The 44,240-nt window shown below is 53.7% G+C and carries 34 protein-coding genes and 3 pseudogenes; 26 read left to right on the forward strand and 11 right to left on the reverse strand.

The window, feature by feature from the left end; genetic code table 11:
• The 3 genes from ENTMO_RS26590 to ENTMO_RS0111820 all read left to right on the forward strand — a co-directional run.
• Positions 1–8,533 (forward strand): Ig-like domain-containing protein (locus ENTMO_RS26590; protein ID WP_010430924.1); only part of this gene is annotated, 8,533 nt, incomplete at its 5' end.
• A 176-nt stretch (positions 8,534–8,709) separates the two neighbouring features.
• Positions 8,710–10,875 carry a type I secretion system permease/ATPase gene (locus ENTMO_RS0111815; protein WP_010430926.1) on the forward strand — a complete coding sequence of 722 codons (2,166 nt, stop codon included), beginning with the start codon at positions 8,710–8,712 and terminating at the stop codon, positions 10,873–10,875.
• Entirely contained in the window at positions 10,872–12,047 is a 1,176-nt protein-coding gene (locus ENTMO_RS0111820) for an HlyD family type I secretion periplasmic adaptor subunit (RefSeq protein ID WP_010430928.1), read from the forward strand. The genes ENTMO_RS0111815 and ENTMO_RS0111820 overlap by 4 nt, the downstream gene beginning before the upstream one ends.
• A 35-nt stretch (positions 12,048–12,082) precedes the next feature.
• Here the strand turns inward: ENTMO_RS0111820 and ENTMO_RS0111825 are convergent, their stop codons facing one another.
• Positions 12,083–12,967 carry a helix-turn-helix domain-containing protein gene (locus ENTMO_RS0111825; RefSeq protein WP_010430929.1) on the reverse strand — a complete coding sequence of 295 codons (885 nt, stop codon included), beginning with the start codon at positions 12,965–12,967 and terminating at the stop codon, positions 12,083–12,085.
• A gap of 289 nt (positions 12,968–13,256) precedes the next feature.
• Here ENTMO_RS0111825 and ENTMO_RS0111830 point away from each other — a divergent pair, with 289 nt between their 5' ends.
• A complete protein-coding gene (locus ENTMO_RS0111830) occupies positions 13,257–14,720 on the forward strand; it encodes an EAL domain-containing protein (RefSeq protein ID WP_010430931.1) in 1,464 nt (487 codons plus the stop codon).
• A 25-nt stretch (positions 14,721–14,745) separates the two neighbouring features.
• On the opposite strand, the gene ENTMO_RS0111835 is transcribed toward ENTMO_RS0111830, so the two are convergent.
• Together ENTMO_RS0111835 and ENTMO_RS0111840 are read right to left on the reverse strand one after the other, a co-directional pair.
• Complete coding sequence (locus tag ENTMO_RS0111835; RefSeq protein WP_010430933.1) at positions 14,746–15,018, reverse strand: ElaB/YgaM/YqjD family protein; 273 nt, start codon at positions 15,016–15,018, stop codon at positions 14,746–14,748.
• Positions 15,019–15,152: 134 nt separating this feature from the next.
• On the reverse strand, positions 15,153–15,629 hold the full coding sequence (locus ENTMO_RS0111840; protein WP_010430935.1) for a GNAT family N-acetyltransferase: 477 nt from the start codon (positions 15,627–15,629) through the stop codon (positions 15,153–15,155).
• A gap of 91 nt (positions 15,630–15,720) precedes the next feature.
• Between ENTMO_RS0111840 and ENTMO_RS0111845 the strand changes: the two genes are divergently transcribed.
• Positions 15,721–16,650: a LysR family transcriptional regulator gene (locus tag ENTMO_RS0111845; protein WP_010430937.1), complete on the forward strand. Its 930-nt coding sequence runs from the start codon at positions 15,721–15,723 to the stop codon at positions 16,648–16,650.
• A 50-nt stretch (positions 16,651–16,700) separates the two neighbouring features.
• Here the strand turns inward: ENTMO_RS0111845 and ENTMO_RS25235 are convergent.
• Positions 16,701–16,886, reverse strand: a pseudogene (locus ENTMO_RS25235) (AraC family transcriptional regulator); the annotation flags it as partial.
• A 593-nt stretch (positions 16,887–17,479) separates the two neighbouring features.
• Between ENTMO_RS25235 and ENTMO_RS0111855 the strand changes: the two are divergent.
• The 9 genes and pseudogenes from ENTMO_RS0111855 (at position 17,480) to ENTMO_RS0111890 (ending at position 23,194) form a co-directional block, all read left to right on the forward strand.
• A complete protein-coding gene (locus ENTMO_RS0111855) occupies positions 17,480–18,511 on the forward strand; it encodes a phosphoribosyltransferase-like protein (protein ID WP_010430940.1) in 1,032 nt (343 codons plus the stop codon).
• A gap of 129 nt (positions 18,512–18,640) precedes the next feature.
• Positions 18,641–18,961, forward strand: a pseudogene (locus ENTMO_RS25240) (MT-A70 family methyltransferase); the annotation flags it as partial.
• A gap of 88 nt (positions 18,962–19,049) precedes the next feature.
• A complete protein-coding gene (locus ENTMO_RS26120) occupies positions 19,050–19,433 on the forward strand; it encodes a hypothetical protein (RefSeq protein WP_157133716.1) in 384 nt (127 codons plus the stop codon).
• 83 nt (positions 19,434–19,516) lie between these two features.
• The gene (locus tag ENTMO_RS0111865; protein ID WP_029485070.1) at positions 19,517–20,542 is read left to right on the forward strand and encodes a phosphoribosyltransferase-like protein; all 1,026 of its coding nucleotides are present in this window, start codon (positions 19,517–19,519) and stop codon (positions 20,540–20,542) included.
• Positions 20,539–21,150, forward strand: coding sequence for an NADAR family protein (locus ENTMO_RS0111870; RefSeq protein WP_029485071.1), 612 nt, complete (start codon positions 20,539–20,541; stop codon positions 21,148–21,150). The genes ENTMO_RS0111865 and ENTMO_RS0111870 overlap by 4 nt, the downstream gene beginning before the upstream one ends.
• 105 nt (positions 21,151–21,255) lie before the next feature.
• Complete coding sequence (locus ENTMO_RS0111875) at positions 21,256–21,510, forward strand: hypothetical protein (protein WP_010430950.1); 255 nt, start codon at positions 21,256–21,258, stop codon at positions 21,508–21,510.
• A gap of 115 nt (positions 21,511–21,625) precedes the next feature.
• Positions 21,626–21,979, forward strand: coding sequence for a hypothetical protein (locus tag ENTMO_RS0111880; protein WP_010430953.1), 354 nt, complete (start codon positions 21,626–21,628; stop codon positions 21,977–21,979).
• A gap of 240 nt (positions 21,980–22,219) precedes the next feature.
• Positions 22,220–22,678, forward strand: a complete 459-nt coding sequence (locus tag ENTMO_RS24095; protein WP_010430956.1) for an Acb2/Tad1 domain-containing protein — start codon at positions 22,220–22,222, stop codon at positions 22,676–22,678.
• Between the two features lie 78 nt (positions 22,679–22,756).
• Positions 22,757–23,194: a hypothetical protein gene (locus ENTMO_RS0111890; RefSeq protein WP_010430959.1), complete on the forward strand. Its 438-nt coding sequence runs from the start codon at positions 22,757–22,759 to the stop codon at positions 23,192–23,194.
• 51 nt (positions 23,195–23,245) lie between these two features.
• Here the strand turns inward: ENTMO_RS0111890 and ENTMO_RS0111895 are convergent, their stop codons facing one another.
• Positions 23,246–23,686 carry a hypothetical protein gene (locus ENTMO_RS0111895; protein WP_010430964.1) on the reverse strand — a complete coding sequence of 147 codons (441 nt, stop codon included), beginning with the start codon at positions 23,684–23,686 and terminating at the stop codon, positions 23,246–23,248.
• A 320-nt stretch (positions 23,687–24,006) separates the two neighbouring features.
• On the opposite strand from ENTMO_RS0111895, the gene ENTMO_RS26595 reads away from it, so the two are divergent.
• The 4 genes and pseudogenes from ENTMO_RS26595 to ENTMO_RS25250 all read left to right on the forward strand — a co-directional run.
• On the forward strand, positions 24,007–24,267 hold the full coding sequence (locus ENTMO_RS26595) for a phage DNA packaging protein (protein WP_010430966.1): 261 nt from the start codon (positions 24,007–24,009) through the stop codon (positions 24,265–24,267).
• Positions 24,268–24,407: 140 nt separating this feature from the next.
• A complete protein-coding gene (locus tag ENTMO_RS26600; RefSeq protein ID WP_237702325.1) occupies positions 24,408–24,572 on the forward strand; it encodes a hypothetical protein in 165 nt (54 codons plus the stop codon).
• The gene (locus ENTMO_RS0111910) at positions 24,559–26,424 is read left to right on the forward strand and encodes a phage terminase large subunit family protein (protein ID WP_010430972.1); all 1,866 of its coding nucleotides are present in this window, start codon (positions 24,559–24,561) and stop codon (positions 26,422–26,424) included. The genes ENTMO_RS26600 and ENTMO_RS0111910 overlap by 14 nt, the downstream gene beginning before the upstream one ends.
• A pseudogene (locus ENTMO_RS25250) lies at positions 26,423–26,536 on the forward strand (DUF4113 domain-containing protein); the annotation flags it as partial. The gene ENTMO_RS0111910 and the pseudogene ENTMO_RS25250, both read left to right, overlap by 2 nt.
• Before the next feature lie 196 nt (positions 26,537–26,732).
• On the opposite strand, the gene ENTMO_RS0111915 reads toward ENTMO_RS25250, so the two are convergent.
• From ENTMO_RS0111915 to ENTMO_RS0111925, 3 genes are all read right to left on the reverse strand, one after another.
• Positions 26,733–27,242 carry a HEPN domain-containing protein gene (locus ENTMO_RS0111915; RefSeq protein WP_411326757.1) on the reverse strand — a complete coding sequence of 170 codons (510 nt, stop codon included), beginning with the start codon at positions 27,240–27,242 and terminating at the stop codon, positions 26,733–26,735.
• Positions 27,170–27,991: a HEPN/Toprim-associated domain-containing protein gene (locus ENTMO_RS0111920; protein ID WP_010430978.1), complete on the reverse strand. Its 822-nt coding sequence runs from the start codon at positions 27,989–27,991 to the stop codon at positions 27,170–27,172. The genes ENTMO_RS0111915 and ENTMO_RS0111920 overlap by 73 nt, the downstream gene beginning before the upstream one ends.
• 131 nt (positions 27,992–28,122) lie before the next feature.
• On the reverse strand, positions 28,123–28,794 hold the full coding sequence (locus tag ENTMO_RS0111925) for an SOS response-associated peptidase (RefSeq protein WP_010430980.1): 672 nt from the start codon (positions 28,792–28,794) through the stop codon (positions 28,123–28,125).
• A gap of 352 nt (positions 28,795–29,146) precedes the next feature.
• On the opposite strand from ENTMO_RS0111925, the gene ENTMO_RS0111935 reads away from it, so the two are divergent.
• The 3 genes from ENTMO_RS0111935 (at position 29,147) to ENTMO_RS0111945 (ending at position 32,615) form a co-directional block, all read left to right on the forward strand.
• Complete coding sequence (locus ENTMO_RS0111935; protein ID WP_003857256.1) at positions 29,147–29,422, forward strand: metal/formaldehyde-sensitive transcriptional repressor; 276 nt, start codon at positions 29,147–29,149, stop codon at positions 29,420–29,422.
• Between the two features lie 30 nt (positions 29,423–29,452).
• Positions 29,453–30,571, forward strand: coding sequence for an S-(hydroxymethyl)glutathione dehydrogenase/class III alcohol dehydrogenase (locus ENTMO_RS0111940; protein ID WP_010430994.1), 1,119 nt, complete (start codon positions 29,453–29,455; stop codon positions 30,569–30,571).
• A gap of 352 nt (positions 30,572–30,923) precedes the next feature.
• Entirely contained in the window at positions 30,924–32,615 is a 1,692-nt protein-coding gene (locus tag ENTMO_RS0111945; RefSeq protein WP_029485074.1) for a methyl-accepting chemotaxis protein, read from the forward strand.
• 121 nt (positions 32,616–32,736) lie between these two features.
• Here ENTMO_RS0111945 and ENTMO_RS0111950 read toward each other — a convergent pair whose 3' ends face one another.
• Positions 32,737–35,121, reverse strand: coding sequence for a glucose/quinate/shikimate family membrane-bound PQQ-dependent dehydrogenase (locus ENTMO_RS0111950; protein WP_010431001.1), 2,385 nt, complete (start codon positions 35,119–35,121; stop codon positions 32,737–32,739).
• 261 nt (positions 35,122–35,382) lie between these two features.
• Positions 35,383–36,306 carry a LysR substrate-binding domain-containing protein gene (locus ENTMO_RS0111955; protein ID WP_010431004.1) on the reverse strand — a complete coding sequence of 308 codons (924 nt, stop codon included), beginning with the start codon at positions 36,304–36,306 and terminating at the stop codon, positions 35,383–35,385.
• A gap of 227 nt (positions 36,307–36,533) precedes the next feature.
• On the opposite strand from ENTMO_RS0111955, the gene hglS reads away from it, so the two are divergent.
• Positions 36,534–37,877 (forward strand): 2-oxoadipate dioxygenase/decarboxylase HglS, encoded by a 1,344-nt coding sequence (hglS, locus tag ENTMO_RS0111960; RefSeq protein ID WP_010431006.1) that lies wholly within the window; start codon positions 36,534–36,536, stop codon positions 37,875–37,877.
• A gap of 42 nt (positions 37,878–37,919) precedes the next feature.
• Positions 37,920–39,425: a carboxylesterase/lipase family protein gene (locus ENTMO_RS0111965; protein WP_010431008.1), complete on the forward strand. Its 1,506-nt coding sequence runs from the start codon at positions 37,920–37,922 to the stop codon at positions 39,423–39,425.
• Here the strand turns inward: ENTMO_RS0111965 and ENTMO_RS0111970 are convergent.
• Positions 39,412–40,254 (reverse strand): LysR family transcriptional regulator, encoded by an 843-nt coding sequence (locus ENTMO_RS0111970; RefSeq protein WP_010431009.1) that lies wholly within the window; start codon positions 40,252–40,254, stop codon positions 39,412–39,414. The genes ENTMO_RS0111965 and ENTMO_RS0111970 overlap by 14 nt on opposite strands.
• Before the next feature lie 113 nt (positions 40,255–40,367).
• Between ENTMO_RS0111970 and ENTMO_RS0111975 the strand changes: the two genes are divergently transcribed.
• The 3 genes from ENTMO_RS0111975 to ENTMO_RS0111985 all read left to right on the forward strand — a co-directional run bounded on the left by ENTMO_RS0111975 (position 40,368) and on the right by ENTMO_RS0111985 (position 44,219).
• Positions 40,368–41,537, forward strand: coding sequence for a pyridoxal phosphate-dependent aminotransferase (locus tag ENTMO_RS0111975; RefSeq protein WP_010431010.1), 1,170 nt, complete (start codon positions 40,368–40,370; stop codon positions 41,535–41,537).
• Between the two features lie 10 nt (positions 41,538–41,547).
• Entirely contained in the window at positions 41,548–42,321 is a 774-nt protein-coding gene (locus ENTMO_RS0111980) for a transporter substrate-binding domain-containing protein (RefSeq protein ID WP_010431012.1), read from the forward strand.
• A 242-nt stretch (positions 42,322–42,563) separates the two neighbouring features.
• Positions 42,564–44,219 carry a glucan biosynthesis protein D gene (locus tag ENTMO_RS0111985; protein ID WP_010431014.1) on the forward strand — a complete coding sequence of 552 codons (1,656 nt, stop codon included), beginning with the start codon at positions 42,564–42,566 and terminating at the stop codon, positions 44,217–44,219.
• Positions 44,220–44,240 lie beyond the last annotated feature (21 nt).

Consider the following 44,240-nt stretch of genomic DNA (forward strand, 5'->3'; position numbering starts at 1 on the left):
TATCGCTATCGACGCTAACCTGCCGGGCCTGCGCGTGGATACCGTGGCGGGCGACAATGTCGTCAACAGCATCGAGCACAATCAGAATCTGATCGTCACCGGCTCCAGCGACGGGCTGGCGCCGGGCACGACGCTGACCGTCACCGTCAACGGTAAAGACTATGCGGCGACGGTGCTGGCGGACGGCACCTGGAGCGCGGCGATCCCGTCCACCGACGTGAGCGCGTGGCCGGAAGGCACCGTCAAAATCAGCGTTACCGGCGACAGTTCAGCGGGTAACCCGATTACCATCAGCCACGATGTGACGGTGGATCTGGCGACCGTTGCCATCAGCATCAATGCCATCGCCACCGACGACGTGATTAACGCGGCGGAGAAGGGCGCGGATCTGGTGCTGTCCGGTGCGACCACCAACGTGGAAGCCGGCCAAACCGTGACCATCAGCCTGAATGGCAAAATCTATACCGCGACAGTAGACGACAGTGGCAACTGGACCTGGACCGTGCCGTCAGCGGATCTGGCTGGCCTGAAGGACGGCGACGCCAGCGTGCAGGTGAGCGTCACCAACGTGAACGGCAACAGCGCCTCGGCAGGCCGCGAGTACAGCGTGGATGCGACCGCGCCGTCCGTAACCATCAACACCCTGGCGACCGACGACATTCTTAACGCCACTGAAGCGCAGTCCGATCTGACTGTGTCCGGTACCACCACTGCCGAAGCGGGCCAGACGGTGACCGTAACGCTGAACGGCAAAGATTACACCACAACCGCAGGCGCGGACGGCAACTGGACGCTGAGCGTTCCGGCGGCGGATCTGGCGGCACTCGGCGACGGCAGCGTGACCGTGACGGCGAGCGTCAGCGACAAGGCGGGCAACCCGGCATCGGCCGATCACAACCTGACGGTGGACGTGACCGTTCCTGCGGTAACCATCAACACCGTAGCGGGCGATGACGTGATTAACATCACTGAGCACGCTCAGGCGCAAATCATCAGCGGCACCGCCACCGGCGCGGCAGCGGGCGATAAGGTCACCGTTACGATTGGCGGCCAGACTTACACCACCGTGCTGGACGCGGCGGGTAACTGGAGCGTGGGCGTACCGGCCAGCGTCATCTCCGGCCTCAGCGACGGCACCGTAACCGTCACTGCGTCAGTCACCGACGCGGCGGGCAATACCGGTACCGGCAGCCATAACGTGACCGTCGATACCGGTCTGCCATCGGTAGCCTTCAACGCCATTAGCGATGACAACGTGCTGAACGCGGTCGAGAAAGCTCAGGATCTGAGCGTCAGCGGCACCAGCGCCAACCTGGCGGAAGGCACCGTGGTGACCGTGACCCTCAACGGTAAAAACTACGCGGCCACGACGGCGGCGGACGGCACCTGGAGCCTGACCGTTCCGGCAGCGGATCTGGCGGGTCTGGGCGAAGCGAACTATACCCTGAGCGCCGCCGCGACCAACGGCGTGGGCAACAGCGTGAATAACACCGCGAACCTGCTGGTGGATACCGCGCTGCCGACCGTCACCATCAATACCGTGGCGGGCGATAACGTCATCAACGCGGCGGAAGTGGCCGCGGGCCAGACCATCAGCGGCAAAGTGGCGAATGCGGAAGCGGGGAATACCGTCACCGTCACCATTGGCGGTAACACGTACACCGCAACGGTGCAGAGCGATCTGACCTGGTCCATTAACGTGCCGGAATCCATCCTCACCGCGCTGGGCAATGGCGAGTTGACCGTATCGGCGACCGTCACCAACGGTCACGGCAACACCGGCGCGGGCGAGCGCGAGATCGCTATCGACGCTAACCTGCCGGGTCTGCGCATTGATACCGTGGCGGGCGACGATGTGATTAACAGCATCGAGCATGGACAGAACCTGATTGTCACCGGATCCAGCGACGGGCTGGCGGCAGGCACCACTCTCACCGTGACCGTTAATGGCAAAACCTATGCGGCCTCCGTGCTGGCAGACGGCACGTGGAGCGCGGCGATCCCGGCGGCAGACGTCGGGGCCCTGGCTGCGGGTACGGTCACCGTGACCGTTGCAGGCCAGAGCGCGGCGGGCAACCCGGTGACCATCAGCCACGATGTCACCGTCGATCTGTCTGCCGTTGCCGTCAGCATCGATGCGATTGCTACCGACGACGTGATTAACGCGGCGGAGAAAGGCGCGGATCTGGTGCTGTCCGGCAGCACCTGGAACGTGGAGGAAAACCAGACCGTTACCATCACGTTCGGCGGCAAGACGTACACCTCGAAAGTGGACGCTGACGGTAACTGGACGGCTACCGTACCGTCTGCAGACCTTGCGGGTCTGAAGGACGGCGATGCCAGCGTGCAGGTGAGCGTCACCAACGCGCACGGCAACAGCGCCTCGGCGGGCCGCGAATACAGCGTGGATGCGACCGCGCCAGGCGTGAGCATTGATACGGTCGCTGACGATAACGTGATTAACGGCAGCGAAGCCGCTGCGGGCGTGGCCATTTCCGGTACCACCACGGCGGAAGTCGGGCAGATCGTCCCCGTGACGCTGGGCGGTAAGAGCTATACCGCGCAGGTGCAGCAGGGCGGTATCTGGAGCGTCAACGTGCCGGGCACTGACCTCTCCGCACTGGCGGATAACGGCTACACCTTGCAGGTCAGCGTGAGCGACGCCGCGGGCAACCCGGGCAGCGCGGGCAAAGCGATTACGCTTGATACCACGCCGCCGACCGTCAGCTTTAACGTCGTGGCGGGCGATGACGTCATTAACAGCGTGGAGCACGGGCAGGCGCAGATCGTGAGCGGCACGGCAACCGGCGCGAGTGTCGGCGATAAGCTGGTCATCACCATCGGTTCAAACCAGTACACCACCACCGTTGACGCCAGCGGTAAGTGGAGCGTGGGCGTTCCGGCCAGCGTGATTTCCGCGCTGACCGACGGCACCGTGACCATTAGCGCGACCATTACCGACAGCGCGGGCAACAGCAGCACCCAGACCCACGATGTGGTGGTGAACACCGCCTCCGTGGCGCTGACGGTGAACACCGTTAGCGGTGACGACGTCATCAACGCCGCTGAAGCCGGTTCGTCCCTGGTGATTAACGGCTCCAGCGCCCAGTTCGCCAGCGGCACGCAGGTTACCGTGACGCTGAACGGCAAGAGCTATACGGCCACCATCCAGAGCGACGGCAGCTGGACGACCACCGTTCCGGCCGCAGACGTGGGCGCCCTGGCCGATGGCGCGAGCTATCAGGTGTCCGTGTCGGCGCAGGATAGCGCGGGCAACAGCGCGTTGGCGACGCACGGCATCAGCGTGGATACCACCTCGCCGGTGGTAAGCATCGCCACGCTGTCCGGCGACGACGTTCTGAACGCGGCGGAAGCGCAGCAGCCGCTCACCGTACACGGCTCTTCCAGCGCGGAAGCGGGCCAGACGGTGACCGTGACGCTGGGCGGCAAAACCTACACGGCCACCGTGGCAAACGACGGTACCTGGACGCTGGACGTTCCGGCCGCCGATCTTGCCAGCCTGAGCGAAGGCGCGCTGACGGTCACCGCGTCGGTGAACGACAAGGCGGGTAATAACGGTCAAACCACGCATACCTTAACGGTAGATACCGTCGCGCCAACCGTGACCATCAGCACCGTGGCGGATGACGATATCGTCAACAACGCGGAGCAGCTGGCGGGTCAGACCATCCGCGGCACCACCACGGCAGAACAGGGCCAGACGGTGACCGTTTCCTTCAGCGGGCACAGCTATCAGGCGACCGTCGGGGCGGACGGATCCTGGTCGGTCTTCGTGCCGGGCCGTGATTTCCTCGGCCTGAGCGACGGGGATTACACCATTACGGCTACGGTGAGCGATAAGGCGGGCAACCCGGGGAGCGCAACGCACGACGTGACGCTGAACGGCGATGTCCCAACCATCACCATTAACACCTTTGCACAGGACGATATCGTCAACGCCGCCGAGCACGGCACGCCGCTGACTGTCAGCGGCACCACCGACGCCCCGGCGGGCCAGACGGTGACCATTACGCTGAACGGTAAAACCTATACGGCGACCGTGCAGAATGACGGCACCTGGAGCTACACCCTGGGCAGCGCGGACGTGACCGCGCTGGCGGACGGCGGTTCGTACGTGATTAACGCGCAGGTGAGCAACACCATCGGCAACAGCGCCAGCGATAACCACACCATCACCGTGGATCTCACCGCGCCGTCGATGGGGATCAGCATTGACTCACTGCAAAACGACACCGGCCTGAGCGCGACGGATTTCATCACCAACGACGGCCAGGTGGTCGTCAACGGCTCGCTGACCGCCCAGCTCGGCAATAACGAGAAGGCGCAGATCAGCCTCGACGGCGGCACCACCTGGATTGACCTGACCGTGACCGGCACCACCTGGCGCTACACCGATGGCCGCACCCTGACGGACGGTACCTACCAGTACCAGGTGCGCGTGATCGATAACGCGGGCAACGTGGGGGCGACGGACAGCCAGGATGTGGTGATTGACCTGACCATGCCTGCAGCAACGACGATTACGGTTGATTCCATCACCCAGGATACTGGCCTGTCCGGCAGTGACTTTATCACCAGCGACAACCAGATCAGCCTGGAAGGGACGCTCGGCGCGGCGCTCGGCAGCGGCGACCACGCGCAGATCAGCCTCGACGGTGGCGTGACCTGGATCGACGTCAGCGTCAGCGGCCTGAGCTGGACGTATGTTGATGGCCGCACGCTGGACGACGGGGATTACAACTACCAGCTGCGCGTGATTGACGACGCGGGCAATATCAGCGCCACCGCCAGCCAGGTGGCGACCATTGATACGGTTGCACCTGACGCCAGCAAAACGATCGCCATCGACAGCATCAGTGACGATACCGGCCTGAGCAGCAGCGACTTTATCACCAATGATACCTCGCTGACGCTGCACGGCTCGCTCGGCGCAACGCTGGCCGACGGGGAATACGCGCAGATCAGCATCGACGGCGGCGTGACCTGGCAGAACGTCATCGTCACCGGCAACAGCTGGTACTACGTGGACGGCCGCACGCTGGGTAACCAGACCTATGACTACTACGTTCGCGTGGTGGATGCCGCCGGTAACGTAGGCGCCAGCGCCCATCAGCAGGTGACCGTCGATACGGTCGCCCCGGATGCGGCGATTACGGTGACCGTGGATAACATCACCGTGGATACCGGCTTCGACAATAACGACTTCCTGACCAGTTCGACCTCGTACACACTGCACGGAACGCTCGGCGCAGAACTCGGCGCGGGTGAATTCGTACAGGTGAGCATGGACGGCGGCAGCACCTGGGTTTACGCCACCGTAAGCGGTACGCAGTGGAGCTACAGCGACACGCGTACCCTGACCGACGGCAGCCATAACTATCAGGTGCGGGTCGTTGACCAGGCGGGGAACGTCGGGGCCACCACCGCGCAGGCGGTGACGGTGGATACCCAGTCGCCGCAGTACGGCGTCACCATCGACAGCATCAGCGACGATACCGGCCAGTCCGGCAGTGATTTCATCACCATGGACACCACGCTGACCATCAACGGTTCGCTGGGCAGCGCGCTGGCAAGCGACGAGCGCGTACAGATCAGCCTGGACGGCGGCAATACCTGGCTCGATACCACGGTCACCAACCAGCGCTGGAGCTACACCGATACTCGCGATCTGCCTGACGGAGACTACACCTACCAGGTGCGGATTATCGCCCAGGCGGGCAACGTCGGCTCCACCGCCTCTCAGGTGGTGACAGTGGACACCACGCCGCCAACCACCGTAGGCACGGTAGTGAGCTATACCGACGGTGAAGGCGAGCGTCAGGGGACCTTTGGCAGTACGGTGGCAACGGACGATAACTCGCCGCTGATCAACGGTACGCTTAACCGCGCCCCGGAAGACGGTGAAATTGTGCAGCTCTATCGTGACGGCGTCCTGCTCGGTCAGGTGACCATGAACGGCAGCGCGAGCTGGTCCTTCCAGGACAATGGCCTGAGCGACGGCAACCACACTTACATCCTGCGCGTCACCGACAAAGCCGGTAACTACACGGAATCCGACGGCTTTGTGCTGAACGTTGATACCAGCATCCCGACCACCACGGCGGCGATTACCGCGCAGACCACGTCGGACATCACGCCGATTGTCAGCGGTACCGTCTCCGCTGACCTGGTGAACGGTGAATACCTGGTGGTGACGGTGAACGGTAAAACCTACACCTCCCAGACCGGCGGCGCGGTGGTGGTCGACCCGGATCACAACACCTGGTATCTGCAGATCCCGGACGGTGATGCGCTGAGCGTGTCGAGCTACAGCGTGACGGCGCAGGTGAAGAGCAGTGCGGGTAACGGCAATACCACCGGTACGGCGACAGGCAGCCTGGTGATTGACACCACCTCGGTGAATACCGACTGGGCGACCACGGCAGGGAACAGCAACAACTCCCCCATGACCCTCGGCATGAACAGCAGCGGTCTGTGGAATATCATTGCTAACGGCCAGTCTTACTCCAGCAGCGATAACTCGACCTATGCCGGAAATACGCTGACCAACACCCGCGGCTACTACGTGGTGAGCCAGACCGCCGCTGACTTCGACCGTAACGGCACGCAGGATATCTTCGCGACGGAAAATACCTACGCTGGCTCTACGCAGGTGATGTGGACCTATGATGGCAGCACCTATAACGCCAGCCAGCTGGCGATGGGGACCACCATCTGGTACGGCGGCGTCATTGCCTACGATAAAACCGGGGATGGCTATCTGGATCTGGCGTACGGCGATGCCGGCATGGACTCACTGACCTACCTGGTGAACAACAACGGCGTTCTGTCGCCGGATGGCACCGGTGGCGAAGGCGGTTTCTACGGTCAGTTCGATTCCGGGCGCGAAATTTCCGGCGTCGACCTGAACAACGACGGCACGGTAGACATTGTCCAGCACACCAACCGTAGCGGCGCGTACTCATTAACCGTGATCAACAACAACGGCAACGGCACGCTCTCTATCGGTCAGAACCTGACGAACGTGTTTGTGGCCAATGCCTCGAATACCACCACGGCAGCCTCCATGACGTGGGCAGACTTCAACGGCGACGGCTACATGGATCTGTACCTGGGCAGCAGCTACAACAACAACGGCGGGGTGATCTACTACAACGACGGTACCGGGACGCTTTCTGCCACCAAGAGCGCGGTGGAAGCCTCTAACGCCACGGCAGGGTATCTGTCGGTGGCGGTGGACTGGAACGGTGACGGGCAGATGGACATCATCAAGCTCAGCACCTACGGCGGCTCGCAGACGGCGACCTTGTTCACCAACAACGGTTACGGCTCTACCTGGACCTCAAGCCAGCTGGCTTCGGGCCTGGCGAACGTCACCGGCGTGGCGGCGGTGGACTACAACTGGGACGGCGCGCAGGATCTGCTGGTATCGCAGCAGAACGGCAAGGTGGTGCTGGTGCAGAACAGCAAAACCATTGCTGACGGCACCGCGATGCACCTGCACATTGTCGACAGCGAGGGCATCAACGCCTACTACGGCAACACGGTCAATCTGTACAACGCCGCGGGCGTACTGGTGGCGTCGCAGATCATCAACGCCCAGTCCGGTATTGGCTCGAACGATACCTCTGCGCTGGTGAGCTTCTACGGGCTGGATCCGAATGAAACCTATTCGGCCGAGATTCTGAAGATCACCAACGGCGTGTCGGATAACGTCACCTGGAGCGGTCTGGAAGCGGGTAACGGCAAAGAGGGCTACGTTCTGACGGCCGAAGCAGCCACCGGCGGCCACAGCGGGACCCTTACCGGTACCGGGTATAACGACACCTTTATCGCAGAGGACGGCACCTATACCTATAACGGCTCCGGCGGCTGGAATACCCATTCCGACTACGACACCTGGAGCAACACCGGCGGGATGGACGTGGCGGATTACCGCAATGCGACCTCCGGCGTGACCGTTGACCTGCGCCTCTCTACCGCGCAGGACACCGGGTTCGGGACGTCACGACTGCTCAACATTGAGGGAATTAACGGCTCGAACTTCGACGACGTCATTACCGGCAACAGCGGTGATAACCAGTTCGAAGGCCGCGGCGGGAACGACACCTTCAACATCGGCAGCGGCGGTCACGATACGTTGCTCTACAAGCTGATCAACGCGACGGATGCGACGGGCGGTAACGGTCACGACGTGGTGAACGGCTTTACGGTCGGCACCTGGGAAGGGACGGCGGACACGGATCGTATCGACCTGCGCGATCTGCTCTCCGGCAGCGGCTATACCGGCCCCGGTTCGGCGAGCTACGTGAACGGCGTGGCCACGCTAGACAGCAGCGCGGGCAATATCAGCGATTACATCCGCGTGGTGCAGAACGGCAGCAACACCGAGATCCAGGTGGACCTGGACGGGACGGGCGGCCAGTTCTCGCCAACCGCCCTGGTGACGCTGAACGGCGTACAGACGGATCTGGCGACGCTGCTGGCGAACCATCAGCTGTTAATTGCGTAAAACAACGCCGCGGGGAGCGATCCTCGCGGCTTTTTGCGTTTCTTTACATGAATAGCCATAACCCTATATTTCACAAGATTATTTTGCGGGCTCGTTTAGGAAGTGTTCGATTCTTAATCATCCCGTGAAGGTATCATTTCAGTGCGAAATTATCGCCCTGAACAGGACGTAGCATTATGAAGACACATCCACAGTACGAACCCTGGCTGCAGGGCATGCTCACCATCGCGAAGCACTATCGGCTGGACTTTTCGGCGGAGCACGTTCGGGTCACGATTAACCATGAAAGCCAGTCTCCGCGCCAGCTGGTGCTGGAGGAGATGGCGCGCCAGCTTGGGCTGGGGATGCGTGTGGTGGCGGCTGAAGCGGTATCCCTCGACCCGTGGCGTTTGCCGCTGCTGGCGGAGTTCACCGGTGGACAAATCGCGGTCATTAACCGCATGGACAGAGAAGGCAACGTCAGCCTGCAGTTCAGCGGCGACGCGGGGCTGGAGACGACGCTGACGCGTGACGAACTCGGGACGCGGTTAAAGGGGCTGATGGTATTGCGCCCGCTCGAATCCACGCCGGATGCTCGCGTGGATGACTACATCAAACCCTATGAGAAAAACTGGTTCTGGCAATTGGCGCTGAAAGACTGGCGACGCTACAGCGACATCATGCTGGTGGCGCTGGTCGCTAATGTGCTGGCGCTTTCCGGTATGGTCTTCTCCATGCAGGTCTACGACAGGGTGGTTCCGTCGCAGTCGGAAGCCACGCTGTGGGTGCTGTTTGGCGGCGTGATGATTGCCATTCTGTTCGAATTCATCATGCGCATGCTGCGCGTGCATATTTCTGACGTGGTGGGGAAACGCGCCGACCTGCGTATCTCTGAACGCGTGTTTGCCCACGCGCTGCGGATTAAAAACGGCGCGCGATCCAAATCAACCGGATCGTTTATCGCGCAGATCCGCGAGCTGGAGTCGGTGCGCGAGCTCATCACCTCGACCACCATTGCGGCCATTTCCGATCTGCCGTTCTTCCTGCTGTTCGTTTTCATTCTGTGGATGATTGGCGGCCCGCTGGTGCTGGTGGTCCTGCTCGCCGTGCCGCTGCTGCTCATTCCCGGCCTGCTGGTTCAGCGCCCGCTGGGGAAACTCTCCAGCGAAGGGATGCGTGAATCCGCCATTCGTAACGCCACGCTGGTGGAAGCGGTGCAGGGCCTTGAAGACATCAAGCTGATGCGCGCCGAACAGCGTTTCCAGAACCAGTGGAATAACACCAACGACGTCGCCGCCAGCGTCGGCATGAAGCAGCGCTGGCTGACGGGCCTGCTGCTCACGTGGACGCAGGAGGTACAGTCAATCGTCTATGCGGTGGTACTGCTGGTCGGCTGTTACCTGGTCATCAGCGGCGACATGACCACCGGTGCGCTGGTAGGGACCTCGATTCTGGCGTCGCGTACTATCGCGCCGCTGTCGCAGATCTCAGGCGTGCTCTCGCGCTGGCAGTCGGCAAAGGTGGCGCGCAAGGGGCTGGACGACCTGATGCAGCGCCCGATTGACGATCCGCAGCACGGCAAGAAGGTGCACAAAGCCCACCTGCGCGGCGACTATAGCCTTGAGGACGTCGGGTTTTATTACGACGAGGAAGAGAAACTCACCGTGCTCAATATCAGCAAGCTGCAGATCCGCGCCGGGGAGCGCGTGGCGGTGCTTGGGCGTAATGGCTCCGGTAAAAGCACGCTGTTACAGCTTCTGGCGGGCATGCAGGAGCCGCAGCAGGGGAGCATCCTGCTCGACGATATTGCCCTCAATCATCTGGATCCGGCCGATGTGCGTCGCGACATGCAGTTGCTTAGCCAGCAGGCCCGACTGTTCTTTGGCTCCGTGCGGGACAACATTCTGATGGGCAACCCGCTGGCCACCGACGACGAGATTCATCAGGCGCTGGTCAACAGCGGTGCGCTGGAGTTTGTGCGTAAGCAGAAAATGGGGCTGAACACCATCATCAACGAGGGCGGAACGGGCCTCTCCGGTGGACAGCGTCAGGCGCTATTGCTGGCGCGCGCGCTGATCGTCTCACCCAATATCCTGCTGCTGGACGAACCAACCGCCTGGCTGGACGAAATGAGCGAGAAGCAGTTTATACAGCATCTCCACAAATGGCTGGGTAAACGCCGGACGCTGGTGGTAGCGACGCATCGCCTGCCGATTCTGGATTTGGTCGACCGCATCATCGTGCTGGAAAACGGCAAGGTGGTGATGGACGGTCCGCGCGATGCGATCCTGCACCAGCACGGTATGGCACCGCAGAAAGCCGTACAGCGTACCGTCACCATGAAAACGGAGGGCGTGGCATGAATGATTTCTCTCGCTTTAACAGCCGTCTGAAAGAGCCGCGCCTGCCGCGCTCGTCACTGGTAGCATGGTCGCTGTTCGCCCTGCTGGCGGTCTTTATCGCCTGGGCGAGCCTGTTCAAGCTGGATGAGGTGACAACCGGCAGCGGTAAGGTGATCCCGTCCTCCCACGAGCAGGTGATCCAGTCCCTGGAAGGGGGGATTATCCACAGCCTGATGGTTCGCGAGGGCGATATTGTTGAACGCGGCCAGCAGCTCGCGCAGCTTGACCGGACAAAAACCGAGTCCAGCGTGCTGGAGAGCGAGTCTCGCCTGAATGCGGCGCTGGCAACGGCAGCGCGCCTGAAGGCCGAGGTGAACGATACGGAACTTGCGTTCCCGGAAGAGCTGGATGACGACGTTGAGCTGGTTAAACAGGAAACGGCGCTCTATCAGTCCCGTCGTGAGAGCCTCGAAAAAGGGCTGGCCGGTTTACGTCAGGGGGCCGAACTGGTGCAGCGCGAGCTGTCCTTAACCCGTCCGCTGGTGACCCAGGGGGCGGCCAGCAAGGTTGAGGTGTTACGTCTTGAGCGTCAAAAAAATGAGCTTGAGAATAAAATCACCGAGATGAAAAACCAGTATTACGTTCGCGCCCGCGAAGAGCTGGCGAAAGCCAACGCGGAGATTGAAGCCCAGCGTTCGGTGATGAAAGGGCGTGAGGACTCCCTGACCCGGCTGACCTTCAATGCCCCGGTTCGCGGGATCGTGAAGGATATTGACGTCACCACCGTGGGAGGCGTTATCCCGCCGAACGGCAAGCTGATGAGCCTGGTCCCGCTGGACGATCAGATGGTGGTCGAAGCGAAAATCTCGCCGCGAGATGTGGCGTTTATTCATCCTGGCCAGAAAGCGCTGGTGAAAATTACGGCCTATGACTATTCCATTTACGGCGGACTGGAAGGGGAAGTGACCATGATTTCCCCGGACACCCTGCAGGATGAGGTGAAAAGGGATGTTTACTACTATCGCGTCTATATTCGTACCGACAGCAACCATCTGACCAATAAGCAAGGTCAGGAATTTCCGGTCTTTCCGGGCATGATTGCTACCGTTGATATTAAAACTGGCAGCAAAACCATTCTGGATTATCTGTTGAAGCCGCTGAACAAGGCAAAAGAGGCGCTGCGCGAAAGATAAGATAGTGGCGTTCGGGATCCCGAACGCCATCTGAATTATATCGTTGACGTCACGTTGTTGAGGTGGCGTCGTTCTTTCGGAACCACGTTGATGTAATGCGTGACATACGCGAAATACAAACCGGCATAGTTTTCCACCAGTTCGATAAAGGCTGGGTAAATCGACATCCTTCCATTACCCCTATCTTTAAGATAGCCCGCCTCTTGCGCCGTTTTGATAATTCGGTTGACGTGAATGCGTGAAACAAAAAATTCCTTAGCGAGCGAGCTGGCAGAATAATCAATAATTGCACCGTGTGCTGATTTGTTTTTTACCGCCTGCAGATAAAGATATAGCATAATCATTCGGCCTCCGTCTTTATCGATAAATAACCCCACTTCCGGTAAAACCTTCCTGAACGTTAATCCCCGAAAGAGGTATTCCGCCGCGCGGCGGAAAAAGTTATTCCTTAAAATATCATTATCCAGCAAATTGACGTCAATATTAAACGCAGGGTACAGAATGCTGACGGGTATAAATGCGCCGGACATATAGCGTTTAAGTTCATTCAATCCTTTTTCGGTTGGGGCAATTCTTGTTTTTCGCCTGTCTTCCGTACAGCGCCAGGTCCTGATGCGCCCGGTGGTTCGAAGTATCGTAATGATCGCAATGACGCTGTTGGGGCTGGCTATTTTATAGCGTGAACATAACTCTTTAATCTCTGAAACGGACTCGGCCTGATTTCCAAAAATAAAACAACACATGGAGAGAATAATGTTAAACCGTGATTCCTGCAGCATTGTCTTGTAGAACAAAGGTTGTTTTTTGTAGATGGTATCATTAATTGTGTAGTGCTCTAATATTGCCTCACCGAATCGCGGGTTGTTCTTTATAACATCCCTTCGATGTAGCAAGGCCCTGGATGAGATGTGATTATCCATAGCGTTTTTCTCGTGTTTAATGAACCGATAGATGAAGTGTTAAGCCTTCTTTTTCGGAATATTCATTATACCTGAGAAAATGTTGTTTGCGGTCGTTATTTGAAAAGAAAGATATATTTGCAGTCATGATAATGGGCGGGTGATTAACGCAAAGATGTTCCGGTCAATGGCGTCGATAACGATATCTTAACCACTCGGCGTGCTGTAAAATCATTATTCAAACCAGGTGTATTCAGCTTTTTGCATTTATAAAAAATGAGATTGGCGCTTTCGTGCCCAGGAGCAGGTTATGACTCAAAAAACGTCTCTCAGAAATGCTGCTTGCGATGAGCAAAATTTTGTCATCTCAACCTGTTGTTTCACATTTCAGGGATATTGTCTGCTGCTCAAACAGTATGGGGTAAATGCCTCACTTATTCACTTTGAGGAAGATGAGGTGCGCCAACGAGATCTTGAAGATATCGTTAAAAATCAGCATGCTAGCGTTTCAGTATTTCTTGGGAAGGGCGTTGTGGAACTTCTTGCCAGCCTGAAGCGGCTGGCATCAGTGCTGAACGCGCTGCCCGTTATTCGACGCGTAACCCTGTATGGTGACATCCCCGATGGTTGGCTCTATTGTACGCTGAGAAGTCTTTTAAATAATAGCCAGCAATTGTCATTGATTCGTATATCCAGTGTTGCTGATTTGGCATCCAGTCTCAATATTCGCGGCGAAAAGCTTAAGGAACGTTCGCGTTTATTACGCAGTCAATATATGGCATCCGCCAACCAGGCGAAAATAAAAGGTTTAACAAAAAGAGAGATTGATGTTTTATTACGTTTCTACCGAGGGATGTCCGTAAAAGAGCAGTGTGAAAGGGCGGGGTTGTCTAATAAAACTATTTATACTCACCGTAAGGAAGGGGTGAATAAATTACATGTGATTAGACAATGGCTAAACGATCCGCACAATTTCAGAGCGGAAAACCGTGACGTCCTGCCCAATAAAAATGAAGGATTCACCGATAAAGAAGTCGATATCTATAACGCACTGTTGAAAAGAGAAATATTTCCAGCGTATCAGATCATTACCGATCGTGATAAAAAAGGGGTAGGCTTTGAGATACTTATTCGCTGGAATAAAAACGGTAAAATTGTTAAGCCCGCCAGCTTTCTTAATGATATCTCACATCATGAAATATGGTTAAAGATTACGGCGCTGGTCATCCATGCTGCCGTTTGTGGAATTAATAAATATAATGGGAGGTTTTATTTTTCCGTAAATATTCCACCTCGTCTGGCCTCCGGGAATGCCTTGCCGGATATGGCCAGGAAGGCCACCGGCATGCTGCTCAAACCGCAGTGGGCGGAAAAGCTGGTGTTTGAATTCGCGGAAAGCATTGATGTGATGAAGGACAGCAGGATCCCTGAAACCATGCGTCTCCTGCGGAACACGGGGTGTAGATTATTTTTGGACGACTGCTTCTCCAACCATCACACCCTGTTCCCCGTCAGGCAGGTGCATTTTGACGGGCTGAAACTAGACCGGGATATCGTCGAACATTTTGTGGCAAATGATAATGACTACCATCTTATTAAAGCGATACAAATTTATAGCGACATGACCGGAACGGATTGCATCGCAGAGGGCGTTGACAGTGAAGAGAAGTTTGAAAAATTAGTTGAACTGGGAGTGAAAAGCTTCCAGGGTTATTATTTGTCACGGGCTGTGAAAGAGGAAGAATTAGACAGGATGGTAAGAATGTTTAGCTAGAAAATAAAGCCCCGGAGGGCCTTTATTATTTGCGTCCCAGCAACAGACCGAGAACAATACCCACAGCACCGGCGGCAATGAGCCCAGTCAGGGGATTATTCTTAACCGCTTCCGTTACGTCAGAAACGGCATCGCTGGCCTGGGCGGCATATTTTCTCGCCGCACCTTTGACCTGATGCTTTGGTGAATCTACGAATTCACCAAACTGCTGCTGCGCTGAACCTGCCAGTTCATCAAGCTTATTTTTGGCTTTGTCTTCAGCGAACTGGGTGTTTTTATCGGCATTGATATCAGACATGTTTACCTCCTTTAGTGAGTAATTAAAGGATAGCCGCTCTTTGCCGAAGTGAGAGACGAAAGGTTTATTTCGGCCCCTGGCAGGGCTGTTTTCGGATATATCTCTGTGCGTGAGACTCGCACAGAGAGACGCTGTTATTCGGCAAAACTCAGCAGCGCTTCGCCATCAAGACGATAGCGAACCCATTCAGACTGCGGCAGCGCGCCTATGCTCAGGTAAAAATCAATGGCGGGCTGGTTCCAGTCCAGCACGCTCCATTCAAGGCGGCCGCACTGCCGTTTTACCGCGAGCTGCGCGATATGTTTCAGCAACGCTCTTCCCGCGCCTTTTCCACGATAATCCGGGGAAACGTACAGGTCTTCCATGTAAATACCGTTGCGTCCTAGCCAGGTCGAATAGCTGGTGAAGAACACGGCATAGCCGGCGATCTTACCCTCACATTCCGCGATCAACGCTTCGGTTTGACTGCCGGTACCAAAGAGCGTTTCCCGGATCTCCTCTGGTGTGGTCACGACTTCTTCCGGCGCTTTTTCATACACCGCGAGCTCGTAGATCATGGCGTAAATTGCCGCCGCATCTTCGGGACGGGCCTGACGAATGGTTATGCTCATCGTTTTTCCTGTTTTTTTAGCCTGTATTTCGATTGATGGCGTTAAGCATACGGAGTATTGTCCGAAGAATTAAGTGCAATGAAATCAACAAATGATGAATATTATGCATCCGGCACTGAGACGCCTTGATTTAAACCTGCTGCCCGTTTTCGACGCGATTTACCGCCACCGCTCCGTTCGGCGGGCCGCTGATGAGCTGGCGATGAGTACTTCTGCGCTGAGCCATGCGCTGTCGCGTTTGCGCATTACCCTTAATGACCCGCTTTTTTTTCGGGAAGGGCATCGCATGTCCCCCAGCGTGTATGCCACTCAGCTTGCGCCTTCAATTGCTTCCGCATTGTCGTTCCTGAATCATGAGCTGACCCCGCAGCCGGAATTTGACCCGGCCAGCAGTACCGAAAGCCTGGAAATTGGGATTACGGACTTTACCGCGCTGTGCATTTTCCCCGTGCTGATGCACAAACTGCAGCTTGCTGCCCCGGGTTTGCGTTTCGAATTACGCTATCTGCCGCACAGCCCGGCGCTGACGGAACTGCTGGCGGGCGAAGTGGATCTTGCGCTGGGGTTCAGCACTCAGGATGATATCCGGCACCCGGAACTGGAAGAGATCGACTGGTTTGAAGATGAGTATGTGGTCATCAGCAACGCGCGGCGGACGCATCTGACGCTGGAGGATTATCTCGCAGCACGACACCTGGTGGTGACGCCATGGAATGAGAAGCAGGGCGTTCTGGACGTGCGGCTCGAACAACTGGGCTATACCCGACAAATTGCGATCAAAACGCCGTCGATGCTCAGCGCGCCCTTTATCGTTGCGGAAAGCGACCTGCTGATGGCGATCCCCCGTTTTGCCGCTGAGAAGCTGGCTGCGGCAGCTGACCTGAGGATTTTTCCTTTACCGTTTTCGATACGCACGTTTGAAGTGAAAATTTATTCGCATAAACGCAGCGGCCAGCGGGGCGCGACCCGATGGCTTAAGGAAGAGTTGCAAATGCTGGCGCAGGCTGGCAGGGGACCGTAGACCGGGTAAGCGAAGTGCCACCCGGTAGAAATGTCGGTAATAAGGGATAGTCACGTTAACGGCAGGTAGATGTCCGTTTGCAGCGTATGTTCTGGCACCTCGTGAATAAAGTTGAGGTAGTGGAAAAATACCGGGGCATCGCGCAGCGCTTCGCCGCTGGTGGGTAGCCAGTCGCGAAACATTGCCCACACCGTGGCGGAAATGGTATCCAGAGAACCCGTGTGACGCCCGACGGCGTAACTCCAACAAAAAACCACTGGTCAGGTGTATTTGATTGAAAACAATACACGTCAAGTAGCGGGTCGCATGCGACTTAGCCACTTTCATCTTTTGATTAGGGATTTGATGCTGAAAGATTTCCTTAAGAGACTGATAAATCTGATTTGGAGAGGTTTATCCAAAAGATAAAACTACTTGCATAAGATGCTCAAGAAAAGGAACCATTGTTTAGAAGCTCAATTATGGTGTGATTATCTGCTGTGTCGCGACGGCTCCTTACGCGTAAATATCCAACGCCAGTCATTTACATCCAAAGGGTAATCGGTTCGAGGCAATACCTCGGTCATGGAGAAGATATCGGGCTTGGCAGTAGGTATGCAAACCCGGGGGGGTTATCGAATTTACACGTATCATAGGAAAGCACTGCAGGTGAGCATCTCATAACGTTCGCGGGTTTATAAGGTAGTGCCCCCGCATTATTCAATGCAGTAGCAACAATTGTGATCGCTATCGCTATATTGAAAAAAATATAAGTTGAATCCACAGCATTTTCCTGAATAAATAAGAGGATTCTTATTTATTCAGGCCTTTGTCGTAAAAAGGAATTTTTATGTCCCCATATATTTTAACTGATGAAAATGTAATCGATAAAATCGTAGAAAAGTTGAGCGATTATAGATACCCACCTGCTGAAGGAATGAGTTCCGAACATGTTAGTAAGTGGATCAAGCAATTCTCAGTTGATGATAGACGCTTTATATTAGATGAAACCCTTTATTTACTCAGAGCGGGTTATCTCTCTGAAGACCTTTATAAAGGCCTTTTAAAAGCTATGGCTAGGAGCGAGAAGAATACTAAATTTTTTAGATATGCAGGTTTTTTAGATATTCAAAAAAATGGTAATAGTCAGAAGGAATTACTCAATTCTCTTTATGAAATGGTGAATGTGAAGTTCAGTATCGTTACTAATTCCTCTACAGAGGATGAGGTGAGTAAGTTTAAGAGATTTGTTTACATCGATGATACGTCTTTCTCTGGTGAAAAGGCTATTAAATCGATAACCGATTTTGTAATGAGTTTTGATTTAAGAAATATCAAAATAAATGTGTATCTATTCTCTTCCCATACGCTATCTGATTATAATATTAAAAGACGATTAGACGAAGTTTTTAATGGCAGAAATATTACAATATACGTGCAGAATGGTGGTTTACGAAAAGTTGAAAACCGAAAGAGTCAGTCTGCCAAATCTGGGGTTTTCTGGCCCAAGATTGAAAGTGTGGATATACCGGAGGTGTTCGATGAGTTGGATGTTTATAAAGGAATATATAGGGAAGGTTATTTCACTACTGATAGTTTTAGGAATCAAGCTTCCAGGGATCGATTCGAATCTATACTAACCAAGGTGGGCTTTGATATTCTTCTCAACAGAAAAACACCTAGTGAAGTACTTAAACCTTTAGGTTTCTCTACTTTTGACGGTATGGGTTTTGGTGGAACAACTTTTACTTATCGAAATTGCCCTAATAATGTACCCTTGGCTTTTTGGTGGGGAGCTTATGAACCAACAGGTCATGCTGCATTAGACTGCTGGTATCCACTTATGAGACGCGACGGATATAACCTTTGGCATGACCTATAGAATATATTCGCTATAAAACACTGTTGCCTCCAAGAAAACCACAGAAGCATCGGGTGATATATCCAAGAAGGCTAAACTTGAATTTTACAATCAATAGGTTATCTATCCAATTAAGTTGGATTTTTGCTCAGGCAGACAGACAAAACGGCGATGGGGATGGGGCATCTGACCCGGGCGAACAGCGAAGATTGCCTGTTCGCCGTAAAGGGCAGGCGACCGCCACGGCAGGACGCTTCGATTATCCAGCAGTTCACAGCGCCGCGACACGAGCATTCTCGTAAACCGGATTGTGTGCGGGAAATGCTGGTACGGCTGCAGGGCTATGTTCCACGCATTGAGCTGTTTGCCAGGAGGTCATCCCACGGATTTGATGTGTGGGGAAATCAGTGTGGATCACCTTCTGTAGCATTTAGTCCAGCAAGAGTTGTAGATATATTTTCTCGTCCTTAAATTTTGACCTACAAATTGTGATCTTAAGTGTTGATTATTATTCTGTATGAGGCATTCTTATGAAAATCCTTTTAAAAAGCGGCATGAAATGAATCTTAAGCAAAATTTTGCAGTAGAACAGTGCTTTTCCTTTCACTTAACTGAGCATCACTTGGCTCATGGATGTATTGGTAAGTTAATCGATGGTAGTTTCGATGCTAGTGTCTCTTCAATAGCGGATGTATCTGCAGGAACACCTCAAATGGTACTCCACAGATTGGGGTGTCAAAGTGCCAATGCAGAAGAAGCATACAGAATTATGATGAATGATATTAAGGCAAAATCAGAACGAGCTAATAAACGCATATGTATAGTAGAAGGAAAAAGTTCAACGAAACTTCTTAATGTGGATGAGCAGATAACAATTCTGAAAGGATTATTTTCATCTATAGTTGTTATTGATTATGATTTTGGAAAAATAAGAATCGACTAAAAGTGTGGATTTATATTAAAGTTATTTGAGTCCGTTTTTTTACAGCATTTTTAACTCCGTGGGTGCTTTGAAGGGGGTGATTTATGAACTGCACTGATATATCTGATGATGATCTTTTGTCGAGCATATCTTCAATCCTATCTGATTATCGTTATACGCCAAAAGGAGGTATGGACAATAATCATGTGTCTCGATGGCTTGATCAATTCCGGCCTTCTGAACGAAGATTTGTGCTTGAAGAGACGGAGCGAATGTTGGGACTTGGGTATTTTGCAGAAATAAGATATCAAAATGTCATTACTGAGCTTGTAGAGGATGAAGCTAACGCTGAATTCTTTTTAAACGCAGCATTTTTAGATATTCAAGATCAGGGGAGTAGCCAGCATGAACTGGTTACCGAACTCTGTGCAGAGTCTACAGAGTGTTTAAATGTTGTTACTAGAAGTTCTTTAGACCGATGGGTAAGAAGTTTTGGTAAGTTTGTCTATATCGATGATGTTTCATTCTCTGGGACGAAGGCAATACAAGACTTAACTTGGTTGATTACTCGTTATCAATTACAGAATATTGAGATTTATATATATTTCTTTGGGACGCACACATTCGCAGAATGGAATATAAAATATAGATTGGAAAACGCTTTCGGTCGACTTAATATTAAAATATATACTGGCCCCGGTGAATTTAGGAGTGTCGAAAACAGAAAATTCTATAGCTCTAGCTCAGGTGTTTTTTGGCCTATTTCGGATAACGTTAACATTCCGGGTTGGGTTAAGGACTCATCTCTCTATACTGGAATATACCGTGAAGGATATATAAAAAATGATAATTTTCCGGATGAAAAGAGACGAAACAGATTTGAGCAGATTTTGACTGCAACAGGATTTGACATCCTTTCGCACAGTAAAAATCCGCAAGATGCGCTCAAGCCCCTTGGATTTTCGACATTTAAAGGGGTTGGATTTGGGGGGACAACTTTCACTTTCAGAAACTGCCCTAACAACACCCCCTTAGCATTTTGGTGGGGATCCTACGAAGTTACTGGTACTTTTGCTGTTGATTGCTGGTATCCTTTGATGAAACGTGAAGTATATAATCAACGACTATGAGCTATCGACTTTACCCACAACAGAAAACGGTACCTTTCAGAAAAACCAATGAAAAATGGGGCGGGCTTTCTAACATGGCCAAGGGGTACCCTCTTATGGTCAATGACATCCCGATTCAATCAAGTGAAATCCTTTATCAAGCATGTCGGTATCCAGATTTTCCGGATATTCAAAAGGTTATCATAACTCAGGGAAACCCCTACGAGGCTAAACAGACTGCTCGATCCTTCGAATCCAAAACACGTTCAGGTTGGGAAAGGAATCGTGTCTCGATAATGAAGTGGTGCGTGTGCGTTAAGCTTTGTCAGAACTGGGAAACATTCTTCGCACTTTTGGATAGTACTGGAGACTATGACATCGTGGAACATTCTGAAAAAGACCAGTTTTGGGGGGCAAGTAAAGACTCTGAAGGCAACTTTTACGGAATGAACGTGTTAGGTCGCATTCTTATGGACGCGAGAGACGTTGCAAGAAGGAAGGGGCGCGCAGGTTTTGCTTCCATACCTCCGCTGTCCTTGGATAAGTTTCTTCTGCTCGGGGAACAAATTCGCGACGTCACTTTCACTCCACCACCTATAGACCCTGGGCATAGCTTATCGCTTTTTTAATATGGCCTTTATTCCTCTTGTGGTCGCGGCTGATCGTCAAACCCGCGTAAGCGGGTATTTGTTATAATTTTGTGTGCGAATCACTTACTCAAGCTGGAGAATTCTATGCATGATTGTATTCTTGTCGAAGGTAATGGTGGTACACGTTTGATGAAAATTGAAGAGGGAAGGCAGGAGATAACGATCGCCAATCCCGGTTCAGGTTACTACTTTGGATTTCGGGTGAGAGAGTATTCCATCGAGAAAGAGGGTCACTTAAAGATTTATCTTATCGCAAGCGAAGATCCGCAGGATCCTAACGATGTTGCTCATTTTGTAAACGAATTGTCACCAACACCTATCAATGACCCTTCAGTTTAAAATATGAATACCCGCTTCGGCGGGTTTTCTTTGACCTTTGTTATAGTATTGAGCGCCTTGGTGATATGGATATTGTTGACTAATATGAGAAGTATCTCATAAAAAGGTGCCCATAATGAGTAATGAAATTAAAGATGCAAAAATTGATGATTATTTCATCGTTTTAAAAGAAAAAAGTAGACCGCCAAGTAGGGGCGGTAACACAAAGGCGCGGCATGCACACTACATCAAGATTGATGGAAAAATATACAGTTTTCTCGCCTTTGGTTCCAAACAATGGGTCTATAAGTCAGACCGGGTATCATTTGAATTTGAAATGAAGGGTGAATTCAGGAATGTTCTCCCCGAATCTATTCGTACCACCGATAAGGATGGGAATGTTGTAATCAGAGGGTTACGTGGCTTTAGCAAGGAGTTACGAACTGCAGATACGCGTTTGCCTGGGTCCAGAAGGGAATGTAGAGACTAAACACAAAAACTGTTAGAGAAGCTAAAGCAACAGGCTACTACTACACAGGAAAAGAAGAGGTAAAGGCACTGGCTTAGCCGTTCGTGCCGACAATTATCACGTAATCCCTCTTTGCGCTATTCACCATAGACAAGGTGGTCACGGCGTTGCCGTCCATGCTGGGCGGAAGACCTGGGAACAGAAATACGGTACCGAGGCGGAGCTGCTGGCGCAGGTCAATGCAGAATTAGGAGTGCCGGAATGAACACACCGAAACAGCGCCGTTCTCATCAGTCTGCACTCGAAGCTGCAGCAGCTGCACCACGCAAAAGTTACCTGGGCCGTTTCACGCCGCTGACGGGAATTCAGTCTGCCTGGATAAAGTCTCTTCTGACAGTGTGGGCAGAAGGCATGCGCGGCAGCACTGCGCCACGAAAACCCCGAGCACAGGCATGCTGGCGTTTCAGTAAAAACCAACGCTGGTCTGATGCCGCACTTGAACGCTTCACCACGGCGCTGAGCCAGGCGAGAGAAGAGGGGTACCGCGGGAAACATGCGGTGAACCGTGCCCGCGCAATCAGCCGACAGTTCATCGCCCGAATCGTTTTTCTGGATGATGGGGAAAACGATGGCCGCTGGCTGAGCATTGCAAAAACCGAAATGCAAAGTGCATGCATGGCTACGTGCCGAGCTGTGTACCGGCCTGATGACGACTGTTGACCATTACAGCAGGCATTCACCGAGTGCCTGAAAAAATGGGTTGCGGTAAGATAGCCTCCTCATCTTAAGGAGGTTTTCATGTGGCAAACAATTTATGCCTGGCCATGGGCTACAATCTGGGCTGCGATATCGGCCATATTCACGGCGGTTACTGCTGTGGTAGCAGCGCTTGCGCTATTGCAATGGAGTAGACAAGACAAATTAAAAGCTAAGCTTCATTTCAAGAACACAATTCATGAATACTCAGATATTCTTGTAACTCTTCCTGAAAAATTAAATATTCCAGAAGATAGACATAGATATGATGAAAGAATCAAATTGTGTACAGAACGTTTATTGAAGTGTAGTAGTGCATACGTTTCTTGTGAGGGGTTGCTTGAAGATAACGAAGTTGTGCATAAATGTTGGGGGTATATTGCTACTAATCACCAGCATTATCTAACAGGGGGAATTGACCGGAAATTATTGGAGAAGTCATGTCTGTTAATTTTAAATGAAAATTTTGTATTTAGATAAAAAGCCGGATTTTTACCGGCTTAGATTCCAAATTTTCTGATTGTTATGACCTCAACGAAAGCCAAGGTGTTGAGCCGTTAAAGCAGCGCCAGCAGTTATCACAGTGCTTGAAAGGGTTTTTACAGCATCTAAGCTTCCACCCCTGACGGCTTCAACTAATTGGCTTCCGAAGGAGGGGCGAGGATCCAGACTAGCGGGAACCTTTTTGAGGCATTCAAGCCCTTTAGCAGTCAATATAGTGCCATGAATAGAGTATTCATCATTAGAAACTGAGGTTATGTAACCTGAATCTCTGAGCCACACAACTGAATCTGAGACGAATTGGCGCTCAAAGTAATTATGAATGACTCCATCTACCGGGTCGTTCGAAGTGGCAAGAGAGGTCGTATACTCTTCAAAATTAATGGTAATTGGTTGCGGAAATGTTTCATATAAGTTGGCAAATATCCGCCCTGTAATTTCGTCGAATTTATCAATGTTGGATTGAGACATTTTATTTCCTTGCTGGTGAGAGTTAAGAAACTCAGGCTAAAGGAAAGGATTCAAAACTCTTAGGCAGAAAATGCCAGTAATTAGCAATCAGAATTGACGCTGATTAGTGATTATTGGAAGGTGGGCGACCGCCGCCAGCGGGAACTGGCGACAGTCATTCATACCCATAGGGTGCCGAGGATAGAACCGAGGCCCACTTGCCCCCAGGCAGCGGGTCCTTTCCAGAACCCGAAACACCGAGGGTCTGCAGACGCGCAAAAAGTCTCTCGTTTTGGGTAATTTTTCATTTTTGGCATTTCCGGTTCCGGTTGGGAGTTTTCATGGCTACGCAAGCAGAGGTCGCGGCGCATTTGCTGCTGTCAGATCGTCGCCTGCGCGATCTGTCAAAACTGCCCGGCGCGCCCGTGCCACAAGGAAGGGGCGACTGGGATTTGGATGCATGGCGTCACTTTTATATTCACTACCTCCGGGGTAACCGGAAAGATTCATCAGGTGGAGATGAACCGGAAGCGGACGACAATTCGCTGGAAAAAAACGCGAGCAATGGCTCAGAAACGAGGAGCGGCAGGAACGAATACTGACGCAGCGTGTGAAGCGTCGGATACTCGCAAAACGTTACGCTCCGATTGAATTAATCAGCGTCGCAGTATCACGCATCGCCGTCGAACTACGCACTCGCGTCGAATCCTGGCCTCCACGATTGAAAAAGGTCTGGCTCGATATGCCGCAAGAGGCAACCGATCTACTTAAACAGGAGCTGGCGATAGCACTCAATGAACTTTCAGACATACGAGTCGACTTCAGCGATTACGATGTCAGCGATATCGAACGCGATATTGAACGGGTTGAGTCCCTTACGCGTGACGATACCGATGACGGGGGTTGAGTGGGCGGATAAATATTTCTATTTGCCAGAAGGTTCAAGCCATATCGCCGGTCGCTGGAAGACACAACCCGTTCAGCTTGCGATGCTGAATATGATGACAAACGATGCGATTAAAATCGTGTCGGTCCGGAAGTCAGCGCGCCTGGGCTATACCAAAGTCCTGGTCGCCGCACTGCTGTATTTTGCAGAGCATAAAAAGCGCAGCTCTGTGACATACCAGCCTATCGATGATGAATCAGACGGGTTTGTTGCTGACGAAATTGACCCCGCTATCTGCGAGATGCCGGTCATACAAAAAATTTTCCCGGATTGGGACAGCAGCAACGAGCGCAACAATATCAGCCGAAAGGAGATGTCGGGCGCCATTCTCGATTTTCGTGGCGCCAGCTCACCCGGAAATTTCCGCCGCCTGACCAAGCAGGTCGTCGCCGGTGATGAGGTCGACGGCTGGCCGCTTGAAGTCTCGAAGAAAGGCAAGGGCGAAGGGTCGCCGATTGAACTGGCCCCGGTACGTATTAAAGGCGCGTCATACCCGAAGGCGATTTTCGGCTCGACTCCGACCGTGACCGGCAAAAGCCAGATTGAGATGCTTGAAGATGGCGCGGATCTGGTCTTCCGGTTTTATCTCCCTTGCCCCCATTGCGGCGGTGAGCAGGAGCTTAAATTCGGTTTTGAGGGCATCGAGTACGGTCTCAAATGGGATGACAGCCAGCTGACGCGTGAAGCGAAAGGGCGCTCGGCGTATTACCAGTGCTGCCATTGCCCCAGACATTTTCATTACAGCGATCTGAAAAAAATGGAACTGGCCGGTCGCTGGATGGCGGAAGACTGCACCTGGACGCGGGACGGCATTCACTTTTTTGATCATGACGGGGAGCCAGTACGCGCCCCGCAGCACGCTGCAATCGTTGTTAACGCACTTTATTCGCTCAATCTCGACGGGTGGGGCGAAATTGTTGATACGTGGCTTAAGGCGAAGGGTGACCCACTCAAAGAGAAAGCGTTTTACAACACGGTACTCGGCGAACTCTGGAATGAAGTCGCAAGCGAGCAGCTGGAGCATGACATTCTTCTGCAGCGCCGCGAAGTCTATGCGCATGAAGTCCCGGATGGGGTTGTTTTCATCACAGGCGGTATCGACTCGCAAAAATCTGGCCGCTATGAGTGCTATGTGTGGGGATGGGGAGCAGAGGAAGAATGCTGGCTCATTGATAAAACCATTGTGTTCGGTCGCTACGATGAAGAAGAAACCCTGCAGAGGGTCGACGGGGTTATACATAAGCAGTATCAGCGCAGCGACGGAACGAAAATCGGCGTAAGCCGGTGGGCATGGGATACCGGTGGCATTGATCCCCAGGTCGTTTATAACCGATCAATCAGGCTCGGGCCGCTTTGGGTAATACCCATCAAAGGGGCGAGCACGTATGGGCGTCCGGTCGTCGATATGCCGCGTTCAAAAAACGCAAACAAAGTCTTTTTGTCGCTTGTCGGTACTGATACCGCAAAAGACCTGCTGTATATGCGGTTCCCGCTTATTCCTGACCCCAAAAACGGCACACCTGGTGCGATTCACTTCCCTGCAAATGATGAAATTTTCGGAGAGGTGGAAGAGAAGCAGCTCGTCAGCGAAGTCCTGATCCCGAAACTGATTAACGGCCGCGTCGTGTATCGCTGGAGCAACCAGGGTCGCCGCAATGAAGCGCTGGACTGCCTGGTATACGCGCTTACTGCGTTACGTATCAGCAAAATCCGCTTTCAGCTCAATCTTGAAACGCTCGCAGAGCAGCAGAAAAAATCAAAATCAACCCCAACGATGACGCTTGAGGAAATGGATCGGGCGCTGGGAGGTTAAAGGAACGTTATATTTCGCTGGGCAGGGCATTCAGCAGCAGTGGCAGATGAAGCGTGAAATGCTTTCGCCAAGGTACACTACTAGGTATGCAGATCTTCTCAGGGTTAGATAATTTACACTACTATTAATATACGGTTTGCTAAAGCGAGAGTTAAAAATATAACTTTACTTCGATTAATCAATTTGATGGTTGTCGTATTAAATACCCTAACACCATTAATATAAGCTGCAACTGTTCATATCAATGAATAGTTGGCTTCTTACATTCAGGATTTTTGAAGGTAAATAAAATGATTTAATCTATCAGATTATTCGTTTTCGTCATTGTCTTTAGTAAGGGCATCCAATACTTGCTGATCAATATTTTCAATGCATTGTACTACGAGATTTATTAACTCCATGACATTCTCTCTGGTAACATTAATCGATTGCCCATTCGGAGATCTACCGTTACGATGCACGATGTCATGCCGCTTAATTACTGCGCGATTAAGTTCTGACACCAGATTGTTGGGGATTTCAATAAGCAGTACCTCTCGTAACATCTTACGAGTGGTCTGAATATTATGGAATGAAGTATTGTCGAGTTCTTCGGTGATTCGCTTATCGAGCCCATCAAGAAAATTATAAATTGCTTCAACCTTCATTTTTTGTTCAGTAAAAACCCCTGATTTTTCAACAAAACGACGTTTTAATGTTTCATTATTTAAAACTTCTCGTTTCATAATGTCGCCGATATAAGCTTCTAATGCGGTGATGATACTGGAAAAGCACATTCGCTGAAGAACTTGATCTTCTGATTTGAGAGTTGCTGAAATTCGTTGACAGACTGAAGGAAGTTCCGAAACGGAACGGTTGTACCTTTTTGAATTTCTTCTAAGTCACCGAAATCTTCCTCTGATCCTGACCAAATCAATTCTGCTATGTTAAGTTCACAAATTGCATCGTTCTGACAAGATGAAAGAAAAGCAAAAGTAAATATGTTTGGGTCATTGCATGGGAAATTTAACGATCCGGTAACCGAATACTCTGAATATAAAGGTACATTGCTAAGCATAGCGCAAAGCAAGGGGATGTCGCTGCTATTGTACCAATGTACATCATTAAAGGGATTATATAAACGTCTTTCGTCAGTCATTATCCTAACAGCCTTTGGAAAGAGTTCAATCCATTCTTCCAATGTTGAGTTTTGAATTGCATCAATAAAATTCTGATAGACCGCTATTTTTTGGGTATAACGCTCATTGCACTTACCTATAGCATCATTGTTATCTAATGAATCTTGTAATAGGTAAATAATTTCCTGAGCCGATGATATGGCCTTATCTAGATATTCGCCAAAATGTAATGTGCAAGCTTGCATGTCATAGCCCGCTAATACCATACGTCTTAGGATAGTTGCTGCGGAAGCTTGATAACCAATAAAGACATCTTGACTAAACTCACCTCTGTAATGAGGAGGAATGTTTCTGACACGATCGTTGTTGCGAAAAAACCATGTATCATGGTGATTTCTATAGCTCTCAATCTCAAAACCATTCACTTCAATTCCGACCCACGTAGACATTCATATTACCTATTTGCTTTACGTTTTTAAATTCATTAACTACTGAAGCATACTAGTGCCACCTAGTCTAAAAGTATATTTTGCTTAGGTTCGCTCATGTATCATAATCCACGCGAGGCCTACATTCATTCTCAGTGAGCGATCTCGATTAACTCCGGACCTTCATTTTTAGTATTACCTACAGCGCGCGTTACTGCATGCCAGATGAAAATATCTTCTGTAACGGCACCATCGACAGCTATTTTATCAGCCTCTTTCCCTCCAACATCCTGCTGCATCCATCCCCTTGCAGCTTCCGGCGATAGAACCAATGGGCGACGGTCGTGGATATCTACCAAACCATTGTTGGCGACAGCGGTCACGATGAGAAAACCTTCAGCTTCGTCTCCACGCTCGAAAGGCGTGCTGCCGATCGCCGCCATGAATATGGGCTGGCCATCGGCCCGATGGATGAAGTAGGGTTGTTTCTTGTCGCCTTCCTTCTTCCATTCGTACCATCCATCGGCGAAGCAGATCGCCCGGCCACATTGCCAGAGGGGCTTAAACATTCTGCTGATGGCCGCGGTTTCGACACGAGCCTTAATCAGTGGCGTCTTATCCCACCATCTTGGCGCATAACCCCAGAGCGCCGGATCGAGATGCAGCTGCTCGTCGCGTTCGCTCAACAGCAGGACTTTTGTGCCGGGCGCAACGTTGTAGCGTCCAATCGGCTCCGGGTCATAAGCAATGTCGCGATCACCTTCATCGGCCAAATAAGCGAGATATTCTTCACGGGTTTGGGCTTGTGCAAAACGTCCACACATAGAAACCTCCAGTCGGATGTCAGACTGAAAGTATAGGGTAGAGAGAAAAAGTAGCGCGCGCTGGTTAAGTCTTACAAACGGATTCGTGGTGATTATGCTGATCAGCTTGAGATGCGTAAAGAGGCCTAATGCGAAACTGGAAGGAATTAGACAAAAGCGCGGATTTTGGGGGCAAATTTGGGGGCAAAATTGCACTTGGGGGCAAAAAAGGGGCACAAAAAAGTCCGGTTATGTCCGTTAGTGTCTTTTGGGTATAACGACTAAATGCATGATAACCATATAAAATATAATGTTTACAGTTGGTTGCTTTAAAAGGTACCATACCCCCCTATAGTATCTTAACGGAGGGCGTATGCCGCATTCACCCGAAGATAAAAAACGCATTCTCACGCGCGTCCGTCGCATTCGGGGCCAGGTTGATGCCCTGGAACGTGCGCTGGAATCGGGCGATCCCTGCCTTGCCATATTGCAGCAAATCGCCGCCGTGCGCGGCGCTGCCAATGGCCTGATGGGCGAAATGGTCGAAATTCACCTCAAAGATGAGCTGGTGACGGGGGAGACAACCCCGGATCAGCGGGCAGTTCGGATGGCGGAAGTCGGCCATTTGCTGCGCTCTTATCTAAAATAAACCCACAGACATCACATAAGGGAAGTCATTATGAAATCACGCGCAGCCGTCGCATTTGGTCCTGGCCAGCCGTTAAAAATCGTTGAAATCGACGTTGCACCGCCAAAAAAAGGCGAAGTGCTGATCAAAATCACCCATACCGGCGTGTGCCATACCGATGCGTTTACGCTGTCCGGTGACGATCCGGAAGGCGTTTTCCCGGCGGTACTTGGCCACGAAGGTGGCGGTATCGTGGTTGAAGTAGGTGAGGGCGTGACCAGCCTGAAGCCGGGCGATCATGTTATTCCTCTCTACACCGCAGAATGCGGCGAGTGTAAGTTCTGTAAATCTGGCAAAACCAACCTCTGTCAGGCCGTTCGCGCCACCCAGGGCAAAGGCCTGATGCCGGACGGTACTACCCGTTTCTCCTACAACGGCGAGCCGATTTATCACTACATGGGCACCAGCACGTTTAGCGAGTACACCGTCTGTGCGGAAATTTCACTGGCGAAGGTCAACCCGCAGGCGCCGCTGGATAAAGTCTGCCTGCTGGGCTGCGGCGTGACCACCGGTATCGGTGCGGTACACAATACGGCGAAAGTGAAAGAAGGCGATACCGTTGCGGTGTTCGGTCTCGGTGGGATTGGTCTGGCGGTGATCCAGGGCGCGGTGCAGGCGAAAGCAGGCCGTATCATTGCTGTCGACACCAACCCGGAGAAATTCAAACTGGCGGGTGAAATGGGCGCGACCGATTTCGTGAACCCGAAAGATCACGAAAAGCCGGTGCAGGACGTGATTGTTGAGCTCACCGACGGCGGCGTTGATTTTAGCTTCGAGTGTATTGGCAACGTGAACGTCATGCGTTCCGCGCTGGAGTGCTGCCACAAAGGCTGGGGCGAAAGCATCATCATCGGCGTGGCAGGTGCGGGTCAGGAGATCAAAACGCGTCCATTCCAGCTGGTGACCGGTCGCGTATGGCGCGGTTCGGCGTTTGGCGGCGTGAAAGGGCGTACCCAGCTGCCGGGAATGGTTGAAGATGCGATGGTCGGCAAAATTCAGCTGGATCCGTTCATTACGCACCGTTTGCCGCTGGAGCAGATCAACGAAGCTTTCGATCTGATGCATGAAGGTAAATCCATTCGTACCGTCATTCATTTCGGCGACAAGTAACTCTTCTGCCAGCGGTTTTTCGCCGCTGGCGTTTCTTTAATAATCTTCTCTAAAGTGTGACCAGTGCGGCGTTTTTAGCCGTAATCTAAATCCCTGCCGTGCCGATGACTATCTATACCCGTCATACTTCAAGTTGCCTGTGCGTTGGCCGCACTCGTTCACCCCAGTCACTTACTTATGTAAGCTCCCGGGGATTCACTCCCTTGCCGCGTGACTCGGCCTGTGGCCTCGCCCCTTCGGGGCCAGCGCAAGCGCTGTTCAAAACGGCTAGCCGTTTTGTCATGCAACTCGAATTATTTAGGGTATAACACGCATATTTTTACGCATCTTACCTATAAGAGAGTCGACGGTCATGGACAACACAACTTCGATGCAGGCGCAGCGCAAGCTGGGCTTCTTGCATCACATCAGGCTGGTTCCGCTGTTTTCCTCCATTCTCGGTGGCATAATTCTTCTGTTTGCCTTGAGCGCAGGTCTGGCGGGGTATTTCCTGTTGCAGGCTGATACCGATCAGCAGGATGTCACAGCAGAAATTCAGGTGCGTATGGGGCTTTCGAACAGCTCCAACCATTTACGTACCGCGCGAATCAATATGATCCATGCCGGTGCGGCCAGCCGTATCGCGGAAATGGAGGCGATGAAGCAAAACATCAGCGAGGCGGAAACGCGCATCAAGCAATCGCAGTCAAGCTTTACCGCCTATATGAATCGCGCCGTGCGCACCTCTGCGGACGAAGCGCTGGATGCTGAGCTGAAAGCACGCTATGACGCCTATATTGCGGGGCTGCAGCCGATGGTCAAATTTGCCAAAAACGGCATGTTTGAAGCGATCATCAATCATGAAAACGAAACCGCGCGTCCGCTGGATGACGCCTACAACGCCGTCCTGCTGAAGGCCATCAAAATCCGTACCGATCGTGCCAGCGCGCTAACCGCTCAGGCCCACACCCGTACACAGCTAGGGCTGATGTTTATGGTCGGCGCGTTTGCGCTGGCGCTGGTGTTAACGGCCATGACCTTTGTGGTGCTGCGCCGGACGGTGATTAACCCGCTTCAGCGTGCTGCCACCCGCATTGAGAATATTGCGAAAGGTGATTTAACCATGCCGGACGATCCGACAAGCCGGAGCGAAATCGGTCGCCTGACGCGGGATCTGCAAACCATGCAGCATTCGCTGGTGACCACCGTAGGTACCGTGCGCCAGGGGGCTGAAGAGATTTATCGCGGCACCAGCGAGATCTCTGCGGGGAATACCGACCTCTCTTCTCGTACCGAACAGCAGGCAGCCGCGATTGAGCAGACCGCCGCCAGCATGGAGCAGTTGACCGCAACGGTGAAACAGAACGCCGATAACGCCCATCATGCCAGCAAACTGGCGGAAGATGCTTCCGGCAAAGCCAGTCGCGGCGGCCAGATGGTGTCCGGCGTGGTGAAAACGATGGGCAATATCTCGACCAGTTCGAAGAAAATTTCAGAAATTACCGCCGTGATTAACAGCATTGCCTTCCAGACCAACATTCTGGCGCTGAACGCTGCCGTTGAAGCGGCGCGTGCAGGCGAACAGGGACGAGGCTTTGCGGTGGTGGCGAGTGAAGTGCGCACGCTGGCAAGCCGTAGCGCCAACGCCGCGAAAGAGATTGAAAGCCTGATCAACGAGTCGGTGACCCTGATTGACCAGGGGTCGGGTGAAGTGGTCGCGGCGGGGAACACCATGAATGAAATCGTCGAGGCGGTGAAGCGCGTCACCGATATCATGCTGGAAATTGCTGCCGCGTCCGACGAGCAGAGCCGTGGCATTGTCCAGGTGAGCCAGGCCATTTCTGAAATGGATAAAGTCACCCAGCAAAACGCCTCGCTGGTGGAAGAAGCCTCAGCGGCCGCGGCATCGCTGGAAGAACAGGGTGCGCGTCTGACAGAGGCAGTAGGGGCATTTCGGCTGAACGGGGCAACGGCGGGGCGTGTGGTAGCGTCTGCGCCAGTGGCGAAGGGTGTGCCATTGCGCCCAGCGGCTACGGTTTCCGGGGATAACTGGGAGACGTTCTGAGTTGCGGGTTTGTCGGGTGGCGCTGCGCTTACCCGACCTACAAAAAACGTGTCAGTAGGCCCGCGTAAGCGCAGCGACACCGGGCAAACAAAAGGGACCTTTCGGTCCCTTTTTTCATCTGTCACTTCTTATCGGGTAACGCATACGCGATAACGTAATCACCGCGATCCGGCGACTGACGTGCTCCGCCTGCATTAATGATGATGTACTGTTTACCGGTTTTCGGTGAAACGTAGGTCATCGGCCCGGACTGGCTGCCTACCGGCAGACGGTCTTTCCAGATCTCTTTCCCGGTGGCGGTATCAAACGCGCGCAGGTAGAAATCCTGAGTACCGGCGAAGAACAGCAGGCCAGACTGCGTGGAGAGCGATGCACCAAGGGTTGGCATGCCGATCGGGATTGGCATATGCATACGAATACCCAGCGGACCGGTATCTTCCACGGTGCCGACAGGAACCTGCCACACCAGCTTGCCGGATTTCAGATCGACCGCTGACATGGTGCCAAACGGCGGTTTCTGGCACGGAATACCCAGCGGCGACAGGAAGCGCTCACGCATCGCGCCGAACGGCGTGCCGTCCATGGGGACAATCCCCATCTCAATGCCGCTGGCATTTTTCGCAACATTCGCGCGAGGAACCATATAGTTCGCCAGACCCAGACGCATATCGTTGACGAACATCAGGCCATTGTTCGGGTCAACTGATACGCTGCCCCAGTTCATTCCGCCGAGGGAGCCAGGGAACTGCAGGGAACGGTCCAGACCCGGCGGGGTGAAGACGCCCTGATGACGCATCTCTTTAAACTGAATACGGCACAGCAGCAGGTCAACAGGCGTCGCCCCCCACATGTCGGATTCAGTCAGCGTCTGGTTGCCAATCATCGGCATGCCCACGGAATACGGCTGGGTTGGAGAGTAGCGTTCCCCCTCAACGTTACCCGCCGGAACGGGACGTTCTTCTACCTTCGCCACCGGCTTACCGGTTTCGCGGTTAAGCATGAAAATCATGCCCTGCTTGCTGGTCTGCACCAGCACCGGCGTGGTGCCGCCTTTACCGTCAGGGAGATCGTACAGCAGCGGCTGGGAAGGCAGGTCAAAGTCCCACAGATCGTGGTGGGTGGTCTGGAAATGCCAGCGCACCTGACCGGTCGTTGCATCGACGGCCACGATGGAGGAGCTGTATTTGTCGTCGAGCGCCGTACGTTCACCCGCCCAGAAGTCTGGGGTGGCGTTGCCGGTTGGCAGATAAATCAGATTGAGTTTTGCATCATAAGACATGGCTGACCAGACGTTCGGCGTGCCGCGCGTGTAGGTCTGGCCTTCCGGCGGCAGGCCGGTGAGGTTCGGATTACCCGGATCCCACGCCCAGGCCAGCTTGCCGGTGTGAACGTCGTATGCGCGCACTACGCCCGGCGGTTCGCCGGTGGAGAAGTTATCCGCGACGCGACCGCCGACGACAACGACATTCCCGGCCACCAGCGGCGTGGAGGTCTGCTGATAATACCCGGGCTTGATCTCGCCCATCCCGACGCTCAGATCCACGGTGCCGTGGTCGCCGAAGTCTTCGCAGACCTTGCCGTTATCCGCATTGATGGCAATCAGGCGGGCATCGGTAGTCGGCAGGAACAGACGGCGAGGGCATGCAGCAGGCTGTGTCTCCGTCTGAGAGGCTGTCACGCTTGAGCTATCTTCAAAATAGCCCAGACCGCGGCAGCGCTGCCAGTTAGGGGCCGTAGCTTTAGAATCGTAACGCCATTTTTCTTTACCGGAATCTACGTCCAGCGCCAGCACTTTGCTGTACGGCGTACAGACATACAGCGTGTCGCCAATCTGTAACGGGGTGTTCTGATCTTCCGCGCCCGAGCCGTTGCTCTGCGGGATATCCCCGGTGTGCGCAACCCAGGCGACTTTCAGATCGCTGACGTTTTGCTTGTTAATCTGGTCCAGCGCGGCAAAGCGATCGCCGTGGGTCGTGTTCCCCCAGTGCGCCCAGTTTTTCTGCTGCTCGCCTTCGGCGACAGGTTTTACCGGCACCGATTCATTCGCGGCAACCAGCGTCTGCGGCTTAAACATCCAGCCCAGGCTGACCAGCATGACCACGGCCAGCACGGCGGCAATGCCAAAAGCGGGCGCTTTGTTAACCGGCTCACGGGTATTCGCGGCGCGCAGGAAGGGCCACACAATCGCACACAGGAACGCCAGCACGGCGAAGGTGAAGAGGCGGGAGAAGAGCGGCCAAAAATCCCAGCCTGCATCGCTTACCGCCCAGAATAACGAGGCGATAAACGCGATACCATACAGCACCATGCCGCTGGTGCGGTTAGTGAATATCAGGATGGCAGCAATTACCATCACCGCCCCCATGATCAGGAAGTACAGGCTTCCGCCCACTGTAGCGAGCTTCAAGCCCAGCCCGCCGACTGCCAGACCGATGAGCATCATCAGTCCGACAAGGAGCCACTGCAGGATACGAGGTAACCCGCGTGGCGCGCTGCCAAATGCCATGTCTATCTCCTTAAACACGCCCGCCCGTCTGGTGTGCTGTGCGCATCTGTACCAATTGGGTCATGCAGGACGGGCGTTATGATGTTTTTACCGTTTGAATAGCGTGAAATTCACTCGTATAAATTCGTGTGCGAACCATTTGGTGAATTCGCGGCTATGATAAAACTGTTAAATTGTTTTACGCAATTGTTAATGAATGATTTCGCATTATTTGCCCAGGAGAAGGTAAACCCGCCCGGACGGCGGGTCAGGGCAGGGACATCAGGCTGGCATGGACTTGCGGATCGCGCTTAACAGCGCTTGTGCGCCTGATGAGAGCGGGGCATCAACACGGGTCAGGATCCCAATAGGTTCCCCGGCTCCCGGCGAGGTCACCGGGAGTGCGGTCAGGGTGCCACGGCGTAAATCGTCTTTGACAGCACCTGAGGGGACGAACCAGACGTAGTCATAGTCCACGGTAAGCTGGCGCGAAAGAGAGGCTGACAGGGTTTCAATGCAGCCCGACGGGAGCGTGCACCCCTGCATTTCGAGTAGCGTTTCGGCATTCTGACGCGGAACCGTACCTTTTGGTGACACAACAACCGGCCACTCCATGACGCGGCTCAGGGTCACGGTGTCCTGCAACAGCGGGTGATCGGGACGGACAACCAGCTTGAGTGATTCCAGGAACAAGAGCTCGTAATTGAGGCCGCTCATCAGTTCCGGATCGGACATTCTGCCAATACCCAGATCCAGCTCGCCCGCTTTCAGCCCGGCAAGCAGCATCGTGTTATTCATGGTGGCGACCTGAATCGTGGCGTGCTTTTGCAGCTTGTGAAACTGACCAATCACCGCGGGCAAAATGCCCAGCGCCGCGGTAGGAAGCGCGCCCACGCGCACGATATCGCTGGCAGGTTCCTCTTTCCGGTTCAACGCCTGGCCTGCGGTGTTGAGGGCATCCAGCACTTTTACCGCGTGCGTCAGAAATTGCTCACCCACGATCGTGAGCTGTGCGCCCAGACGACCGCGATCAAAGAGCCGCGTTCCGGTAAGCTGTTCCAGCTCGTTCAGGGTTTTTGAAAGTGCAGGTTGACTCAGGTTAAGGGTTTCAGCCGCTCGCCCCAGCGTTCCCTGTTGAGCGACGGCCACAAATGTATGCAAATGGCGCAAGCGTATGCGCTGACTGAACAGACCATTTTTTTCCATAGGCGATGTTAAAAACAGAGAGATGCGGGTGACAAGTTAAGTTGTTTGATTTTGATAACTTGATAGCAAAATATTTTTAACATTTGATCTGTTTGAGTTACAACCTGTTTTTGGTCATGCACAGGCTTTGACCACTCGTCTGCCTGGATCACAATTCGTAAATTCTTCCCGCCGGAAGGAACGGGCTTCTCTACACTCCAGGTAATATTCACTGGAGGCATGACATCATGGCGAACACCATCACGGCTGATGATATTCGGGAACACTTTTCGCAGGCTATGTCGGCGATGTACCAGCAGGAAGTTCCGCAGTACGGCACCTTGCTGGAACTGGTGGCGGACGTTAACCTGGCGGTTCTTGAAAATAATCCACTCTTACATGAACAGCTGGCGAACGCGGATGAACTCGCGCGCCTGAATGTCGAACGTCACGGCGCAATTCGCGTCGGCACCGCGCGGGAACTGTCCACCTTGCGCCGCATGTTCGCCATTATGGGGATGTATCCGGTCAGCTATTACGATCTCTCACAGGCGGCGGTGCCTGTCCATTCCACGGCGTTCCGCCCGGTGGACGATGCGGCGCTGTGTCGTAATCCGTTTCGTATTTTTACCTCGCTGCTGCGCCTGGAGCTGATTGAAAATGTTGAGCTGCGCGAACGTGCCGCCGGGATCCTCGCCCAGCGGAACATTTTCACGCCGCGTTGCCTGGAACTGATCGCGCTGCATGAGTCAGAAGGCGCATTCACTGAAACGCAGGCGCGCGAGTTTGTTCAGGAAGCGCTGGAAACATTCCGCTGGCATAGCCACGCAACGGTCGACCAGGAAACCTATCTGGCGCTGAGCAAAGAACATAAGCTGATTGCCGACGTGGTGTGCTTCCCCGGTTGCCACATTAACCATCTGACCCCACGCACGCTGGATATCGACCGGGTGCAGGAGCTGATGCCGAAGTACGGCATTGAGCCCAAAATCCTGATTGAAGGACCGCCGCGCCGTGAGGTGCCGATCCTGCTGCGTCAGACCAGCTTTAAGGCGCTGGAAGAACCGGTTCTTTTCGCCGGGGAACATAAGGGAACGCATACCGCACGCTTCGGTGAAATTGAACAGCGTGGCGTTGCGCTGACGCCGAAAGGTCGCGAGCTGTACGACAGTCTGTTAAACCAGGCCGGTACCGGTAAAGATAACCTTACGCACCAGCTGCATCTGCGCGAGGTGTTTAGCGCATTTCCGGACAGTGAAATGTTCCTGCGCCGTCAGGAGCTGGCCTATTTCCGCTATCGCCTGACGCCAGCGGGTGAAGCGCATCGCCACGCGTTTCGACCGGGAGACGATCCGCAGCCGCTGATCGAACGCGGCTGGGTGGTTGCTCAACCTATAACGTATGAAGATTTTCTGCCGGTTAGCGCGGCGGGTATTTTCCAGTCCAACCTCGGAAATGAAACGCAGGCGCGCAGTCAGGGAAATGCCAGCCGCGAGGCCTTTGAAGCGGCGCTGGGCTGTACGGTATATGACGAATTCACGCTCTATCAGGAGGCGGAAGCGCGCAGCAAACAGCGTTGCGGTTTGCTCTGAAATCGTTACTCTGCAGGGGTGTGATGGAAAAAGAAGGTGGTTATGCAAAATCCCTCCGCCCCTGTGGTTGAAACGCGCCAGGGCGCACTGACTGGTTTTACAGACAACAATATCCATGCGTGGTGTGGGATCCCCTACGCAGCACCGCCCGTGGGCGACTGGCGCTGGCGCTCTCCGCGTCCGCCGGAAAGCTGGGAGGGCGAACGGCAGGCAACGACGTTTTCGCCCTCAAGCTGGCAAAGCATTGAGTACTGCAAAGAGCTGGGCGGCGGCGATCCCGGCCAGTTCTCGGAAGATTGTCTCTATCTTAACGTCTGGTCTCCCGTCGATCGCGCCGGGCTGCTTCCGGTCATGGTCTGGCTGCACGGCGGCGGGTTCACGATTGGCGCGGGTAGCCTGCCGCCCTACAACGGTAAAGCGCTGGCATCACGCGGCGTGGTGGTTGTGACGATCAACTACCGTCTGGGTCATCTCGGCTTTTTCGCGCATCCGGCGCTGGAAGGTGAAGAAAGCCGCGTGGTGCATAACTTTGCGTTACTTGACCAGATCGCCGCGCTGGAGTGGGTGCGGGATAACATTGCCGCATTTGGCGGGGATCCGAACTGCGTGACGCTGTTTGGTGAATCTGCGGGCGCGCGCAGCGTGTTGTCGCTGATGGCATCGCCGCTGGCGGAAGGATTGTTCCATAAAGCGATCGTGCAAAGCGGGTACACCTTACCGGATACGCCGCGCGAGAAAGCCCTGCAAAAAGGGGAAGCGATAGCAACTCATCTTGGGCTGGAGAACGCCACCGCCGAGCAGCTGCGCGCGCTGCCGCCTGAGGCCTTCTGGCCGCTCACGTCACCGCTGAACGTTGCGCCTGCGCCCGTCGTTGGGGATTGCGTCTTGCCGGAAGCGATGCTGGATGTGTTCTTTGCCGCGCGACAGCATCCCGTTCCGCTAATGATGGGTTCGAACAGCGATGAAGCCAGCGTGATGGCGGTGTTTGGCGTGGATCTTGCCGAGCAAATTCAGAAGCTTCGCCAGGAACGACGCTTTGGCCTGGGGCTGATTAAGCTGCTCTATCCGGGCGTGAAGGGGGATGAAGAGCTGGGCAGACAGGTGTGCCGTGATATGGCCTTTACCACGATGGGCTATGTGGCGATGCAGGCTCAGCAGCGTGTGGGCGGACTGTGCTGGCCCTACTGGTTTGATTATGTCGCGGAAGCGGAACATGGCACCTATATCAACGGTGCCTGGCACGGCAATGAAGTGCCTTACGTGTTCGATACCCTGGGTCAGGTGGAACCTTCTCGTCAGTACGTGAACGAACGCGATCTGCAGTTTGCTGCCCAGGTCGCGGATTACTGGGTGAGCTTCGCGCGTGAGGCCGGGGCGCAGGACGGCTTATCCGGACCGGTGCACTGGCCCGCCTGTCGCAAAGGGCGCGACGTATTGTTGCGTATTGGAGTGAATAAACATGCAGGTTTCAGGCTTGAAAACCGCTTTATGCGCGCCCGCATGAGTCTCTTCAAACGGGTAATGAAGCACCACGTCAGCCTCGATTAAGCAAACAGGCGCGAAACGCCGCCAGACCATTTTCTTCGCCTGGCGTTTCGCGCAGCACCAGCCGGTAGCTCGCGCCGGTTTTTATGCTTGTCTCATAAGGCCGCAACAGCCTTCCTGCGCGAACATCTTCCGCCACCAGCGTTTCGTCAGCAATGGCGACGCCGAGTCCCTGAATGGCAGCAGTAATAGCGAGATCCATGGTGTCGAAGTGTTGATTTTTGTGCATAACAAACGCCGGGCTTTCCTGTTTCGCCAGCCACAATGACCAGTCGGTTTTATCTCTTGTCGGATGAAGAAAAGTCAAGGCGCCCAGCGTTGCGCCGGCCCGGAGTGGGCTAAGCACTGGCGTCAGCGCTTCTTCAAACAGCAAATCGCCCGCGCTCATGTGGGTGCCGAAAACAATGGCGGCATCGTAAGATTCGGTTTTGAAATTGACGTTGTGATCGGTCGTGGTGGTCAACGCAATTTGCAGATCCGGCTGTTCGCGCTCCACGTCCAGCAGCCGGGGAATTAGCCAGCGCATGGCGCAGGTCGGCGCTTTCAGGCGAATGACGGTCTGGTGCGCCCGCGCCCGATCCGCAACGTTCAATAACTGCGTAAAGGCCGATTGCATTTCAGGAAGCAGGGCGCTGCCCTGGGGGGAGAGCCGCAGCCCGCGCGCATGGCGTTCGAACAGGGGAAAGCCAAACCACGCTTCGAGTGAGGCAATTTTGCGGCTCACGGCACCCTGCGTCAGGCAAAGCTCCTGCGCCGCATGGGTAAGGTTCAGATGACGCGCGGTGATTAAAAAAGCGTCGATGGCATTAAGCGGGAATGAACGGCGCGACATACTACACCTCAGCTATGCGTTTTTCTCATGGCTATTATGACAACAATTCGATTGTCCCGACAGCAGAGTTATTGTTTGAATAGTTATGCAACAACAATGAGAAGGGACAGAGGATGACTTTACAGACACCGGTGCAAACCCGTTCAAAATTGCCTGACGTGGGGACCACGATTTTTACCGTTATCGGGCAGCTTTCTGCACAGCATAACGCCATCAACCTTTCTCAGGGCGCGCCCAATTTTTCCTGCGACCCAAAGCTTATCGCAGGTGTCACTCGCGCCATGGAGGCGGGGCATAACCAGTACGCGGCAATGACGGGCCTGACCTCCCTGAAAGAACGCATTGCGGAAAAGATTGCCACGCTTTACGGCACCCGGTATGACCCCGGCAGTGAAGTGCTCGTAACTGCCAGCGCCAGTGAAGGGCTCTACTCGGCCATCAGCGGGCTGGTCCATCCTGGCGATGAGGTGATTTACTTCGAACCGTCATTTGACAGCTACGCGCCGATAGTCCGGTTGCAGGGGGCGACACCCGTTGCCATTAAGCTGACCGTTCCGGATTTTGCCGTTAACTGGGACGAAGTTCGCGCCGCGATTACGCCGCGCACGCGTATGATCATCATCAACACGCCGCATAATCCGAGTGGTCAGGTCTTCTCAGCGAACGATCTGCAACAGCTGGTGGCGGTGACCCGTAATACCGACATCATTATTTTGTCTGACGAAGTGTACGAGCACGTTGTTTTTGACGGCGAGCCGCACCACGGCATGGCGACGCATCCGCAGCTGGCGGAGCGCAGCGTGATTATCTCATCGTTCGGAAAAACCTATCACGTCACCGGCTGGCGAGTGGGTTACTGTGTTGCCCCGGCGGTGCTGATGGACGAAATTTGTAAAGTCCATCAATTTTTAATGTTTTCTGCCGATACGCCAATGCAGCACGCGTTTGCTGAACACATGGTCGATCCGCAAACCTGGCTGTCGCTCTCTGCGTTCTATCAACGCAAGCGCGACCTGCTGCAAAGTTTGCTGGCGGAATCACCGTTCCGACTGCTGCCAAGTGCCGGATCGTTCTTCCTGCTGGCGGATTACAGCCATTTCAGCGACGAGCGTGACAGCGAGATGGTCAAACGGCTGATCGTTGAGTGTGGCGTGGCCACCATTCCGCTGTCGGCGTTTTACGCAGACGGCACGGATAATAAATTGATTCGTCTCTCTTTTGCGAAAGATGAGGCGACGTTACGGGCAGGTGCCCAAGCCCTGTGTCGGGTTAAACCACGCTGAGGAGTGTGAGATGAAATTACGCGCGTTAATAGTCGGCATGGGATTGCTGTGTACGTTCTCTTCCTTCGCTGCCACCGAGTTACGTTACGGCCTTGAGGCGGAATATCCGCCGTTTGAAAGCCGCAATGCGTCTGGTGAACTGGAAGGGTTCGACGTTGAACTGGGCAACGCTATCTGCAAAGCGGCAGCGCTTAAGTGCAGCTGGGTTGAAACCTCATTTGATGCGTTGATCCCGGGCCTGGTGGCGAAAAAATTCGATGCCATTAACTCGGCGATGAACATCACCGAGCAGCGCCGCAAAAGCATTGATTTTACCCAGCCGATTTACCGCATTCCGTCGCAGCTGGTCGGCAAAGCCGGTACGGCAGTAGACACGACGGCTGAAGGGCTGAAGGGGAAAACCATTGGCGTACTGCAGGGGTCCATTCAGGAAACCTATGCCAAAGAGCACTGGGAAAAACACGGTGTCACCGTGGTGTCTTATAAAGATCAGAATATGGCGTGGGGCGATCTGCTGAATGGCCGTATCGACGCCTCGCTGGTGATGTCCGCGGCCGGGCAGGCAGGTTTCCTCAGCAAGCCGCAGGGTAAAGGGTTTGGCTTTATCGGCAAACCGGTGTCGGACGACACCATCCTCGGCAGTGGGATCGGTTTTGGGTTGCGTAAGGGTGACGAGGCCACCAAAAAGCAGCTTGATGCCGCGATAGATAAAGTTCGTGCCGACGGCACGATCGCTAAACTCGCTGATAAGTACTTCCCGGGTATCGATGTCAGCGTAAAATAACCGCCTCGTTAGCCCCGGTTGCTGATGTCCAGCCGGGGTTTTTTTATTCACCTGTATTTACGCTTATTTACACCACTTTCAGGCCGTTCTGGTCGACAGAAAATATTTCTCACTTTGTTCATATAATCACCGGCCAACAATTGGATTCTTAACCATTTTTGTTTAGGCTGTGCGTTCTTTCTTGCCGTCATTTCGCCGCGCGCGAAACACATTCACACGACCATAAGGACGTTTTTCCAGGCATGAATCGCAGACGTTTTCTAAAAGGCTCGCTTGCAATGGCTGCCCTGAGCGGCACATCTGGCCTTGCTTCCCTGTTTTCCAAAGCGGCCTACGCGGCTGACTCTGACATTGCAGACGGCCAGAGCCGTCGTTTTGACTTCTCCGTACTGCAATCCATGGCGCATGACCTGGCGAAAACCCCGTGGGGTGGCGCGCCGCGTCCGCTGCCGGAGACGCTGGCAACCATGACGCCGCAGGCGTATAACGCCATCCGCTACGACGAAAAACAGTCTCTGTGGAATAACATCGAAGGCCGTCAGCTGGACGTGCAGTTCTTCCATATGGGGATGGGTTTCCGCCGCCGCGTGCGTATGTTCTCGCTGGATCAGACAACCTCTCAGGCGCGTGAGATCCACTTCCGCCCTGAACTGTTCAGCTACGGCGACACGGGTGTTGATACGAAACAGCTTGAAGGCCAGAGCGATCTCGGTTTTGCGGGCTTCCGCGCCTTTAAAGCCCCCGAGCTTGCGCGTCGCGATATCGTCTCGTTCCTCGGTGCGAGCTACTTCCGCGCGGTGGATGACACGTATCAGTACGGCCTTTCCGCCCGCGGTCTGGCGGTGGATACCTTCACCGACACGCCGGAAGAGTTCCCGGATTTCACCTCCTTCTGGTTTGAAACCGTTAAGCCTGGCGATACCACTTTTACCGTCTACACGCTGCTGGATAGCCCAAGCATCACCGGTGCTTATAAGTTCGTGATCCACTGCGAGAAGAGCCAGGTGATTATGGAGGTGGAAAACCATCTCTATGCGCGTAAAGACATCAAGCAGTTGGGCATCGCGCCGATGACCAGCATGTTTAGCTGCGGCAATAACGAGCGCCGCATGTGCGACACCATTCACCCGCAAATCCACGACTCCGACCGTCTGGCGATGTGGCGCGGCAACGGGGAGTGGATCTGTCGTCCGCTGAATAACCCGCAGAAGCTGCAGTTCAATGCCTACATGGATAAGAACCCTAAGGGCTTTGGCCTGCTGCAGCTTGACCGCGATTTCTCTCACTATCAGGATGTGATGGGCTGGTATAACAAACGTCCAAGCCTGTGGGTTGAACCGCGTAACGACTGGGGTAATGGCGCGGTAGGGCTGATGGAGATCCCAACGACGGGCGAAACGCTGGATAACGTGGTCTGCTTCTGGCAGCCGGAGAAGCCGGTGGAAGCGGGGGACGAGCTGGAGTTCAAATACCGCCTTTACTGGAGCGCGCAGCCGCCGGTGCGTTCTCCGCTGGCGAACGTTTTCGCCACCCGTACCGGTATGGGGGGCTTCCCGGAAGGCTGGGCACCGGGCGAAAATTACCCGAAAGTGTGGGCGCGTCGCTTTGCCATTGATTTCGTCGGTGGCGACCTGAAGGCCGCTGCGCCAAAAGGTATCGAGCCGGTGATCACGCTCTCCAGCGGTGAAGCGAAGCAGGTTGAGATCCTCTACGTTGAGCCGTTTGACGGGTATCGTATTCTGTTTGACTGGTATCCAACCTCGGATTCAACCGAGCCAGTGGATATGCGTCTGTTCCTGCGCTGTCAGGGCGATGCCATCAGTGAAACCTGGCTGTATCAGTATTTCCCGCCGGCGCCGGATAAGCGTAACTACGTTGACGACCGGATAATGCGTTAACGTTTGTGGGGTTGTGCCGGG

This window comes from Enterobacter mori LMG 25706 (genome assembly GCF_000211415.1).
In the GTDB taxonomy this organism is placed as follows: Bacteria; Pseudomonadota; Gammaproteobacteria; order Enterobacterales; family Enterobacteriaceae; genus Enterobacter; species Enterobacter mori.

Excerpts from the sequence above, each read along its gene's own strand:
- ENTMO_RS0111815 (WP_010430926.1), top strand. The coding sequence starts at position 8,710 with ATGAAGACACATCCACAGTACGAACCCTGGCTGCAGGGCATGCTCACC.
- ENTMO_RS0111820 (WP_010430928.1), top strand. The coding sequence starts at position 10,872 with ATGAATGATTTCTCTCGCTTTAACAGCCGTCTGAAAGAGCCGCGCCTG.
- ENTMO_RS0111825 (WP_010430929.1), bottom strand. The coding sequence starts at position 12,967 with ATGGATAATCACATCTCATCCAGGGCCTTGCTACATCGAAGGGATGTT.
- ENTMO_RS0111830 (WP_010430931.1), top strand. The coding sequence starts at position 13,257 with ATGACTCAAAAAACGTCTCTCAGAAATGCTGCTTGCGATGAGCAAAAT.
- ENTMO_RS0111835 (WP_010430933.1), bottom strand. The coding sequence starts at position 15,018 with ATGTCTGATATCAATGCCGATAAAAACACCCAGTTCGCTGAAGACAAA.
- ENTMO_RS0111840 (WP_010430935.1), bottom strand. The coding sequence starts at position 15,629 with ATGAGCATAACCATTCGTCAGGCCCGTCCCGAAGATGCGGCGGCAATT.
- ENTMO_RS0111845 (WP_010430937.1), top strand. The coding sequence starts at position 15,721 with ATGATGAATATTATGCATCCGGCACTGAGACGCCTTGATTTAAACCTG.
- ENTMO_RS0111855 (WP_010430940.1), top strand. The coding sequence starts at position 17,480 with ATGTCCCCATATATTTTAACTGATGAAAATGTAATCGATAAAATCGTA.
- ENTMO_RS26120 (WP_157133716.1), top strand. The coding sequence starts at position 19,050 with ATGAATCTTAAGCAAAATTTTGCAGTAGAACAGTGCTTTTCCTTTCAC.
- ENTMO_RS0111865 (WP_029485070.1), top strand. The coding sequence starts at position 19,517 with ATGAACTGCACTGATATATCTGATGATGATCTTTTGTCGAGCATATCT.
- ENTMO_RS0111870 (WP_029485071.1), top strand. The coding sequence starts at position 20,539 with ATGAGCTATCGACTTTACCCACAACAGAAAACGGTACCTTTCAGAAAA.
- ENTMO_RS0111875 (WP_010430950.1), top strand. The coding sequence starts at position 21,256 with ATGCATGATTGTATTCTTGTCGAAGGTAATGGTGGTACACGTTTGATG.
- ENTMO_RS0111880 (WP_010430953.1), top strand. The coding sequence starts at position 21,626 with ATGAGTAATGAAATTAAAGATGCAAAAATTGATGATTATTTCATCGTT.
- ENTMO_RS24095 (WP_010430956.1), top strand. The coding sequence starts at position 22,220 with ATGAACACACCGAAACAGCGCCGTTCTCATCAGTCTGCACTCGAAGCT.
- ENTMO_RS0111890 (WP_010430959.1), top strand. The coding sequence starts at position 22,757 with ATGTGGCAAACAATTTATGCCTGGCCATGGGCTACAATCTGGGCTGCG.
- ENTMO_RS0111895 (WP_010430964.1), bottom strand. The coding sequence starts at position 23,686 with ATGTCTCAATCCAACATTGATAAATTCGACGAAATTACAGGGCGGATA.
- ENTMO_RS26595 (WP_010430966.1), top strand. The coding sequence starts at position 24,007 with ATGGCTACGCAAGCAGAGGTCGCGGCGCATTTGCTGCTGTCAGATCGT.
- ENTMO_RS26600 (WP_237702325.1), top strand. The coding sequence starts at position 24,408 with ATGCCGCAAGAGGCAACCGATCTACTTAAACAGGAGCTGGCGATAGCA.
- ENTMO_RS0111910 (WP_010430972.1), top strand. The coding sequence starts at position 24,559 with ATGACGGGGGTTGAGTGGGCGGATAAATATTTCTATTTGCCAGAAGGT.
- ENTMO_RS0111920 (WP_010430978.1), bottom strand. The coding sequence starts at position 27,991 with ATGTCTACGTGGGTCGGAATTGAAGTGAATGGTTTTGAGATTGAGAGC.
- ENTMO_RS0111925 (WP_010430980.1), bottom strand. The coding sequence starts at position 28,794 with ATGTGTGGACGTTTTGCACAAGCCCAAACCCGTGAAGAATATCTCGCT.
- ENTMO_RS0111935 (WP_003857256.1), top strand. The coding sequence starts at position 29,147 with ATGCCGCATTCACCCGAAGATAAAAAACGCATTCTCACGCGCGTCCGT.
- ENTMO_RS0111940 (WP_010430994.1), top strand. The coding sequence starts at position 29,453 with ATGAAATCACGCGCAGCCGTCGCATTTGGTCCTGGCCAGCCGTTAAAA.
- ENTMO_RS0111945 (WP_029485074.1), top strand. The coding sequence starts at position 30,924 with ATGGACAACACAACTTCGATGCAGGCGCAGCGCAAGCTGGGCTTCTTG.
- ENTMO_RS0111950 (WP_010431001.1), bottom strand. The coding sequence starts at position 35,121 with ATGGCATTTGGCAGCGCGCCACGCGGGTTACCTCGTATCCTGCAGTGG.
- ENTMO_RS0111955 (WP_010431004.1), bottom strand. The coding sequence starts at position 36,306 with ATGGAAAAAAATGGTCTGTTCAGTCAGCGCATACGCTTGCGCCATTTG.
- hglS (WP_010431006.1), top strand. The coding sequence starts at position 36,534 with ATGGCGAACACCATCACGGCTGATGATATTCGGGAACACTTTTCGCAG.
- ENTMO_RS0111965 (WP_010431008.1), top strand. The coding sequence starts at position 37,920 with ATGCAAAATCCCTCCGCCCCTGTGGTTGAAACGCGCCAGGGCGCACTG.
- ENTMO_RS0111970 (WP_010431009.1), bottom strand. The coding sequence starts at position 40,254 with ATGTCGCGCCGTTCATTCCCGCTTAATGCCATCGACGCTTTTTTAATC.
- ENTMO_RS0111975 (WP_010431010.1), top strand. The coding sequence starts at position 40,368 with ATGACTTTACAGACACCGGTGCAAACCCGTTCAAAATTGCCTGACGTG.
- ENTMO_RS0111980 (WP_010431012.1), top strand. The coding sequence starts at position 41,548 with ATGAAATTACGCGCGTTAATAGTCGGCATGGGATTGCTGTGTACGTTC.
- ENTMO_RS0111985 (WP_010431014.1), top strand. The coding sequence starts at position 42,564 with ATGAATCGCAGACGTTTTCTAAAAGGCTCGCTTGCAATGGCTGCCCTG.